At 71.4% G+C, this 57671-nt stretch carries 47 protein-coding genes, 1 pseudogene and 1 riboswitch (2 of these 49 cut by a window edge); of the genes and pseudogenes, 19 read left to right on the top strand and 29 right to left on the bottom strand.

Features of this window, described 5'->3' with window-relative positions:
* Together A3IC_RS0115940 and A3IC_RS0115935 are read right to left on the bottom strand one after the other, a co-directional pair.
* Positions 1 to 168, bottom strand: the beginning of a protein-coding gene (locus A3IC_RS0115940; protein WP_040876689.1) for a YncE family protein. The gene continues 1059 nt to the left of window position 1, outside the view; the window shows 168 of its 1227 coding nt (coding positions 1-168); its start codon is at positions 166 to 168; its stop codon lies off the left edge, out of view.
* Complete coding sequence (locus tag A3IC_RS0115935; RefSeq protein ID WP_020551043.1) at positions 168 to 998, bottom strand: polysaccharide deacetylase family protein; 831 nt, start codon at positions 996 to 998, stop codon at positions 168 to 170. The genes A3IC_RS0115940 and A3IC_RS0115935 overlap by 1 nt, the downstream gene beginning before the upstream one ends.
* Positions 999 to 1140: 142 nt before the next feature.
* Between A3IC_RS0115935 and A3IC_RS54725 the strand changes: the two genes are divergently transcribed.
* Positions 1141 to 1749 (top strand): Type 1 glutamine amidotransferase-like domain-containing protein, encoded by a 609-nt coding sequence (locus A3IC_RS54725; RefSeq protein WP_020551042.1) that lies wholly within the window; start codon positions 1141 to 1143, stop codon positions 1747 to 1749.
* Positions 1750 to 1795: 46 nt separating this feature from the next.
* Here A3IC_RS54725 and A3IC_RS0115925 read toward each other — a convergent pair whose 3' ends face one another.
* Positions 1796 to 2752: a hypothetical protein gene (locus A3IC_RS0115925; protein WP_020551041.1), complete on the bottom strand. Its 957-nt coding sequence runs from the start codon at positions 2750 to 2752 to the stop codon at positions 1796 to 1798.
* Positions 2753 to 2960: 208 nt separating this feature from the next.
* Here A3IC_RS0115925 and A3IC_RS0115920 point away from each other — a divergent pair, with 208 nt between their 5' ends.
* Positions 2961 to 4421 carry a hypothetical protein gene (locus A3IC_RS0115920; protein ID WP_205354448.1) on the top strand — a complete coding sequence of 487 codons (1461 nt, stop codon included), beginning with the start codon at positions 2961 to 2963 and terminating at the stop codon, positions 4419 to 4421.
* Between the two features lie 107 nt (positions 4422 to 4528).
* Here A3IC_RS0115920 and A3IC_RS54720 read toward each other — a convergent pair whose 3' ends face one another.
* Positions 4529 to 6784: an MMPL family transporter gene (locus A3IC_RS54720; RefSeq protein ID WP_020551039.1), complete on the bottom strand. Its 2256-nt coding sequence runs from the start codon at positions 6782 to 6784 to the stop codon at positions 4529 to 4531.
* A gap of 102 nt (positions 6785 to 6886) precedes the next feature.
* Here A3IC_RS54720 and A3IC_RS0115910 point away from each other — a divergent pair, with 102 nt between their 5' ends.
* Positions 6887 to 7369, top strand: a complete 483-nt coding sequence (locus tag A3IC_RS0115910; RefSeq protein WP_020551038.1) for a MarR family winged helix-turn-helix transcriptional regulator — start codon at positions 6887 to 6889, stop codon at positions 7367 to 7369.
* Positions 7370 to 7538: 169 nt separating this feature from the next.
* Entirely contained in the window at positions 7539 to 8603 is a 1065-nt protein-coding gene (locus tag A3IC_RS0115905) for a glycerophosphodiester phosphodiesterase family protein (protein ID WP_020551037.1), read from the top strand.
* A 150-nt stretch (positions 8604 to 8753) separates the two neighbouring features.
* Here the strand turns inward: A3IC_RS0115905 and A3IC_RS0115900 are convergent, their stop codons facing one another.
* Complete coding sequence (locus tag A3IC_RS0115900) at positions 8754 to 10037, bottom strand: transglycosylase family protein (RefSeq protein WP_020551036.1); 1284 nt, start codon at positions 10035 to 10037, stop codon at positions 8754 to 8756.
* A 34-nt stretch (positions 10038 to 10071) separates the two neighbouring features.
* Positions 10072 to 10267, bottom strand: a riboswitch (cyclic di-AMP (ydaO/yuaA leader).
* Positions 10268 to 11047: 780 nt separating this feature from the next.
* On the opposite strand from A3IC_RS0115900, the gene A3IC_RS0115895 reads away from it, so the two are divergent.
* Positions 11048 to 11299 carry a hypothetical protein gene (locus A3IC_RS0115895; protein WP_020551035.1) on the top strand — a complete coding sequence of 84 codons (252 nt, stop codon included), beginning with the start codon at positions 11048 to 11050 and terminating at the stop codon, positions 11297 to 11299.
* 99 nt (positions 11300 to 11398) lie between these two features.
* On the opposite strand, the gene A3IC_RS0115890 is transcribed toward A3IC_RS0115895, so the two are convergent.
* Positions 11399 to 12271 (bottom strand): aldo/keto reductase, encoded by an 873-nt coding sequence (locus A3IC_RS0115890; RefSeq protein WP_026218313.1) that lies wholly within the window; start codon positions 12269 to 12271, stop codon positions 11399 to 11401.
* A 252-nt stretch (positions 12272 to 12523) separates the two neighbouring features.
* On the opposite strand from A3IC_RS0115890, the gene A3IC_RS0115885 reads away from it, so the two are divergent.
* Positions 12524 to 13798: an ATP-binding protein gene (locus tag A3IC_RS0115885; RefSeq protein WP_026218312.1), complete on the top strand. Its 1275-nt coding sequence runs from the start codon at positions 12524 to 12526 to the stop codon at positions 13796 to 13798.
* A 415-nt stretch (positions 13799 to 14213) separates the two neighbouring features.
* Here the strand turns inward: A3IC_RS0115885 and A3IC_RS54715 are convergent, their stop codons facing one another.
* A complete protein-coding gene (locus tag A3IC_RS54715) occupies positions 14214 to 14759 on the bottom strand; it encodes a TlpA family protein disulfide reductase (RefSeq protein WP_020551032.1) in 546 nt (181 codons plus the stop codon).
* A 257-nt stretch (positions 14760 to 15016) separates the two neighbouring features.
* Between A3IC_RS54715 and A3IC_RS69725 the strand changes: the two genes are divergently transcribed.
* From A3IC_RS69725 to A3IC_RS54710, 4 genes are all read left to right on the top strand, one after another.
* Complete coding sequence (locus A3IC_RS69725) at positions 15017 to 15187, top strand: hypothetical protein (protein WP_020551031.1); 171 nt, start codon at positions 15017 to 15019, stop codon at positions 15185 to 15187.
* A gap of 43 nt (positions 15188 to 15230) precedes the next feature.
* The gene (locus A3IC_RS69720; protein WP_020551030.1) at positions 15231 to 15404 is read left to right on the top strand and encodes a hypothetical protein; all 174 of its coding nucleotides are present in this window, start codon (positions 15231 to 15233) and stop codon (positions 15402 to 15404) included.
* Between the two features lie 65 nt (positions 15405 to 15469).
* The gene (locus A3IC_RS0115865; protein ID WP_020551029.1) at positions 15470 to 17284 is read left to right on the top strand and encodes an ABC transporter ATP-binding protein; all 1815 of its coding nucleotides are present in this window, start codon (positions 15470 to 15472) and stop codon (positions 17282 to 17284) included.
* A gap of 28 nt (positions 17285 to 17312) precedes the next feature.
* A complete protein-coding gene (locus A3IC_RS54710; RefSeq protein WP_020551028.1) occupies positions 17313 to 17807 on the top strand; it encodes a S26 family signal peptidase in 495 nt (164 codons plus the stop codon).
* Positions 17808 to 18004: 197 nt separating this feature from the next.
* Here A3IC_RS54710 and A3IC_RS0115855 read toward each other — a convergent pair whose 3' ends face one another.
* Positions 18005 to 20599: a collagenase gene (locus tag A3IC_RS0115855; RefSeq protein ID WP_040876687.1), complete on the bottom strand. Its 2595-nt coding sequence runs from the start codon at positions 20597 to 20599 to the stop codon at positions 18005 to 18007.
* Between the two features lie 536 nt (positions 20600 to 21135).
* Here A3IC_RS0115855 and A3IC_RS0115850 point away from each other — a divergent pair.
* Together A3IC_RS0115850 and A3IC_RS0115845 are read left to right on the top strand one after the other, a co-directional pair.
* Entirely contained in the window at positions 21136 to 23460 is a 2325-nt protein-coding gene (locus A3IC_RS0115850) for a glycoside hydrolase family 18 chitinase (RefSeq protein ID WP_020551026.1), read from the top strand.
* A 315-nt stretch (positions 23461 to 23775) separates the two neighbouring features.
* Positions 23776 to 24129: a VOC family protein gene (locus A3IC_RS0115845; protein ID WP_026218310.1), complete on the top strand. Its 354-nt coding sequence runs from the start codon at positions 23776 to 23778 to the stop codon at positions 24127 to 24129.
* A 437-nt stretch (positions 24130 to 24566) separates the two neighbouring features.
* Here the strand turns inward: A3IC_RS0115845 and A3IC_RS0115840 are convergent, their stop codons facing one another.
* From A3IC_RS0115840 to A3IC_RS0115810, 7 genes are all read right to left on the bottom strand, one after another.
* A complete protein-coding gene (locus A3IC_RS0115840) occupies positions 24567 to 25046 on the bottom strand; it encodes a VOC family protein (protein ID WP_020551024.1) in 480 nt (159 codons plus the stop codon).
* A 113-nt stretch (positions 25047 to 25159) separates the two neighbouring features.
* The gene (locus A3IC_RS0115835) at positions 25160 to 25933 is read right to left on the bottom strand and encodes a copper homeostasis protein CutC (RefSeq protein WP_020551023.1); all 774 of its coding nucleotides are present in this window, start codon (positions 25931 to 25933) and stop codon (positions 25160 to 25162) included.
* Positions 25934 to 26016: 83 nt separating this feature from the next.
* The gene (locus A3IC_RS0115830; RefSeq protein ID WP_020551022.1) at positions 26017 to 27120 is read right to left on the bottom strand and encodes an asparaginase; all 1104 of its coding nucleotides are present in this window, start codon (positions 27118 to 27120) and stop codon (positions 26017 to 26019) included.
* A complete protein-coding gene (locus tag A3IC_RS54705) occupies positions 27117 to 27980 on the bottom strand; it encodes an amino acid ABC transporter permease (RefSeq protein WP_020551021.1) in 864 nt (287 codons plus the stop codon). Before A3IC_RS54705 ends, A3IC_RS0115830 begins: the two co-directional genes overlap by 4 nt.
* Positions 27977 to 28621 carry an amino acid ABC transporter permease gene (locus tag A3IC_RS0115820; RefSeq protein WP_020551020.1) on the bottom strand — a complete coding sequence of 215 codons (645 nt, stop codon included), beginning with the start codon at positions 28619 to 28621 and terminating at the stop codon, positions 27977 to 27979. The genes A3IC_RS54705 and A3IC_RS0115820 overlap by 4 nt, the downstream gene beginning before the upstream one ends.
* Before the next feature lie 192 nt (positions 28622 to 28813).
* Positions 28814 to 29779 carry a glutamate ABC transporter substrate-binding protein gene (locus A3IC_RS0115815; RefSeq protein WP_020551019.1) on the bottom strand — a complete coding sequence of 322 codons (966 nt, stop codon included), beginning with the start codon at positions 29777 to 29779 and terminating at the stop codon, positions 28814 to 28816.
* Between the two features lie 191 nt (positions 29780 to 29970).
* Positions 29971 to 30738: an amino acid ABC transporter ATP-binding protein gene (locus A3IC_RS0115810; RefSeq protein ID WP_020551018.1), complete on the bottom strand. Its 768-nt coding sequence runs from the start codon at positions 30736 to 30738 to the stop codon at positions 29971 to 29973.
* A 147-nt stretch (positions 30739 to 30885) separates the two neighbouring features.
* Here A3IC_RS0115810 and A3IC_RS0115805 point away from each other — a divergent pair, with 147 nt between their 5' ends.
* Positions 30886 to 32040 (top strand): ROK family transcriptional regulator, encoded by a 1155-nt coding sequence (locus tag A3IC_RS0115805; protein ID WP_040876686.1) that lies wholly within the window; start codon positions 30886 to 30888, stop codon positions 32038 to 32040.
* Between the two features lie 135 nt (positions 32041 to 32175).
* Here the strand turns inward: A3IC_RS0115805 and dnaE are convergent, their stop codons facing one another.
* On the bottom strand, positions 32176 to 35772 hold the full coding sequence (gene dnaE, locus A3IC_RS0115800; RefSeq protein WP_020551016.1) for a DNA polymerase III subunit alpha: 3597 nt from the start codon (positions 35770 to 35772) through the stop codon (positions 32176 to 32178).
* Between the two features lie 146 nt (positions 35773 to 35918).
* Between dnaE and A3IC_RS0115795 the strand changes: the two genes are divergently transcribed.
* Positions 35919 to 36899 (top strand): LysR family transcriptional regulator, encoded by a 981-nt coding sequence (locus tag A3IC_RS0115795; RefSeq protein ID WP_020551015.1) that lies wholly within the window; start codon positions 35919 to 35921, stop codon positions 36897 to 36899.
* Between the two features lie 230 nt (positions 36900 to 37129).
* A complete protein-coding gene (locus A3IC_RS0115790) occupies positions 37130 to 37717 on the top strand; it encodes a response regulator transcription factor (RefSeq protein WP_026218306.1) in 588 nt (195 codons plus the stop codon).
* Positions 37718 to 37808: 91 nt separating this feature from the next.
* On the opposite strand, the pseudogene A3IC_RS0115785 reads toward A3IC_RS0115790, so the two are convergent.
* The 8 genes and pseudogenes from A3IC_RS0115785 to A3IC_RS0115750 form a co-directional block, all read right to left on the bottom strand.
* A pseudogene (locus A3IC_RS0115785) lies at positions 37809 to 39539 on the bottom strand (ATP-binding cassette domain-containing protein); the annotation flags it as partial.
* Positions 39536 to 41386, bottom strand: a complete 1851-nt coding sequence (locus A3IC_RS0115780; RefSeq protein WP_020551012.1) for an ABC transporter ATP-binding protein — start codon at positions 41384 to 41386, stop codon at positions 39536 to 39538. The gene A3IC_RS0115780 and the pseudogene A3IC_RS0115785, both read right to left, overlap by 4 nt.
* A gap of 151 nt (positions 41387 to 41537) precedes the next feature.
* Positions 41538 to 41666 (bottom strand): SapB/AmfS family lanthipeptide, encoded by a 129-nt coding sequence (locus tag A3IC_RS0115775; protein WP_020551011.1) that lies wholly within the window; start codon positions 41664 to 41666, stop codon positions 41538 to 41540.
* A 103-nt stretch (positions 41667 to 41769) separates the two neighbouring features.
* Entirely contained in the window at positions 41770 to 44367 is a 2598-nt protein-coding gene (gene lanKC, locus A3IC_RS0115770; protein WP_020551010.1) for a class III lanthionine synthetase LanKC, read from the bottom strand.
* 359 nt (positions 44368 to 44726) lie between these two features.
* On the bottom strand, positions 44727 to 45596 hold the full coding sequence (locus tag A3IC_RS0115765; protein WP_020551009.1) for a 5-oxoprolinase subunit C family protein: 870 nt from the start codon (positions 45594 to 45596) through the stop codon (positions 44727 to 44729).
* Positions 45593 to 46210 carry a 5-oxoprolinase subunit B family protein gene (locus A3IC_RS0115760; RefSeq protein WP_020551008.1) on the bottom strand — a complete coding sequence of 206 codons (618 nt, stop codon included), beginning with the start codon at positions 46208 to 46210 and terminating at the stop codon, positions 45593 to 45595. Before A3IC_RS0115760 ends, A3IC_RS0115765 begins: the two co-directional genes overlap by 4 nt.
* Positions 46207 to 46971, bottom strand: a complete 765-nt coding sequence (locus A3IC_RS0115755; RefSeq protein WP_020551007.1) for a LamB/YcsF family protein — start codon at positions 46969 to 46971, stop codon at positions 46207 to 46209. Before A3IC_RS0115755 ends, A3IC_RS0115760 begins: the two co-directional genes overlap by 4 nt.
* Positions 46968 to 47690 (bottom strand): GntR family transcriptional regulator, encoded by a 723-nt coding sequence (locus A3IC_RS0115750; protein ID WP_020551006.1) that lies wholly within the window; start codon positions 47688 to 47690, stop codon positions 46968 to 46970. Before A3IC_RS0115750 ends, A3IC_RS0115755 begins: the two co-directional genes overlap by 4 nt.
* Positions 47691 to 47843: 153 nt before the next feature.
* Between A3IC_RS0115750 and A3IC_RS0115745 the strand changes: the two genes are divergently transcribed.
* From A3IC_RS0115745 to pcp, 3 genes are read left to right on the top strand one after another with little or no spacing between them, the layout of a single operon-like run.
* Entirely contained in the window at positions 47844 to 48605 is a 762-nt protein-coding gene (locus A3IC_RS0115745) for a DUF969 domain-containing protein (protein ID WP_020551005.1), read from the top strand.
* Positions 48602 to 49570: a DUF979 domain-containing protein gene (locus A3IC_RS0115740; RefSeq protein WP_020551004.1), complete on the top strand. Its 969-nt coding sequence runs from the start codon at positions 48602 to 48604 to the stop codon at positions 49568 to 49570. Before A3IC_RS0115745 ends, A3IC_RS0115740 begins: the two co-directional genes overlap by 4 nt.
* A gap of 55 nt (positions 49571 to 49625) precedes the next feature.
* Complete coding sequence (gene pcp, locus A3IC_RS0115735; RefSeq protein ID WP_020551003.1) at positions 49626 to 50270, top strand: pyroglutamyl-peptidase I; 645 nt, start codon at positions 49626 to 49628, stop codon at positions 50268 to 50270.
* A gap of 22 nt (positions 50271 to 50292) precedes the next feature.
* Here the strand turns inward: pcp and A3IC_RS0115730 are convergent, their stop codons facing one another.
* From A3IC_RS0115730 to A3IC_RS0115720, 3 genes are all read right to left on the bottom strand, one after another.
* On the bottom strand, positions 50293 to 50952 hold the full coding sequence (locus A3IC_RS0115730) for a hypothetical protein (protein WP_020551002.1): 660 nt from the start codon (positions 50950 to 50952) through the stop codon (positions 50293 to 50295).
* The gene (locus A3IC_RS0115725) at positions 50949 to 51371 is read right to left on the bottom strand and encodes a hypothetical protein (RefSeq protein WP_020551001.1); all 423 of its coding nucleotides are present in this window, start codon (positions 51369 to 51371) and stop codon (positions 50949 to 50951) included. Before A3IC_RS0115725 ends, A3IC_RS0115730 begins: the two co-directional genes overlap by 4 nt.
* A gap of 77 nt (positions 51372 to 51448) precedes the next feature.
* The gene (locus A3IC_RS0115720) at positions 51449 to 53233 is read right to left on the bottom strand and encodes a PHP domain-containing protein (protein WP_020551000.1); all 1785 of its coding nucleotides are present in this window, start codon (positions 53231 to 53233) and stop codon (positions 51449 to 51451) included.
* 622 nt (positions 53234 to 53855) lie between these two features.
* Between A3IC_RS0115720 and A3IC_RS70100 the strand changes: the two genes are divergently transcribed.
* Positions 53856 to 54275: a hypothetical protein gene (locus A3IC_RS70100; RefSeq protein WP_020550999.1), complete on the top strand. Its 420-nt coding sequence runs from the start codon at positions 53856 to 53858 to the stop codon at positions 54273 to 54275.
* Positions 54276 to 54469: 194 nt separating this feature from the next.
* On the opposite strand, the gene fusA is transcribed toward A3IC_RS70100, so the two are convergent.
* On the bottom strand, positions 54470 to 56590 hold the full coding sequence (gene fusA / locus A3IC_RS0115710; RefSeq protein WP_020550998.1) for an elongation factor G: 2121 nt from the start codon (positions 56588 to 56590) through the stop codon (positions 54470 to 54472).
* An 839-nt stretch (positions 56591 to 57429) separates the two neighbouring features.
* On the bottom strand, positions 57430 to 57671 hold the 3' end of the coding sequence (locus A3IC_RS0115700) for an MFS transporter (protein ID WP_020550996.1). The gene runs 1009 nt beyond the window's last position; the window shows 242 of its 1251 coding nt (coding positions 1010-1251); its start codon lies beyond the right edge, outside the window; the stop codon is at positions 57430 to 57432.

The raw sequence follows: 57671 nt of genomic DNA, 5'->3' as shown, positions 1-57671 counted from the left end.
CGGTACGGGCGCGGACTGGACGGGGGCGATCGAGGACGTGTTCGGGGAGGGCTTCGCCGTGTTGTCCGTGGAGGACGCGCACGCGGCGGACGCCACCAGGCAGCAGGCCGCCACGAACAGCGCGACCGGGCCGGGACGGCGACGGGAGGGGGAGGGGTGAGTGGTCATCAGGTGACGAGCTCCGACATCGTGACCGCCCGCAGTCCGCGGGTCCGTAGGCCATCGAGGATTGCGGGCATCGCGGCTACGGTGCCCGGGTGTCCGAGGTGCAGGCTGACCACCGAGCCCGGCCGAACCCCGGTCAGCACGGTACGGCTGACGGCGGCGGCGCCGGGATCGGTGAAATCGAGGGAGTCCAGGTCGAAACCCAGGCAGTGCGCGTATCCGGCGCGGCGGGCCTGGGCGACGACGGTGGGCGTGCAGTTCTTGGCCCGCGAGGGCCGAAACCAGCGTCCGATCGAGCCGGTGAGGCGCTTGAGCCGGTCGGCGCAGTCGGTGATCTCGGCGTAGGTGCGATCGGCGGACATCGAGGTCATGTCGCCGTGATGCATGGTGTGGTTGCCCAGTTCGTGGCCGCCGTCCAGGACCCGGCGTGCCATCTGCGGCTGTTCGTCGAGCCAGGTCCCCACCGCGAGGACCGTTCCGCGCGTCCCGGCCGCCTCCATCAGGCCCAGCAGCGAGCCGGCGACCTCCGGACTTCCCTGACCGTGGAAGGTCAGCGCCACCCGGGGCCGGTCGGGTGGCCCGGAAGTGACCTGGAACGGCAGATCGGTGGGCAGCGGCGGCGGTTTGGGACCGCTGCCGACCCGGCCCGAGGCATCGGGAGCGCCGAGCCGGGCGGCCGGCGCTCCGCCGGTGCCGATCGGCTTCGCCGTGGGCGCGGACATGAACACGTGCGGGGAATCCTCGCCACACGCGCTCGCGGCCGCACCGGCCGCGCCCAGCGCGGCGGCCCGGCCGAGCTGCCGCAGCACGCTGCGGCGATCCAGAGGCGTCACCCTGGCGACCTTACGCGCTGTGATTGACCGGATGCGAGCTGTGCACGCCGGGGTGGAGAACGTGTCGCGGCATCAGGGTCCGACGATGCGTCTGTATCTTTCCTCGTTCCGGATCGGGGACCGCCCCTAGCAGCTCCCCGCGTTGCTCGGCCGGCCCGCCCTCGACCACGCCGCCGGGGCCGCGATCGCGGTGATCGCCAACGCGACGGACGATCGATCGAGCGTCGAACGCACGGCCGGGGTCGACTTGGAACTCGCCGCCCCGGGCGCCTTGGGACTACGGCCGACCGAGCTCGACCTGCGCGCCTTCTTCGACCGCCCGCGCGCCGAAGTCGCCGCCGCGCTCGGCGAATTCCCCGCGGTCCGGCTGCGCGGCGGCAACGTGTTCCTACTGCGCCACGCGCTCGCCCGCAGTGGCGCGGACGGCGTACTCGTCGAACTGCTGCGCCGGGACGCGCTCGTGTACGCCGGATACAGCGCCGGGGCGTGCGTGCTCGCCCCGAGCCTGCGCGGGCTGGAGGGGTGCGACGACGCGGACGCGCTGCCGGCGCTGTACGGCGAACCCGCCCGCTGGGACGGACCGGCCGTCCTCGACCACGCCTTCGTGCCACACATCGACTCACCCGGCCATCCCGAGACGCAACTGCTCGCCGCCGTCGCGGCCGACTACCGCACCCGAGGCGTGCCGCATCGCACGCTGCGCGACGGACAGGTGCTGGTGATCGACGGCGCGCACACCACGATCCGCTGACCGCCGGCGCGCCTCGACCGTGACCGCCGGCGCGGCGGGCACCCACTCAGCCGGCCGTCGGCGGCACCGCCCGCGCGTACGCCCGCAGGGTGCTCAGCGCCTCGACGGTGATGCCCGGGCGGGCCTCCGCTCGCACGGTGGGCGACCATTCGGCCCAGCGCAGTGGCCAACCGCCGTCCTCCTGCTGGGCGTCGGCCAAGGCGCGCAGACCGAGCCGCAGTTCGGCGTCGGTGAACCAGCTCCGGGCCACGCTGTCCGGATGCGGTGCGAAATCGTGCGGCAGGTGGTACTCGCCGACCGCGTAGCCGGGCGCGAGTCGGGCCTGTTCCGGGTGCGCCGGGTTGAGCAGCACGAGCCGCTGCTCCCGGACCAGTTCGCCCAGCCGCTCGGCCCGACGCCGGGCCCAGGCCCGATCCGGCAGAGCGTCGAGGAAGGTCACGGCCGCCTCCACCTCGTACGGGTGCGTGCTGCCCAGTGCCTCGACGGCGCTCCGGCAGAACTCGGTCGCCCGCGTCAGCCACGGATGCTCGACCCCGGCGCGCAGCAGCGGTCCGACGATCCAGCCGGTCGGAATCAGGCCCGCGACCGGCGCGTCCGGGACCACCAGCCACGGCGGATGCGGGTACTCGCGCAGACTCGCGAAGGCCGGCGGCACGCCGCCCGCCTCGGTCGCCGCGCTCGCCAGCCAGTCGCACAGCCGAGCCGCCTCGGCGCCGCGCAACGCGTCGGTCTCCACCAAAATCGGCATCGCGGTACGCAGCGTGGCCGGTTGCGGGATCGGCCCCCGCACGTCCGGCTCCAGACCGTAGGCGTAGCCTCCGTCCGGGGTGCGGTACGCGTGCAGCGCGTCCAGCACGCCGGCCCGCTCGTCCCCGGGCGGCCCGGAAGCTTCCGCACCCTTCGCCCCGAACAGGTATGCGAAACGGCGCTGTTCCAACACCCGGCCGGACGTCCACAGGAAACGCTCGGCCCGCTCGACCATGTCCTTCGTGATCCACGTCATCCCTCGACGCTAGCCGGCCGAGCACGCCCGGTCTTGAACGAATCGGTCATCGGGCGCGCCGCCGCGCCGATTTCGTGGCCGGGGCGTGTCGGGACAGGGACCCGGCGATGACGGTTGGGGGAATTCGCCCGCGTAGGGGTTGGCCCGCGCGCCTTCGGCCGGCCACGGTGGGCGGGTCAGGCTCGCCGACGCTCTTCGGGGGATGCTCGTGTTCGCTCGCTCTGCCACCCATGGTCTGCGCCGATCCGTGATCGCCGGCGCCGCACTCGCCTGCGCGGCCGCGCTGACCGGACCCGTCCCGGCCGCGCACGCCGCCGAGTCGGACCGATCGGCGGGCTCGCACGGCACCTTCGGGGTGCACCGCGACGGCCGCCCGGTGGTGGTCCCGTTCCGGACCGGGCGCGACGGCGAGGCCCTGGTGACGCTCACGGTCGCCGCGCCGGGCATCGACTGGGGCACCCCGGGCAGGGAGTCGGCGGTGCTGCGACTGCTCGTCGACGGGCGGCCCGCCGGCGACGTGGTGGTCTTCGGGGCCACGCCCACCGAGCGCGCCTTCGCGCTCGGCACGCTGCGCAAGGGTCGGCACGAGCTGAGCCTGGGCTACGCGGCGGACCGGTCCTCGCCGGCCGGGTCGGTGGTGCGGGTCTCGCGGCTGCGCACCGAGACCGTCGGCACCGCGGACCGCGAGCACGCCGCGGCCGCGAACGCGCCGGTGCTGTACGGGCGGAGCATCCCGGGCGTGCCCGGCGGCGCGACCGGCCCGTTCCAGAACGCGATCTCGGACACCCCGGTGCTGGCCTGGTACCAGGAAGCCCCGGCGCCGACCGCCGGTCACCGGGTGCTGACCTACACGATCGTGTGGACCAACGAGGACGGCGGCACCTCGACGCCGGCGCTGATGGCCCGCTGGGGCCGCACCACCGACATCGAATGGGCCTACCGTGTCGAGGTGGACGGTCGCGGCAAGGCGGTGCCGGGCACGGCCTACTTCCAGTCGCCCGACCACGGCACGAAGTTGTTCGCCGGGCGCTACGAGGACGGCCACCCGCTGCTGCAGACCTGCACGCTGAACAACAACCTGTGCGACGTCGTGGACAACCCGATGCGGTTCGCGCCGGCGGCGGTCGAGCGGCTGGTCGACCCGAAGAAGACCGCGCGCGAGGAGATGGTGGACCGCCACCCGTGGGTGTACCCGGTGATGACCGCCGAGGTACGGCGCGAGGGCCGGGTCGTGGCCGACCCGCCGGCCGACACCACCACGCTGATCGCCGACCCGCAGGACTACCTGTACGCGGTGATCCGCAAGACCACCTCGGCCCCGCCGCCCGGCGCGGCCGGCTGGAACGGCGTCGCGATCGGCGTGCGGATCAAGGGCGACCCGACGCTCTACCGCTCGGATCGCGGCCGAGTGGACTGGTCGTTGCAGCGCGACGACCCGGCGGCGACCACGGTCCGGCTCCCGCACGGGACGCGGGCGTCGGACATCGTCGAGGTGGTCGCGATCCGTACGGTGGCCGGGGTCGACCCGGGTTCCACGATCACGGTGAACGGGGTCAACCGGGCGTTTGTGCTGGGCCGGGACGATCGGCCCGGGCGGGCAGTGCCGGTCCGCCCGAAGCCGGTCACGCTGAGCGCGGCGGCGCCGGAGGCGGTGCTGTACCGCCGGTGAAGCGGTTGACATCGGACACCGGCCGGGCTTGATGGGGTGTTCTCAAGCCGCGGTCGGGAGCCGGGCGCCGGGCGAGCCGAAATCGGCCCGCCCGGCGCCCGGCCGGTTCAGCGCGCGGACACCGGGACACGCGGCTCCGGCGCGGCCGGCGGCTCGACGGGCCCACCCTCGGACAGGCCGAACCGCTCGTGCAGCCGGCGCAGCGGAGCGGGCGCCCACCAGGTCGCCTTGCCGGTCAGGGCCAGGACGGCCGGTGCCAGCAGGCTGCGCACCACGAACGCGTCGACCAGAACGGCCAGCGCGAGACCGCTGCCGAGCATCAGCGTGTTGGTCACCCGAGAGGTGCCGATCGCGAACATCACCACCGCCAGGACGCACGCCGCGGCGGTGATGATTCCGCCGGTGCGGGCCAGGCCGGTGGCGACCGCGCTCCGGTGGTCGCCGGTGCGCTCGTGTTCCTCCTTGATCCGGGAGATCAGGAACACGCCGTAGTCCATCGACAGGCCGAACGCGATGCAGAACATCAACACCGGCAGCGCGGTCTCGATCGACCCGGTCGGGGTGAAGTCGAGCAGGCCGGACAGGTGACCGTCCTGGATCACCCACACCACGGCGCCGAACATCGCGGTCAGGCTCAGCGCGGCGAACACGATCGCCAGGATCGGCAGTACCACGCTGCCGGTGAGCAGGAAGACCAGTACGAACGTGGTGAGCAGGATCAGGCCGCCGGCGAGCCAGAGCCGGCTGCCGATCGCATGTTTGGCGTCGACCACCTCGGCGGTCTGTCCGCCGACCAGGGCCGGCCCGGGCGCCGGCACGGCCCGGACCTGGTGCACCAGGTCCTCGCCGGCGGCGGAGAGGTCCTCGACCGCGGGCACCACCGAGATGTACGCGCTGCCGGCGGCGCGGCGGCCGGCCTCGGCCGGGCCCGCGGGCGCGCTCCGGATGCCGTGCTCGAAGGTGCCGGCCGGGCCGACCACGCGGGCCACGCCGTCCAGCGCGGAGAGTCGGGCGCTGTAGTCGGCGGTGCCCTCGGCCTGCTGTGCCGCGCCGACCACGATCTCGATCGACCCGGTGGGTCGGCCGTCCACCTGGTCCCGGATCACCTGCTGCACCTGCCGGGACTCGGCCGATTTCGGCAGCTGGCGGTCGTCGGCGGTACCGAACTGCACGCCCAGGAACGGCAGTCCGAGTGCGACCAGGACACCGGTGGTGAGCAGGGCGACGATCGGCGCCCGCCGCATGATCGCCTGCGAGAGCCGGTACCAGCGGCTCTCGCGCACCACGGTCGGCGCGGACGCGCCGCCGGGCCGCAGCCGGCGGCCGAGTCGGCGCAGCGGCGCGCGCAGGTCGCCCTTGTCCACCCGTGTGCCGAGCAGGACCAGCGCCGCGGGCAGGATCACCAGCGCGCCGAACGCGGCGAGCAGCACCACCGGGATGCCGGCGTAGGCGAACGAGCGCAGGAAGTACTGCGGGAACACCAGCATCGCGGCGAGCGAGACGGCGAGGGTGAGTGCGGAGAAGACCACGGTGCGCCCGGCGGTGTTCAGCATCACCGTGACGGCGCGGGCGGGCGAGGCGCCGGCGGCGAGTTCCTCGCGATAGCGGCGGACCACGAACAAGCCGTAGTCGACGGCCAGGCCCAGGCCCAGCACGGTGGTCAGGTTCTGGGCGAACACCGATACGTCGGTGGCCGAGGAGACCAGGCGCAGTACGGCGTTGGTGCCGACCATGGCCAGGATGCCGACGCCGAGCGGCAGCAGTGCGGCGACCAGGCTGCCGAAGACCAGGATCAGGATCAGCAGGGTGATCGGCAACGCGATCAGTTCGGCCCGGACCAGGTCCTCGGAGATGGTCTTCTGCATGTCGTGGCGCACCGCGACGCTGCCGCCGAGTTCGACGGTCAAGGCCCCGTGGGTGCCGCGGTAGTCCGCGGCCAGGCGTTCGAACCTGTCGGAGGCGGCGGTCTCCTCGCCCCGGATGTGGGCCAGGACCAGTGCGTGCCGGCCGTCGGCGGTGCGCAGCGTGGCGCCGCCGCCCGACCAGGGGGAGGACACCCCCTCGACGTCGGGTTCGGCGGCGAGGCGGGCGGTCAACTCCTCGGCTTGGGCGCTGACTTCGGGTGCGTCCAGAGGGCGGTCGGCGCCGACCAGGAGGACCAGGTTGGGCCGGCTGCCGGGGAAGTCGCGGTCGAGGGCGCTCGCGGCGCGGGCGGAGGCCGAGTTCGGGTCGACGGCGCCGCCGCCGAGGAGGTGATCGCCGACGCCTCGCCCGAGCAGGCCGGCGCCGATCAGCAGGAGCAGGGCCGTGAGCAACAGGAGCCGGGGTCGGGCCGTGGTGAGGCGGGCCAGGGCAGCGAACATCGCCGAACCCTTCCGTAGAGTCGATGGTTCGTATGTGGAACATACGATATGTAAAGCCTGTCGTCCAGAAGACATATGATCGAGGGCCGCTAACATGTGCACATGACGGACCGACCGAGCACCGGGCGGCCGCCGATGGGAGCACGGACCGGGTACCGGCTGGTCAAGCTGGCCGATCTCCTGTTGGCGCTCGCCGATCAGACGCTGGCCACGCTGGGGGTCAAGACCAAGCACGTGCATGTGCTGGAGACCCTGCTGGCCTATGAATCGTTGTCCCAGCAGGACGTCAGCAGGCTGCTCGGGATCGACCCGAACGTGCTGGTCGGCCTGCTCGACGAGCTGGAGGCGCGCGGCTTCGCCGAGCGTCGGCGCAACCCGCACGACCGGCGCCGGCACGTCATCCAGGTCACCGCCTCGGGGCGCGAGTTGGTCGCGGAGAGCACCCGGCTGCTGGGCGATGCCGAGGACGCGTTCTTCGCCGTCGTCTCGGCCGAGGACCGGCAGGTCGTGCACGACGCGTCGGGCCGGCTGCTGGCCGCGCACCGACCCGGCTGGTCCGAGGACCTGCCCTCCGCGGGCTGCTGAACGGCCGCACGGGTGACCCGAGTTCGGGCGCCTGTGGATTGCTTCGCCGCTTCTTCGTCTCGTCTTCGCCTGAACGCCACGACCCGACCGCCCGCGCATCACTTCGCGCGGGCCAGGGTGTGGGCGTCGACGGTCGATCGTCGTCGACCGGAGCGAGAAGGAGACGCCCATGTCCCGATGGAAGACCGTCACGGCCGCGGTCCTGGCCGGGGCCGCCATCGTCGCCGCCCCGGGAGTGGCCGGCGCGGCGGACCGCCATGGCGGCCATCACCGCGGGTCCTTCGACCTCCAGGCGCACCGGGGCGGCCTCGGGCTGACCGTGGAGAGCACGCTCGCGTCCTTCGCCAAGGGCCTGGACCTGGGGGTGTCCACCCTCGAACTGGACGTGCAGATCACCGAGGACGGCCGCGCCGTGGTCACCCACGACCGCAAAGTCGACGGTCGCAAGTGTGCCGACACCTCACCGGCGCGGGCCGGCGACCCGGAGTTCCCCTACGTCGGCAAGTACGTCGACACGCTGAGCCTGGCCCAGATCCGCACCCTGGACTGCGGGTCGCGGCAGTTCCCCGGCTTCCCCGAGCAGACCACCTCGCCCGGCGCCCGAATGCCGCTGCTCACCGAGGTGTTCGAGCTGGTCAACCGCCGGCACGCGCGCGGTGTGAAGCTCAACGTGGAGACCAAGGTCGAGGCGGGCGCGCCGCAGGAGACGGCGCCGCGCGAGCAGTTCGTGCAGACGGTGGCCCACGAGGTGCGCCGGGCCGGGCTGTTGCGCCAGGTCACCATCCAAAGTTTCGACTGGGGCGCGCTGAGGCGCATGCGGCAGGTCGAACCGCGCCTGCCGCTGGTCGCGTTGACCAACTACGACTTCCTCCAGGTCGGCAAGCCCGGCGCCTCGCCCTGGCTGGGCGGCCTGGACATCGACGACTTCGGCGGCGACCCGCTGCGCGCGATCGCCTCGTTCGGCGCCACGACGTTCTCGCCCGTGCACGGCTTCCCGCAGGACGGCAAGGTCACCGACCCGAACTATCGCCCGTACGTGAACCGGGAGATGGTGGCCCGGGCGCATGCGATGGGGATCAAGGTCGTGCCGTGGACCGTCGACGACCCGGCGACCATGGCCAAGCTGATGGACGACGGCGCGGACGGCCTGATCACCGACTACCCCGACCGGCTGCGGGAGTTGATGACCGCGCGCGGACTGCCGCTGCCCAAGCGGTATCCGGCACGCGGCTGACCGACTCGATCCGCGCGCGACTTCCGCGTCCGCAGGGGTGGGGACGCGGAAAAGGGCCGGGCCCGCCGACGCGTGGTCGACGGGCCCGGCCCTGGTACGGCTACCGCATGGTGGCTATCGCCGTGCGGTCACTGCCTGATGACGCTCGGATCAGATGTTGACGCCGTGCGCGCGCAGGTAGGTGAGCGGGTTGATGCCGCTGCCGTAGTTCGGGGTGGTGCGGATTTCGAAGTGCAGGTGCGGGCCGGTCACGTTGCCGGTCGCACCGGAGAGGCCGATCTGCTGACCGGTGCCCACCGTGGCGCCGGCGCGAACGCCGATGCTGGACAGGTGCGCGTACTGCGAGTACTTGCCGTCCGCGTGCTTGATCACGATCTCGTTGCCGTAGGCGCCGCCGTTGCCGGCCTTGACCACGGTGCCCGAGGTGATCGCCTTCACCGGGGTGCCGGTGGAGGCCACGAAGTCCTGGCCGGTGTGGCTGCCGCTGGACCACATCTTGCCGCTGGTGCCGAACGCGGTGCCCAGCGCGCCCTTCACGGGAGCGACGTAGCCGGACGCGTTGGCCGAGGAGCCGCCGGCCTTGGCCGAGGACACCTTGGCCGCGACGGGGGCCTTCTCCTTGACCGTGGTCTTCGGCGCGACCTTCACCGACGCCGTGGGCTTGGTCTGGGCCACGGTCTCGGTCTTGGGCGCGGCCTTCGGCGCGACCTCGACCTTGGCGGCGGTCGTGGTGGTGGTGGTCGTGGCCGCGGCGCGGGCCTTGCCGGAGAGCGAGAGCTTCTGGCCGACCTTGATCAGGTTCGGGTTGCTGCCGATCACGGCGCGGTTGTCGGAGTACAGCTTGTGCCACCCACCGGAGACGTCCTTGTCGGCGGCGATCTTGGACAGGCTGTCACCCTTGACCACGGAGTACGAGGTGGTGGTCGACGCGGGCTTCGCGGCGACCGGGACGACCTCGACCTTCGGGGCCTGGGTGGCCGCCGGCGCGGACTCGGCCGGCTTCTCGGCGACCTTGGGGGCGACCTTGACCGAAGTCTTGGCCGAGCCGGACGACTTGGTGCTCGGCGAGACGGCAGCCTTGGCGCCGCCCTTGGTCAGACCCGCCGGGCCGGAGGTGTTCGGCCAGGCGATGGGGCCCTGGACGGCGAGAACCTTCTCGGCGATGGCGATCTGCTGGTCCTTGGTGGCCAGGTCGGCACGCGGGGCGTACTTCTGACCGCCGAACTCGTTCCAGGTGCTCTGGGTGAACTGCAGACCACCGTAGAAACCGTTGCCGGTGTTGATGTGCCAGTTGCCCGAGCTCTCGCCCATGGCGACCTTGTCCCAGGTGGAGACCGAGGCGGCGTTGGCGGTGGCGAGACCGGTGACGAGCGGGGCGGCGACGATGGCGCCGGCCATGCCGAGGGTGAGCGCGAGACGCGTCTTCTTGGGCATGCGGGCAGGGGTGATGAACGACTGCACGAAGATTTTTTTCCTTCTCCCACGCCTACGAAGTGAGCTGTCGGATTCGGGCTGGAGAGTCTCGCCCGGCCGTGTTCGACCCTCGGATGAGAGGGACGGGCACGGCTTCACCCCAAGCCGTCCGAATGGGCGCCTGAGTCACAGACGCCCGGGACGGCATTCCACTTGGTTCCCCCGCTCCTGCCTTTCGGGTTTCGTACCGTGGCCTCGCTCCGGCGGCAGGATTCGGCGAACCGGGAGACCATTTCGCCGAGCACCGGACCGGTGTGGCGAAGCACCAAACTACGCACACCCCCGGCGTGGGATCAAACATCACGATCTGCCGAAATCGAAGAATCGGGTCATTAGGGTGGAATATCAGGACTTAAAGTCCCGATTGCGACACGCATTGTGCCCGAGTTGTTTACTCACAGTCGACGGCACCCTAGCTCCGGGTGAGAATTCGGAAAACTTGGTTCACGGTGCGTACAAGTTCCTGACCATCGGTATGCGAGATGTGATGTACGTCATGTGCCCGAGGAAGTACTGTCCGTATTGCCCCTATATGCACCTCGGTTCATCGGCCCGAATCGGGGGTTGCCCGGGCGCTGCCGCGGCTGCCGAATCGGGCCCGCGTTCCCGAGCCCGGACCGGGTACGACGCCCGCGGCTCCCACATGTGGGCCGCGTGTGCCGAACTCGGCCCGGGCCTTTCAGGGGGCCGGCCCGGCGCCTGAGCGCCGGGCGCGCGGATGGCGGCGGCGACCGGCGCGCCGACGTCCGGTTGGTGGCTGACGTCGAAAGCCCGAGTGATCCTGTGACGGGGCGTCCCGGCCGCCGTCTTCGGCGGGGCCGCCCCGCGGGACATCGCCACGCCCGCCCCGCAACCTTCGGGGCCGGGTGGGTGTCGTCGGTTCTGCGGAGTGGTGCCCGACGGGGATCGAAGGCATGCCCTACGGGCGACCGGGTGGCTTGCGCCGGCCCGGGCGCGGGCATGGGCTCGGGATGGAACGCTTCGAGATCGAAATTTTCCCGTTCAACGTCCAGGACATGGCCGCCGACGCCCGAGGGCCGGCGGTCCGTTCGGCCGTGGTCGAAGCCACCGGTGAGATCGGCGCCTCCGGGCATCCGCGCTACGCGGGCGAGGGTGTGGTGGCCGACATCGACCCGGGGTCGCGCACGGTCGAGGCGATCACGATCGACGGGGCGGAGATCGAGGACGGGTGGAGCGCACGGATCACGCCGCGGGAGAGCTGACCCGACCCCGGCCGCGACGGCGGCTTTGTGCGACGCGGTCGGGCCGGACTTGTCCCGGTGGACGGGACGGAACGGGTCCGGCCACGGCCGCGATCGTGGTCAGACCGCGGCCGACAGTGCCTCGAACCGATCGTCGGACAGTCGGATCCGGGCGGCCTCGGTGTTCTCCTCCAGGTGCGCGACGCTGGAGGTGCCCGGGATCGGCAGCAGCACCGGGGAGCGGTGCAGCAGCCAGGCCAGCGCCAACTGTGCAGGCGTCGCGTCGTGTTCCTTGGCAGCCTGGTCCAACGGGCCGCCCGGTCGGGCGAGTTCGCCGGTGGCGATGGGGAACCACGGAATGAACGCGATGTTCTCGGCCGCCGCGTAGTCGAGCACGCTCTCGGCCTTGCGGTTGGCCAGGTTGTACAGATTCTGCACGGAGACGATCTCGACGATCTCGCGGGCCTGGCGCAACTGCTCCACGGTGACCTCGGACAGGCCGATGTGCCGGATCTTGCCCTCCTGCTGCAACGCGCCGAGTTCACCGAGCTGGTCCGCGAGCGGCACCTGCGGGTCGATCCGGTGCAGCTGGTAGAGGTCGATCCGCTCCAGACCGAGGTGACGTAGGCTCAGTTCGGTCTGCTGGCGCAGGTATTCGGGTCGGCCCAGGGCGCGCCACTCGCCCGGTCCGGTGCGGGCGAAGCCGCCCTTGGTGGCGATCACCACGTCCTCGGCATACGGGTGCAGCGCCTCGCGAATGATTTGTTCGTTGACGAACGGGCCGTACGAGTCGGCTGTGTCGATCAGGTTCACCCCGAGTTCGACGGCGCGGCGCAGCACCCGGATCGCCTCGCGGCGGTCCTTGGGCTCGCCCCACACGCCGGTCCCGGTGAGCTGCATGGCGCCGTATCCGAGCCGGCGTACCGGCAGATCGCCGCCGATGGGGAAGACACCGGACGCGTGGGCGGGGCCGGACGCGGGCGAGACGGTCATCTGTTCTCCGTAGGGTTCGGGCGGCCCGAGCGGGCCGGACGGCGCGGACGAGGTCGAGGCCATTGTGCCCCGGCCCCCGAGCCCGGTCACCGGTTCGGCCGGCATGCGTGTCCCAGGTCCTGCGCGAGGTGTCCATCCGCAGGGTGACCAAGTTCGGGCGCGCACTTGTACACAACGACGCGTTCACGGCGCGGCGATGCTCCCTAGTGTTTGCCACTCGTCGAGGCACTCGATCCACGGATGGAGCTGTTCATGGTCTGGCTCATACAGGACTACCGCGAGGAGGACCTCGCGGCGGTGGTGCACCTGATCGACACCACGACCGAACTCGGCCAGGAGTCGGTCTTCTCGCTGTCCGAGTGCATCAACGCGCTGGCCTCGCGCCAGCCGGCCGTGGTCGCCCGGCGGGACGGCGCGGTGGTGGGCGCGGCGCTGGCCACGGTGTCCGAGGGGCGGGCCTGGGTGATGCGGATCGCCATCTCGCCCGCCGCGCGCGGTCTGGGGCTGACCAGCACGCTGCTGCTCGCGCTGGAGCGCAGGTTGGTCGAGGAGCGGGTGCGCCGGATCGCCTATGTGCTCCCCGAGGAGGACACGCGCGAGTTGGGGCTGCGCAACGCGGGCTACGAGCGGCGGCCGGCGGTGGCCTACTTCGAGAAGGTCGAGCCGGTCGACGACCATGCGGCGGAGACCCTGGACCGGCTGGGCGGCCGAATGTTGCCGAGCGACCTGTGGTCGAAGGTGGCCGGCATGGAGGTGGAGAAGAACCTGATCGAACGGCGCGTGGTGTTGCCACTGGCCGATCCCGAGCGCGCGCTGCGGCACGGCGTCGAACCGCCCAGCGCGATCGCGCTGTTCGGGCCGCCCGGGACCGGCAAGACCACCTTCGCCCGGGCGATCGCCTCCCGTCTGGGCTGGCCGTTCGTGGAACTGCTGCCCTCGCGGCTGGCCGACGGCGGCAACCTGGCCGCTGCGCTGCGCGAGGCGTTCGGGCGGTTGGCCAGGCTGGAGCGGATCGTGGTGTTCATCGACGAGGTCGAGGAGATCGCGCCGGTCCGGCACGCCCGGCCCAGCGCCGGTCACGCGGTGACCAACGAACTGCTCAAGCTGATCCCGGCGTTCCGCGAACACGGCGATCGGCTGCTGGTGTGCGCGACCAATTCGGTGCGCTCGCTGGACCCGGCGTTCCTGCGGCCGGGCCGATTCGACTACATCATCCCGGTGGGCACGCCGGACGCGGACGCGCGGCGGGCGATGTGGACCCGATACGCGTCGGCCCGTCCGGACGTGGACCTGGACGCGCTGGTGGCGGCCAGCGAGTTGCTCACGCCCGCCGACATCGGTCACGCCGCCCGGATCGCCGCCCAGGCGTCGTTCGAGCGCGACGTGTTCGACGAGTCCGCGGCGGCCGAAGGCCCGGGCGCACACACCCGCGACTACCTGGACGCCCTCGCCCAGTCCCGCCCCACGGTGACCGCGAGCATGGTCGAACTGTTCGAGGAGGACATCACCACCCACGCCCGGGTGTGACCGGACACCGCGCCGACGGTCGGGGGCCGTCGGGACGCGGGCGGCGTGCCGGCCGGTGCCGGGGTGGGCGATTGCCGCGCCGGCGCCGGTTCGGGCAATGCGCGGGCCGGTGCCGGAGTCGGGCGATTGCCGGCCGGCGACTTTGCCACGACCGCGGGAAATGAACGCGGCCGGCCCGCGTACTGCTTGCCCGACGGCCGGAACGCGCCGCACGTTGCGCGGTGAATTCGCGCCGGGGGATATTTGATTCCGGTAATACTTGCGAGTTCGCAAACGGGAAGCGGGCGGCGTTCCACGACTGTCGGCCCGATCGACGGTATCGAATTGCCTGCCGAGAATGATCATGTTCGGGAATCCATCGTCCGGAAGAAACGATCCTGCCGGAATCCGAACGCGCCCGACCGAATCGGTCGAATCAGGCGGCGGTGCGCACCGGCGCGGAAAGGGCTTTCGGGTCGAAACCGCTCGCGGTGATCGTGCCGTCCGCGGCCAGCAGACCGAACACCGGATATCCGGTCACCGCGAATCCGCGACCCAGCGGACCGTCGGTCGGTTCGACCACGACCTGCGCGACCGCGGCCAGCGCGGCGACCTGCTCCCGGGTCTCCGCCTCGTCCCCGTGCACCACCGCGAGCACCCGACGACTGCCGCCCGCCTTGCGCGCCGCCTCTACGAACTGCGGCAACCGCTCCCTGCAAGCCCGGCAGTTCGGCGAGAAGAAGCCGAACAGCGCGGCGCCCAAGCCGTCCCGGGAGACCGTCTCACCCGCGGTGGTGACCGCGGTGAAGGCGGGCGCCGTCGAACCCACCGGCAAGACCAGATCCGAGATGTCCACATCGTTCTGCGCGCCATGCCCGTGTTCGCCCTGGGCGCGAAGTTTGCGAATGACGCCGAACGTGAGCACCAGGTTCAACAGGCACAGCACCGTGACGAGCACCACGGCAGCGATCAGGAACGGCATGGGGATGCTCCCAAAATGGCGAAGGATGTCGGTCGACCTCGAAGTCCGCGCGACCGGCGAACACGGCCGTCGAAATGTATCCCCGAGCTCGCCAATGGCAACAGTGCTCACTCGGCGGCCACCCGAAACAAAAACGGCATTCATTGATTCGGGCGCCTTGCTTTGTCTTGCGACACGGATGACGAAGGGTTTAGCGTCGCCTCCGGCAGAAGCACACCCCGCTTTCGCCGATTCGACCCTGCAATGGAAGGTCCACGATGAACCGTGTGATCGGCACCATGGGCGACAAACTGTTGGGACTCGTCCTCCGCGAGAAACGAGCCGGGGCGTGCGTCCCGGAGCACGGCCAGTTCTGCGCGTGCCGTAGCCACTACCGCTACGTGTACAGCTGCAACGGCCCGTGTGTGAAGACCACCACCAAGTGCTGACCGGCACACCCGTCACCGAACCGCGAACTCCCGGAGGCACAAGATGAAGCGAGTGATCGGCACCATGGGCGACCGGCTGCTCGGCCTGGTCCTGAAGGAAGAACGCGCCGGAGCCTGCGTCGAGTACGTCGGCCAACTCTGCTACTGCAGCGGCGGCCGCGAGTACCGCTACAGCTGTAACGGCGTCTGCACCATCCGGCTGGGCAACCCCTGTTGATCCCGGATCCGGACGGGACCTCGGAGGGCGGTACGCCTTCGGGGTCCCGGTTGCGCCCGCGCGCGGTGAAGGTGGCCCTCGCGCTGCAATTCAGGGCCGCGCCCGTCGGTGCGCTCCTGCTGCTGCCGGCCACCGTGCTGATCGGCGTGTTGCCCGCGCCGGCCGCGTGGCTGACCAAACTGCTTTTCGACGAGCTGGGCCGAGGCGAACACGTCGACTCCGGGCGGGCCGTGGCACTGGGCCTCGCGCTCGCCACACTCGGCGCGGTGCTCGCGGTGCTGATGCAACTGGCCGCCTATCTGGACGAGGTGGTGCGCCGGCGGCTCGTGGTCACCGTCGAGCGGGACCTGTTCGCCAAGGTCAACGAGTTCCGCGGACTGCGCCGTTTCGAGGACCCGGCCTTCCACGACCGCCTGCGACTGGCCCAACAGGCGTCCGAGGACGCACCGCACAACATCACCATGTTCAGCCAGGAGGTGGTGCGTTCCGCCGCCGCGCTGAGCGGGTTCACCGGTGTGCTGCTCGCCGTGTGGCCGCCGATGGTGGGCCTGCTGTTCCTGGTCGGCGTCGCCGCGTTGGCGGCCCGGCTGTCGATGGCCCGCCGGCAGGTGGCGGTGCTGGAGCTGACCTCCGGGAAGCAGCGCCGCCGCCTGTTCTACCGATCACTGCTGACCGACCCGCGCGCGGCCAAGGAGATCCGGCTGTTCGGGCTGGGCGACTTCCTGCACGGCCGCCTGGTGCGGGCGCTGCGCGAGGCCACCGACGCCGAACTCACGGTGGCACGACGGGGCATGCTGATCCAAGCCGGATTCGCCGCACTGAACGCGGTGGTGGCCGGGCTGGGCATGGTCGTGGTGGTGGCCGGCGCGGCGCACGGCCGCTTCACGGTCGGCGACGTGATGTTGTTCACCGCCGCCGCGGCCGGCGTGCAGCAGGCATTCACCGGCGTGGTCACCCAGGCCGGCATGGCCGCCGAGGCGATTCGGCTGTTCGGCCATTTCCTGGATGTGATGGACACCCCCGACGACCTCGACCCCGGGACCGGCCGGGTGCCCGCGCTGCGTGGGCAACTCGAGTTCGACGACGTGTGGTTCCGCTACGACGCACAGGGGCCGTGGGTGCTGCGCGGGGTGAGCCTGGTGGTGCCGGCGGGTCGCGCGGTGGGCCTGGTCGGACGCAACGGCACCGGCAAGAGCACGCTGATCAAGCTGCTTTGCCGGTTCTACGACCCGGATCGGGGCGCGATCCGCTGGGACGGCGTGGACATCCGCACGATGGACGTGGCCGCACTGCGCCGCCGGCTCGGGGTGACCTTCCAGGACTACATGACCTACGACCTCTCCGCAGCGGAGAACATCGGCATCGGCGACCTGGCCCACCGCGAGGACTCGGCCCGGATCCGGATGAGCGCGGTACTGGCCGGCATCGACGCGGACCTGTCCGCGCTGCCGGACGGCTACCGGACCCAGTTGAGCCGGGTGCACCTGGACGAGGACGACGACAGGGCCGGCGTCACGCTGTCCGGCGGCCAGTGGCAGCGGGTCGCACTGGCCCGGTCGCTGATGCGCGGCGACGCGGACCTGCTGATCCTGGACGAGCCCAGCTCGGGCCTGGACGCCGAGGCCGAGCACGAGGTGCACCGCACGCTGCACCGACACCGGGCCGGCCGGACCAGCCTGCTCGTGTCGCACCGGCTCGGCGCGCTGCGCGACGCGGACACCATCGCCGTGCTCGCCGACGGCCGGATCACCGAACTGGGCGGCCACGACCAGCTGATGGCCCTGGCCGATGGGCACTACGCCCGGCTGTTCGACCTCCAGGCGGCCGGATACCGGGACCCGCGCGAGGACTCGGCCAGGATCGCGGAGGAGGCGCAGTGAGGTCGAACGGGCGCGCGGAGGTGGCGCGGTGAGGCGGAACGGGCGTGCGGCCCTGGTCCTCGGGGCGGTCGCGGCGAGTGCGGCGCTGGCCGGGTGGGCGGTGCGCTCGCGGTTGGCGCTGGTGCGGGTGACCGGGATGAGCATGGCACCGACGTTCGTGGACGGCGAGCGGTTGATCGTGCGTCGGACCACCGCCGTGCGGCGCGGCGACGCGATCGTCTTTCGCAATCCGGTCCGGTACGGCGCGGAGGACGACCTGCGCTGGCTGGTCAAACGGGTCGCGGCGATGCCCGGCGATCCGGTGCCGCGCGAGGTGCGCCCGGCGGTGCACGCGGTGCGCGGAACGGCCGTGCCGGCCGGTTCGCTGGTGGTACGCGGGGACGCGGCGCGCACGCAGGACTCGCGGCACTTCGGGTACGTGCCGACCTCGACCGTGCTCGGCGTGGTGATCGGCGGCGCGCGGGGCAGGTCGGTTGCCGACGCGCCCGGCGGCGGTCGGTTGACCGCAGGGGATGTCGGCTGACGGTGGCGGATGTCGGGGTACGCGGCCGACGGCCCCGCGGGGGTCGTCGTGGTGACGCCGTTCGCTGCGGTGCCGATCGGGCGGTGCTGCTCCGGCCCGCGTCCGTCGCCCGCGAGTCGACGACGGGCGGCGACGAGGCCCGGTAGGGCCCCGCCGCCGCCCGGTACGAGCCGCGCGACTCGTGGTGCGCGTTCGGGTCAGTAGGCGGTGGTGAGCGACGTGCCGGCGAAGGACTGCTTCGCGTGGAGGGTGATGTAGTGGTAGCCCTCGGGCGGTGCCGTGATGGTCAGCGTCTCGGCGTTTCCGGCCGCGGTGGACTTGACCGTGTAGGCGGTGTTCGTGGCCCACACGTCACTGTTGTAGTAGAGGTCGGCGTTGCCGGTACCACCGGCGGTGGTGATGTTCAGACGGGCGGTACCCGCCGGGATGTAGATGTAGAAGTAGAGCTTGTCGTTTCCATCCGTCGCCGCCGACAGGGCGCTGCGCCGGCAGTTCTTGCCCAGCGCGCGGGTGTCGGGGTCGGTGCACTCGGCGGTGCCGCCGCCGGTGACCGTGACGGTGTGCGTGACGTTGGCGGTGGCGCCTCGGTTGTCGGTCACGGTCAGCCGTACGGTGTAGGTGCCCGCGGCGTAGGTCTTGGTCGGGTTGGTCGCGGTCGAGGTGGTGCCGTCGCCGAAGTCCCAGGCACGGGAGGCGATGGTGCCGTCCGGGTCGGTGGAGGTGTCGGCGAAGGCGACCGAGGTGCCGGTGACGGCGCTGGTGAACTCGGCCACCGGCGGACGGTTGGCGGGAGTGCCGCCGCCGCAGTCGCCCGCCGCGCAGGCCGCCAGCCACGTGTACCAGTCGCTGTCGTAGCGGGTGCCGATGGTGCTCGTCAGGAACGAGCGGGCGCCGGTCCAGTCGCCGGCCCGGTAGTAGCCCAGCAGCCGGGTGACGTCCGCGGGGTGCTTTTGCAGCATGTACCGCACCCCGAGGTAGCCCCAGCGGTAGATGCGGGTCGTGTCGTGGGAGTAGGTGGTGTCGAACACCGTGCTCAGCGCGTAGGTGTGCTTGCCCGCCTCGGTGATCGCCGCGTCGTAGGGCAGGTTGCGGTAGGAGTAGGAGACGTACTCGGCGAAGCCCTCGATCCACCAGATGGTCGGGGTGGTGACGCCGGCGTTGAAGTCGCCGGCCATGTCGAAGCGGCCGTCGAGGTAGTGCGTGTACTCGTGGTTGAGGTTCCAGATCTCGAACGCGGGACGCGTCCACTCGGCCTCGTAGGCGATGAAGCGCGGCTGGTTGCCGGCTGCGCTCGGGTCGCCCTCCAGGTACATGCCGCCGTTGTTGGTGTCGATGCCGAAGATCGCGCCGGCGTAGGTCTGGTAGTCGCTGCTGGAGTCGAAGACCACGACCTCGATGGTGCTGTTGTGGTCGTTGGCGACGGGGCCGTTGTCCGCGACCACGCCGTGGAAGTAGGCGTCCTGGTTGCGCAGACTGGTGCACGCGGCGCCGAGGTTGGCCGGGGTCAGCTCCTGCGCGCGGATGCGGATGCTCGTACTGCACGTGTAGTCGACGGTCAGCACGGCCGCGGTCAGCCTGGCCTGGAGGTTGCAGGTGTCGTAGTAGGCGCACTGTGCCTTGTCGTAGAAGTCCGTTCCCTCGGCCAGGGCGACCCACAGCGGTGCGGTGGGGCCGGTCATCGAGGTGGCCTGCAGGTGCGCGCGCACCTTCGGGCGCACCTTGGCCTGGAGGGTCGGGTACTGCACGAAGCGGACCAGTTCGCGACCCGCGTTGGTGGTCAGGTACGCGCGGTCGGTGCCGAGCAGGTCGCGGTGCGCGGTCGCGAACGCGTCGACCGCGTCGACGATGCTCGGGTCGGCCTGCACCGCGGTGACGAATTCGGGGACCTGGTGCCCGCGGAACAGCACGGTGAAGACGTTGTTGACCGCGGCCTTCATCCACCAGGACGCGTCGTACGAGCTGTTGTAGCCCGCCAACAGGCGCTTGACCACGTAGAGGTAACGGGCGTTCTCCTCGGCGCTGTCGATCAGGGTGACCGCCTCGGCCAGCGTCTCGCCGTTGGCGTCGGTGACGTCGGAGGAGTGCGTATTGGCGTAGAAGGCGTCCAGACCCGATCGGATGGCGGTCTGCAACGTGGGGCCGTAGGTGCCCACGGTGGACTGGTTGTACCAGTGCACGTAGTAGCCGGCCCGCAGGAAGAGCACGATCTGCGGGGCGCCGGTGCTGCCGTTGCCCGGGTAGGCGCCGGCCAGGTCGCGCAGGGCGTAGGCGACCGTGGTCATCTGCGCCTCACGGAAGATCGAGTAGGCGTCGGGCCCGGTGACCGTGAACAGCGTGTTGACGCAGTCCGTGGTCGATGCCTTGATCTGCTGGACGAGCGCGGCGCCGCTGCGTCCGGCGAAGTCGGCGACCGTGCAGGTCGCCGCCGCGGCGGCGCGTTGCTCGGCGGCCATGGACGGGCGGGCCGGGAGTACGGCGGCCGACGGATCGTCGTAGTCGCGCCGGGCGGTGGCCGACGCGGACGCGGACAGCGGTGGGCGGGCGGGTACCGGTAGCGGTTTGCCCTGGGTGTGCGGGGTTTGGTCGGCCGAGGCGCTGGGGGCGATGGCGGCCGACGGTCCGGCGGTGGAGGTGGGGGCGGACGTGGAGGCCGCCCGGGCCGTCGGTGTCGTCACGGCCGGATCGGAGGGGGCGGCCGATCCGGGCTGGGTGAACAACCCGAAGCCCATGGCGAGGGAGATGGTGACCACCGCGATGCGGCGAAGTCCCTGTCGTGCCGGTTTGGTTCGCAAAGACCGTCTCCTTGCGGAACAGAGGTCACGCCGATGCGTGCCTCCGGATGAGGGGTGGTGCCACGGCATGAGCGGTTCGTCGCCGGTCCCGCTCCGGGGACTTCGGGATCGGCGCGAGCGTGGTCCTGGTCCCTGCCCCACCGAAATCCCAACGGTGGTGGGGCAGTTGGCGCTGCAGAGGACCGGAAGGGGAGCGTCCGGCCGACCGCGTGACATGTACCATGTCACAAATCACATTTTGCGTGAAGGGCTGTCGAACAACGAGTGCGGCCAACGAAACGGCAGGCTGCGTTCGGTCGTTCGGGCGCTGCTTCGGGGTCTCCGGGCGTGCGCTCGGCCGCGGGCTGATGCGGGGTCGCGGGATTGCCGTTCAGGCGAGTGGATTTCGGTCGATCCCGGTCCCCACTGATCCCTACTGGTCTAGACCTTGATTATTGGTCCAGACCTTCATTACGCTCGCCCTACTGTGTGGGCCGGACATCCCGGCCCATTGTGGGGCGCAGGTTCTCCATCGGATCCCAAATCCAGGAGCACCCATGGCCATCGGAACCGTGAGGCGCACCAAACGCACCAGGCAGGGCAAGAGATTCATCGCGATCTGTGCCACCCTGCTTCTCCCGCTCGCCGCGATGGTCGGCCTGTCGGCCGCGCCCGCGCAGGCTGCCGCGGGCGCGACCGCAACGTTCGCCAAGACCTCCGACTGGGGCGGCGGCTTCCAGGCGGAGTGGACGATCAAGAACACCGGAACCACCGCCATCACGGCCTGGACCGTCGAGTGGGACTTCCCCGCCGGCACCTCCGTGGGCGCGTACTGGGACACGCTGATCACCAAGTCCGGTTCGCACATCACCGCGAAGAACCGCGAGTACAACGGCTCGCTCGCCCCCGGAGCCAGTACCAAGTTCGGCTTCGTCGGCTCCGGGCCCGGAAGTCCCACCAACTGCAAGGTCAATGGCGGTCCCTGCGACGGCGCGCCGCCGACGGACAACCCGCCGACCGCACCGGGACAGCCCACCGCCACCGCGACCACCGTCGACTCGATCTCGCTGAGTTGGCCGGCGGCCACCGACGACAAGGGCATTCAGAACTACGACATCCACCGGGGCAACACGGTGGTCGGCACGGCCACCGGCACCGCCTACACCGACACCGGCCTGAGCGCCGACACCGCCTACGTCTACAAGATCGTCGCCCGGGACACCATCGGCCAGACCGGCCCGGCGAGTTCCTCGGCCACGCTGCGCACCAAGCCTACGGGTGGCGGCACCGACGATCCGCCGACCGCGCCGGGCACTCCCCGGGCGAGCGCGGTAACGGACACCTCGCTGACGCTCAACTGGGCGGCGGCGACCGACGATCACGGCATCAAGAACTACGACGTCTACCGGGGCGCGACCAAGCTCGCGACGGTGACCACCACCACCTACGGGGACAGTGGCCTGACGGCGAACACCACGTACACCTACACGGTGGTCGCCCGGGACACCATCGACCAGACCGGTCCGGCCAGTGCGCCGCTGACGGTCAAGACCACCGGCGGGGGCAACCCCGGCAACGACTACGCGCGTGTGGGCTACTTCGTGCAGTGGGGCATCTACGGCCGCGCCTACACGATGAAGTCACTGGACACCACCGGCGCGGCGGCCAAGCTGACCCACCTCAACTACGCGTTCTCCAACATCGATCCCACCAACCTGACCTGCCTCAACGGGGTCACCCGAGCCACCACCCCGGGACCACAGGATCCCAACCAGGGTGATGGTGCGGGCGATTCGTGGGCCGACTACGAACGCTCGGTCGGTGCGGGCGAGTCCGTCAACGGGAGCGCCGACACCTGGAACCAGCCGCTGGCCGGAAACTACAACCAGCTGCTGCAACTCAAGGCCAAGTACCCGAAGCTCAAGTCGCTGATCTCGATCGGCGGTTGGACATACAGCAAGTACTTCTCGGACGCCGCCAAGACCGACGCGTCGCGGCAGAAGTTCGTGAAGTCCTGCGTGGACATGTACATCAAGGGCAACCTGCCGGTGACCAATGGACGCGGCGGCACCGGTGTCGCGGCGGGCGTCTTCGACGGGTTCGACATCGACTGGGAGTGGCCCGGCTCCGAGGGTCACGCCGGCAACCACATCTCGACCGACGACAAGAACAACCTGACCCTGCTGATGGCCGAGTTCCGCAAGCAGATGGACGCACTGGGCTCGACCACCGGCAAGCACTACCTGCTCACCGCGTTCACCCCGGCCGACCCGGGCAAGATCGACGTGGGCTGGGACATCACCACGCGGGACGGCACGCCCAGCGTGTTCGACTACATGGACTTCGCCAACGTCCAGGGCTACGACTTCCACGGTTCCGGCAGCGACAACAGCTGGGAACCGAACCGCACCGGCGACCAGGGCAACCTGTACGTCGACGCCGGGGACCCGTACCCGACCAAGTTCAGTGTCGAATCCACCGTCCAGCACTATCTGGACGCGGGCGTCGACCCGCGCAAGCTGGTGCTCGGGCTCGCCTTCTACGGCCGTGGCTGGCAACAGGTCACGGACGGCGGGGCGCACGGTGAATGGCAGGCCGCCAACGGCGCCGCACCGGGCCAGTTCCCGGAGGAGGCCGGCACCAGGGGCTACGCCAATCTGATCGCGTCGGTACCGAACCTGACCGTCTACCACGACGAACAGTCGGTCTCGACCTACGGCTACACCGGTAACAACGGCCAATGGTGGACCTTCGACGACACATGGTCCATCGGCAAGAAGACGGCCTGGCTCCGCACCAGGAACCTCCTGGGCGCAATGCTCTGGGAGATGAGCGGAGACACCGGAGTGCTGATGACCGCGGTCGACAACGGGCTCAAGTAGCCCACCTGATCGGAAGGCCGGGAGCCCGGTGAGTGGCCGCCTCCCGGCCTTCCTCTCGCACCCGACGAAGCGCCCGGGGAGGCGGCGGCGGGAGGCCGTGCCCTGGCGCGTGGTGCGCGGGGGAGGTTGCGGCCGGGGGCGCCACCGCGCCGGGTATGCGGGGAGGGCGCCGTCGTCGGTGCATCGTCGCGCCACATCAGCGAGGGTGTGCCCGCGCATGGATCCCGCGCATGTCGCCCCCGCCCGCGTCGGCCGTGAGTGCGCTGCTCGCGCGTACTCGGGCATGCCGATCGCTTGTCCTGGCAAGATGGCGACATGGAACGTGTGCTTGGAATCGGTGGTTACTTCATGCGGGCCGCCGACCCGGTGGCCCTGGGCGCGTGGTATCGCGATTGCCTGGGCCTGGACGCCGACGACAACGGCCTGTGGCGTCAGGAAGCCGGGCCGACGGTGATGGCGCCGTTCGAGTCCGAGACCGACTACTTCGGCTCCCGCGCCCAGCAAACCATGATCAACTTCCGGGTGCGCGACCTGGATGCGATGCTCGCTCAACTGCGCGCCAAGGGAGCGGACGTGGCTACGGCGACGCAGGACATGGCGGGCGTCGGTCGCTTCGGCTGGGTCACCGACCCCGAGGGCAATCGCATCGAGCTGTGGCAGCCCGCCTGACTCGTCTTCCTCCGGGCCTGCGCCACGCCCGAGTCGGCCCACCCGAACGCCTTCGCCCACCCATCCGGGACACGACCGATTTCGGTGGCCCGTGGCGAAGGCCGGCCGGTTTCCGCAAGGCGCGGGCGGGCATGCGAACGGGCCCGGTACATGAGGAACGTGTTGAACGTGCTGCTGCCGTAACCGCGATGGAACCGCACGCCGGGACGCAACAGCGGATGCGGCAACACCCGGACGATTCGGGCCGCGTTCGCGGGGTCTTGCGCGAACTCCGCCTCGGGCGGAACAGGTTCGGCCACACGATCGCTCGGCCCGCCGGGTCGGACCGCGCGGCGACGATTCCTGCCGGGCCGATTCCCGCCGTCCGCGCAGCGCGCGCCGACCGGCTCATGCCCCGGGGCGGTGGGCACGATCCGGTCGGCGCATCCGCGACGTCGTCACTCTCCCGCGTACGCCCTGCGCAACGTCGCGATGTCGAGCTTGCCCATCTTCAACATCGCCGCGCTCGCCCGGGTTGCCTTCTCCGGGTCCGGGTCGCCGACCATGTCGATCAGCTCGGTCGGCACGACCTGCCAGGAAACGCCGTACTTGTCCTTGAGCCACCCGCAGGGACCCTCCTGCCCGCCCTCGGACAGCTTGGTCCAGTAGTAGTCCACCTCGTCCTGGTCCGCGCACGGGATCTGGAACGAGACGGCCTCGTTGAAGGTGAACTGCGGGCCGCCGTTGAGACCGACGAACTTCTGCCCGTTGATCTCGAATTCGACGGTGAGCACGGAGCCCGCCGGACCGGGCCCGGCCTCGGTGTAGCGGCCGACCCGGCCCAGCTTGGCGTCCTCGAAGATGGACAGGTAGTGGTTCGCGGCCTCCTCGGCCTGGCCGTCGAACCACAGACAGGTGATGAGTGCCTTGCCCGTCATCGTTACCTCCGGTACTCGGTGTGGGTGGTGTACACGAGTACCGACCTGTTCCGCACGGCAAACTCATCGCTGCCCGGCGAACACGTTTCCCGAGAGGCGCCCGCGTTCGTGCGTCAGTGCTTGCGGGCGGCCTCGACCACGTCGCGGATGCCGTCCGCCGAGGTCACCCGGCGGGCGTACTCCGGCTGGCGCAGCGCGCCGCCCATGTAGGGGTGCGGGTTGCGGTGGGTCGCGGTGCTCTCCAGGACCGCGCCCGCCGCGAAGTGCACCTCGTGCACCCCCGTGGCGGCGAGCACCCGGTCGATGTTGCGGGCGGTGATGCCGCCGCCCGGCATGATCACGATCCGGCCCGCGGCCTGTTCGACCAGACGCGCGATCAGTGGTGCACCCTCCAGCACGCTGCTGTCCTGGCCGGAGGTGAGCACCCGATGCACGCCGAGTTCGATCAGCTCCTCCAGTGCGGCGTGCGGGTCGCGGGTCATGTCGAAGGCGCGGTGGAAGGTGACCGAGCGGTCGCCGGCCGCGGCCAGCAACTGCTCGATCACCGGCCGGTCCAGGTCGCCGTCCGGGGTCAGCGCGCCGATCACCACGCCGTGGGCGCCGGCCGCCCGGATCGCCTCGACGTCCCGGCGCATCGCGGCGACCTCGTACTCGTCGTAGACGAAGTCGCCGCCGCGCGGGCGCACGATGACGTGGACTCGGATCGTGTCGACGGCGGCCAGGGTGGTCTCGATCAGGCCGAGGCTGGGCGTGATGCCGCCCTCGAACAGGTCCGCGCACAACTCGACCCGGTGCGCGCCCACCCGCTCGGCGGCGAGTGCGCCGGGGACGTCGTCGATGCAGATCTCGTAGGTCAGGGCGGGGGTGGGGCCGGCGGTGACGATCATGTCGTGAATCTCCTGGTGGGGCCGAGAACGAGCGAGTGGGTCGGCGGAGCCCCGGACGAGGGCCCGGCTCCGCGGGGGTGACGTCAGGTCAGGCTTGTGCTCACCCGGACCTCGCCGACCGGCAGACCGCCACCCAGCACCGGTACGGACGCCCATTCGTGCGCCGGGGCGGTGTCCACGCCGAGCGTGCGCAACGCGGCCAGCGCGAGCGCGGTGGTCGCCCGCGGGCTGCCGTCGATCACCTTGACGGCGACCGCGTGTCCGGCCGTCGTCGCGGCCACGAACACGCCCTCGGCGCCGCCCTTGACCACGACGCCGGGCAACAGCCGCATCACCTCGGTGTTGGCCTGCCCGTCCCCGCCGACGTACTCCGGGTGTTCGCGCATCGCCTCGGCCACCGTGCGCCCGGGACCGTTCGTCGCGGTGGCCAGCGTGCGCACGCCGCGGGCCAGCCCGGTCAGGGTCATCGCGAACACCGGCGCGCCGCAGCCGTCCACGGCGGTGTGCGCCGTCGACTCGCCCGCCGACTCCTCGATGCCCTCGCGAACCAGCAGTTGCAACGGATGCGCCGGATCGAGGTAGCCGTCGGTCGGCCACCCGGCCGCGACACACGCGGCCAGCATCGCGGCATGTTTGCCGGAACAGTTCATCCGCTCCCGCGAGTCCGCCTCGCCGCGCCCGATCATCGCCTTGTAGGCCGCCTCGTCCTCCGGTCGGCTCGGTGGACACCGCAGCGCGTCGCCGGTCAGGCCGGCCGCCGCAAGGATCTCGCCCACCGCGCGAACGTGGAAGTCCTGCCCGGTATGGCTGCCCGCCGCGATGGCCACGTGCGCCCCGGCCAACGGCGCGCCCGCGCGCAGACAGGCCAGCGCCTGGAACGGTTTGGCCGAAGAGCGCGGTATCACCGCCTCGTTCGGGTCGCCCAGCTCGATGACGGGTCGCCCGTCCGGGGCCAGCGCGACGAGACTGCCGAAGTGCCGGCTCTCCACGAATCCGGAGCGGACCACCTCGGCCAACTCGGCGTAGCGCGGGCTGGGTTCGGGGCGCACGGTGTCCTCCTGGTGCATCGGGTCCTCCGGGTGGAGGTGTTCGCTCGGGTCGACGATCGCGGACGGCACGGCCGCGCCGGGTGATTCGGCCGTCGGCGGTGCCACGTCGGTGCCGGCCGTTCGGCGTGGGGTGGTCACAGCCGGGCGTCCGCGCCGGCGCGGGCCCGCAGCAGGGTTCGCACGCTGCGCCGGCCTGTGGGTCGAAAGCCCTGCCGGGCCTCCAAGGTGCGGGCCAGCTTCGACAGCGACGCGTTGAGCACGATGTAGACGAGGGCGATGATGATGTAGGTCTGGATCAGCAACCGGTTGTAGCTGGCCAACACGCGACCGCTGTACAGCAGCTCGGAATAGCTGACGATGAAACCGAGCGAGGTGTCCTTGAGCAGACCCACCGATTGGCTGACCAGCGACGGCAACAACCGGCGTACCGCCTGCGGCAGCACGATCAGTCGCATGGTCTGTGTGTCGGTCAGGCCGACGGCCAGGCCCGCTTCGCGCTGGCCGCGGTCCAGGGACAGGATGCCCGCCCGGAAGATCTCCGCGAAGACGGCGGACGCGGACACCGACAGAGGCAGCACCAGTTTCCAGAACAGCGGCAGGTCCACGCCGTAGTGCGGCAGTCCGAACAGGACCAGGTAGACGAGCAGCAGCACCGGGACCGTGCGCATCACCTCGATGTAGCCGGTGGCCGACCACCGCAGCGCACGACGTCGGGACAGCCGGCCCAGGGCCAGCACGATGCCGCCGGCCATGGACAGCGCGGTGGCGACGATCGCGGCGCGAATCGTGGCCCACAGGCCCTCCAGCAGGTATCGCCACATCGGCCACGTGGTGTAGGGCCGCCACTTGTCCGCGTCGAGCTGACCGTGGTCGGCGAACCGCCGTACGGCCAGGGCCGACAGCGCGGCGACCGCGACGATGGCCACGATGCCGGCGATGCGCATCCGGCGGCGCGCGATCGGACCGGGCTCGTCGAACAGCACTCGGGACGCGCTCATCGCACGATCGCCACCTTCCGCTCGATCACGCCGGTGAGCAGGCCCGCGACGGCGCAGATGACCATGTAGCCCAGGCCCGCCCCGACGAACACCGGGATGGGCTGGGCCTCCAGCAGGTTGACCCGGTTCGCGGCGGAGGTCAGTTCGACCACGCCCACGGCCGCGGCCAACGAGGTGTTCATGGTCAGCGCGATGAAGATGTTTCCGATCGGCTGGACCACGCCGCGCAGCGCCTGCGGCAGGATCACCAGGCGCAGCGACTGGCCGAAGGTCAATCCCAGCGCCCGGGCCGCCTCGGCCTGGCCGATGGACACCGTGTTGATCCCGGACCGCACCGCCTCGGCGATGTAGGCCGCCTCGTACAGCGCGATCACGATCACCGCGGTGGTGAACAGCGGGAAGATCACCCCGACTTCGGGCAGACCGAAGACGAACAGCACGAGCAGGACCAGCAGCGGGGTGTTCTGGAAGGTCTCCACGTACACGGTGCCCACTCCGCGCAGGGCGGCGACGGGGGACACCCGCAGGGCGGCCACCACGACGCCGATCAGCAGCGCGCCGGCGAAGGAGAGCGCGGTGAGTTCGAGCGTGGTGGTGATGCCGTCGGTGAAGGCGGAGAGATGTCGCAGCACGACATCCATCGGCGATGGCCTTTCGGGAGGGGGCGGGAAGGCACGCGCGGTGGGCGAGCCCGGCTTCGAGGGGAGGCGGGTCGGAGCGGAACTCGGTGCCGGACTCCCGGCCCGAGGTCGCGCCGGGAGGGGCGGCGACTCGGGTCGGGCGCCGGAAGCCGGGTCGGGAGGGCGCGGCGTGTCACCCTCCCGACCCGGGGATCAGGAGCCGGGCACGCCGCCGATCGCGGGCGGCGTCGGCGGGTTGCCCTCGACGACCGTGCCCAGGGTCTGCTTCCAGATCGCCTGCCACGAGCCGTCCTGGCCGATCTTGCGCAGCCAGTCGTTGACGAACGTCTTGAACGCGACGTCGTCGTGCCCGAGTCCGATGCCGTACGGGTCGGCCGTGAACGGCTCGCCGACCACGGTGGTGTCGGGGTTCTGCTTCACGTCCGCGACCAGGAGCGCCTGGTCCTGGACGTACGCGTCGCCGCGGCCCTGGCGCAGCGCGGTGACACACTCCGGGTCGCTGCCGAAGGTGACCACCTTCGCGTCCGGTGCGACCTGCTTGATCGCGGCGATGGCGGGCGTGTTGGCGCCCGCGATCACGGTCTTGCCGTTCAGGTCGGCCGGGACCTTGATGCCGCCGGCGCCCTTCTTGACCAGGATGGCCTGGCCCGACGAGTAGTACGGGCCCGCGAACGCGACCTGTTCGGCCCGCTTGGGGGTGATCGTGTAGGTCTGGAAGACCACGTCGACGGTGCCGTTCTGCAGCAGCGCCTCGCGGGTCTCGGTGGCCGAACTGACGATCTTCACCTCGGGCTTGCCGATGATGTACTTGGCGAGCAGCCGGCCCATCTCGGCGTCGAACCCGTCGGTCTTGCCGGATATCGGGTTGAGCTGCGACCACAGCGGGGCGTCCTGGGAGCCGCCGACGATCAGGTAGCCGCGCGCCTTGATCTTGGCCATCGTGGAGTTGGGCAGGATCGTGCTGTCCGGGGCGACGTCGGCCTTCTTGGCGACGTCCTCGCCGGCGGGCTTGGCGCCGCCGGGCACGTCCGAGGAGGATCCGCCGGAGCAGGCGGCCAGCGCGGTCAGGGACAGCGCCGCGAGGACCGCCGGGACGGCGGTGCGCAGGCGACGCGGGGAAGCGGCGGCGCGCGGGCGACGCAGGGGGAAGCCGGACATCGGGGCCTTCCTTCGCAGGTGAGGGTAGGGGGACGAGGGCGTACGGGGCCGGGGAGCGGAGCGGTTGTCCCGACGCTCGGCGGTTCGGTGCTGCGATGGGCCGGGGTTTCGCCGGCCCGGTGACCCGGATGACCGGGGGTCGTTTGACCCGGGCCCGTGGACGGCCCGGCGGGCGCCGGGCTCCGGGTGCGTCAGTGGCTGAGCACCTTGGACAGGAAGTCGCGGGCGCGGTCCGTGGTCGGTGCGGTGAAGAAGGTTTCGGGCGTGCCGACCTCGACGATCTGTCCGTCGGCCATGAAGACCACCCGGTCCGCGGCGCGGCGGGCAAAGCCCATCTCGTGCGTGACCACGACCATGGTCATGCCCTCGCGGGCCAGGTCGACCATCACGTCCAGGACCTCGTTGACCATCTCCGGGTCCAGCGCGCTGGTCGGTTCGTCGAAGAGCATCACCTTGGGCTGCATGGCCAGCGCCCGGGCGATGGCCGCGCGTTGCTGCTGGCCACCGGACAGTTGTGCCGGGTAGTGGTCCGCCTTGTCGGCGATGCCCACCCGGTCCAGCAGCGCCCGGGCCTGCCGGTCCGCGTCGCCCGCGGACAGGCCCTTGACCCGGATCGGCCCGAGCGTGACGTTCTGCAACACGGTCTTGTGCGCGAACAGGTTGAACTGTTGGAAGACCATGCCCACTTCGGTGCGCAGCCGGGCCAATGCCCGACCCTCGGCGGGTAGTTCCTCCCCGTCCAGCAGGACCACGCCGGAATCGACGTTCTCCAGCCGGTTCAGACAGCGGCACAGCGTCGATTTGCCCGCGCCGGAGGGGCCGATCAGCACGACCACCTCGCCTGCGGCGACGGTCAGGTCCACGTCGGTCAGCACGCGGACCGCCCCGAACGACTTGTTGATGGCGCGCGCCTCGACCATGGGCGTCAGTACGGCGGAAGAGGGCGACGTGGACTTCATCAACGCTCCATCTTTGTTCGGAATCGAAGTTTCGTGTGACAGTAGAAGCGAAATTCGAAGGAAGTCAATGCCTTGCTGGATATTACCGGGTGTGCTATTCCTGTCACTGCCGTACCGCAGCAGGTGTGCCTCGAACGGAGTGGGACGTTGGCTGGAAGCGCGGGTGACCTGGTGCGACTGGTGGCCAAGGGGCACGGTCGATCCCGGGCGGAACTCGCCCGATTGAGCGGCATGGCCCCGTCGAGCGTCTCGCTGCGCGTGGAGGAACTCATAGACGCGGGGTTGCTGCGCGAGGACGGCGAGGGCGCCTCCCGGGGCGGCCGGCGCCCCCGACAGCTACGCCTGCACGAGAACGCGGGCGTGGTGGTGGCCGTCGACGTGGGCACCCACCACCTGCGGATGGCGGTCCTGGACCTGGCCGGCCGGGTGCTCCTGGAGCACGAACTCCCCGGCGACATCACCGAAGGACCCGAGCGGGTGAGCGAACGCCTGCTGGAACACATCCGGATGACGCTTCGTCAGGCGACCGTCGAAGAGCTGCCACTGCTCGGCGTCGGCATGGGCATGCCCGGCCCGGTCGACCCGGCCGCCGCCAAGGTGATCGCGCCGTCTCGGATGCCCGGCTGGAACGAGTACCCGATCGGCCGCCGGATGAGCGAACTCCTCGGCGTACGCGTGGTGGTGGAGAACGACGCCAATCTGATGGCGGTGGGCGAGCACCGCTACGGCTGGCCGGATCGGGACAACCTGATGGCGGTCAAGGCCGGCACCGGGATCGGCTGCGGCATCATCGCGTCCGGGAAGCTGCACCGCGGGCGCGGCGCGGCGGGCGACATCAGCCACGTCCCGGTCCATGTCCCCGAACCGGTCACCTGCTCGTGCGGACACTCCGACTGCCTGGAGGCACACGCGAGCGGCGCGGCACTGCGCCGCACGCTGCGTGCCCAGGGCATCGAGGTCTCCTCGTCGCGCCAACTGGTCGAACTGGTCAACGACGGCGTGCCCGAGGTGACCACGCTGGTCCGCAATGCCGGCCGGCTGGCCGGCCAGGTGCTCACCCCGCTGGTGAACTTCTTCAACCCGGACGTGCTCGTCCTCGGCGGCGGTCTCTCCGCGGCCGAGCCCTTCGTCGCCGCCGTACGCGGCGCGATCTACGAACGCTGCCTGCCGCTGGCCACTCGCGACCTGGAGATCGCCACCGCCGTCACCGGCCGGGACGCGTGCATGCTGGGCGCGGGCGCGCTGGTCCTGGACGAGGTCCTGGCCAGCGAATGGGTGGACGACACCCTGTCGGCGCGCTGACCGGGGCGAGCCCGCGCCAACGCACCCCGCCCGGCCCCGCCCCCGGCCCGCGCCGCTCTGCCTGCCCTGTCCGCGTTGCCGGCCGCCCGCGCCGGAATCCGTGAACGCGGAGGGCCCGCGTGGCGAGGGCCTCCCTCATGTGCCGCCCACCCAGGACTCGGCTCCGAAGGCGCCCTTGACCTCGGAGGCGAGGGCGGCTGCGTCGACCTTGGCGGCCAGGGCGTAGACGGTGGTCTTGTGCACGCCGCGAACGGTGAGGTGGACCGGGCTGTCTCCCGGGTGGGCGGCGAGGATCCGTTTGAGTTCGGCCACCGACCGTTCGGTGATCCGGTGGGCGGGGAGGGCGAGGCGGACGGGGGGTTTGCCGCCGTGCTCGGCGGAGGACACGTCCAGCACCGTCACCTCCCGGCCGAAGATGTTCGGGGTTCCGTCCCGGTTCTCGATTCGGCCGGTGACCGAGACGGCATGGTCCTCGGCCAGTGCGTGCCGGACGAGTCGGTAGACGGCGGGGAAGAACAGGACCTCGATGCCGGCGTCCCGATCCTCGAGGTCGACGATGGCCCACGCGTTGCCCTGCTTGGTCGTCTTGAGGTGCACACCGGTGATCAGTCCGGACAGTCGGACGTCCCCGGACCCGCGCTCGGAGGCGAGCAGCGCGGCGATGGTGCAGTCCCGCGCGGCGGAGAGGATGTGCTCGGCCCCGTCCAGCGGGTGGGCGGAGACGTACAGTCCCAGCATCTCGCGTTCGGTGGCCAGGAGTTGCCGGCGTGGCCACTCGGCGTCGTCGATCGGGAAGTGCAGGCCGAAGGCGGGCCCGTCGCCGTTTGCCGCGCCCGCGTCGGCGAAGAGATCGTCCTGACCGAAGCTCGCCGCCTTCTTCACCGGGATGAACGCGTCGATGGCGTCCTCGTGCACGGCGGCCAGGCCCTTGCGCGAATGCCCCAGCGAGTCGAACGTGCCCGCCTTGATCAGGGAGTCCACCGCCCGCTTGTTCAAAGCGGGCAGGTCCGCCTTGCTCAGGAAATCCGCGAAGGAGACGAACTTCCCCTTCCGCCGCCGGGCTTCCACGACGGCCTCGATGACGTTGTCGCCGACGTTGCGCACCGACCGCAGCCCGAACCGCACATCGTCACCGACGGCGGTGAACTCCGCGACCGACTCGTTGACATCGGGTGCGAGTACCCGCACGCCGTTCTTGCGCGCGTCGGCGAGGTAGACCGCCGCCTTGTCCTTGTCGTCGCCGACGGACGTGAGCAGCGCGGCCATGTATTCGGCCGGGTGGTTGGCCTTGAGGTAGGCGGTCCAGTACGAGACGAGGCCGTAGCCGGCGGTGTGGGACTTGTTGAACGCGTAGCCGGAGAAGGGGAGCATGACGTCCCACAGCGCCTTGATCGCTTCCTCGCCGTAGCCGTTGCCGCGCATGCCGTCGTGGAACTTGTCCCATTCCGCGGCGAGCACTTCCGGCTTCTTCTTGCCCATCGCGCGGCGCAGCAGGTCGGCGCCGCCCAGGGTGTAACCGGCCAACTCCCGGGCGATGGCCATGATCTGCTCCTGGTAGACGAGCAGGTGGAAGGTGTTCCCGAGGATCGGCTCCAGGGCGTCGCGCAGTTCGGGGTGGATCGGGGTGATCTCCTGGCGGCCGGTCTTGCGGTGCGCGTAGTTGGTGTGCGCGTTCGCCGCCATGGGGCCGGGACGGTACAGGGCGTTGACCGCGGCGATGTCCTCGAACCGGGTGGGCTCCATCTGCCGCAGCAGGACGCGCATGCCGCCGCCGTCGAGCTGGAAGACGCCGAACGTGTTGCCCTCGGCCAGCAACCGGTACGTCCTGGCGTCGTCCAGAGGGATCACGACGGTCGACGGATTGCCGTCCAGCGGGTCGACGGTGGCCAGCTCGATGCCCCGGTTCTCCCGGATGTTCTCGATGGCCTGGTCGATGACACCCAGGTTCCGCAGGCCCAGGAAGTCCATCTTGATCAGGCCCATCGCCTCGCACGAGGGGTAGTCGAACCCGGTGATCCGCACGCCGTCCGAGGCGCGCATGTGCAGCGGGATCCGGTCGGTGAGTCTGGTCTTGGACAGGATCACCGCCGCGGCGTGCACGCCGGTGCCGCGGATCAGGCCCTCGACTCCGCGCGCGGTGTCCAACACCCGCTTGACGTCCTGCTCGTCGTCGTACATGCGGCGCAGTTCGCCGGCTTCGGCGTACCGCTCGTGGGAGGCGTCGAAGACGGCGGCCAGCGGGGCGGGCTTGCCGTTGTGGTCCGGTGGGAGTGCCTTGGTGATGCGCTCGCCGTGGGAGTAGGGGTACCCCAGGATGCGCGCCGAGTCCTTGATCGCGTTCTTGGCCTTGATCCTGCCGAACGTGTTCACCATGGCGGTGTACTCGTCGCCGTACTTCTCGGTGACGTAGCGCACCATGCGCTCGCGTTGGCGATCGTCGAAGTCGAGGTCGACGTCGGGCGGGTTGATCCGCTCGGGGTTGAGGAACCGCTCGAAGAGCAGACCGTGTTCCAGTGGGCACAGTTCGGTGATGCGCGTGGCGTAGGCCACGATGGAGCCGGTGGCCGAGCCGCGCCCGGGGCCGAGCGGGATGCGATTGTCCCGGGCGTGCCGGCAGATGTCGGCGACGACCAAGAAGTACGAACTGAAGCCCATCGGGCCGATGACCGACATCTCGGTCTCGAAGCGGTCCACGACATGCGCCGGGATCGGATCCCCGTAGCGCATCGCCAGCCCCTTGAGGACTTCCCTGCGCAGCCAGGACTCCTGGCTCTCGCCCGCCGGTACGTCCGGGAAGTGCGGCATCTCGTCGACGTAGTCGAAGACGTCGTCGTAGGACTCGACGCGTTCGGCGATCAGCAGGGTGTTGTCGCAGGCTTCGGGTAGTTCCGCGAACAGGATGCGCATCTCGGCGGCCGACTTGAGGTAGTAGCCGGAGCCGTCGAAGCGGAAACGTTTGGGGTCGTTCTTGTCCTTGCCGACCCCGATGCACAACAGACTGTCGTGCGCGTCGGCCTGGTCCTCGGTGACGTAGTGCGCGTCGTTGGTGGCCAGGAGCGGGATGCCCACCTCCTTGGCCAGGCGCAACAGACCGTCGCGGACGTCGCGTTCGATGGCCAGGCCGTGGTCCATCAACTCCAGGAAGTAGTTCTCCGGGCCGAAGATCTCCCGGTACGCCGCGGCGGCGGCCTTCGCCTCGTCGTACTGGTTCAGCCGCAGGCGGGTCTGCACCTCGCCGGACGGGCAGCCGGTCGTGGCGATGATGCCGTCGGGCCGCTGCGCGATCGATTCCCGGTCCATGCGCGGTTTGCCGGCCGGGAACTGGCCTTCGTAGTTGGCCTGGGTGCCGAGCCGGAACAGGTTCCGCAATCCTTGGACGTCGCGCGCCCACATGGTCATGTGCGTGAAACGACCGCCGCCGGAGACGTCCTTCGAACCCTCGCCGTCGTTGCCGACGGCGCGTCGGCCACCGGGCCCCCAGAACTCCTGCTTCCGGGAGAACCGGGACGAGGGCGCCACGTACGCCTCGATGCCGATGATCGGCTTGATGCCGGCGAAACCCTTCGCGACCCGGGCGAACTCGTGGGCGCCGAACATGTTGCCGTGGTCGCTCATGGCGATCGCGGGCATCCCCAGCCGGGCGACCTCGCCGAACATCGGCCCGAGCTTCTGGGCACCGTCGAGCATCGAGTATTCGGTGTGATTGTGCAGGTGGACGAAGGAATCCGGCACGAGTGTGTCATCTCCGAGGCGAGAGGGGGCGCCCTTCGTGAAACCGAGCGTTGACCGGAGACATCAAATCGAGCATGACGTAATGGGATCAAACAACTATCTCACCCACAATCCACAACCATCGGTTGTGCGTCTAGCATGGCGGCGTGGATATCGCCGCCGTGCGCACTTTCGTCGCCGCCGTGGACGCGGGACGGTTCCAGTCGGCCGCAGCCCGGCTGTCGATCACCCAGCAGGCCGTCTCCAAGCGCGTCGCGGCGCTGGAGAAGGATCTCGGTGTGCAGTTGTTCGTGCGCACCGCGCGAGGAGCACAATTGACCATCGACGGGCAGGTGTTCCTGCCGCACGCCCGGGCTCTGCTGCTCGCCGCGGAGCAGGCCGCCGCCTCCGTGCGTCCGGGGCGGCGCGCGCTGCGCGTCGACGTGGTCGGCCGCCGGCTCGCCCCGGCCGGACTGGTGCGCGACTTCCACCGCGCGCACCCGGAGATCGGGCTCGACGTGGTGACCCTCTTCGGCGCCGACGCGGCCGTGGACGCCGTACGGTCCGGCGTCATCGACGCGACCCTGCGTGCCGTCACCATGCCCGGTCGGCAACTGCCCGACGGCGTCGAGGCGACCCCGGTCCTGGACGAGCCGCTTCGGCTGTTCGTCGGCCCCACCCACGAGTTCGCCACCGCCCGCGCGGTCGAGCTTGCCCGACTGGTCGGCCATCGGATCTGGATGCCGGGCAACATCCGGGGCACCGAGTGGACCGCCTACTACGACGAACTCGGCGCCGCGTTCGGGCTCACCATCGACACGATCGGCCCCGACTTCGGCATCGAGGCGCTCCTCGACACGATCGCCGACTCGTCGACGCTGGCGACCTTCCTCACCGACCGAACGCCACTCGTCTGGCCGGTCGGCCACGACCTGCGGCTCATCCCGCTGTGCGATCCGACCCCGATCTACCCGCACTCGCTGCTCTGGCGCACGGACAACCCGCACCCCGCGCTCACCGCGCTGCGCGACCATCTCACCGCCGCGGCACCCGACGACCCGGACGGCGAGACGTGGGCGCCGAGTTGGGCCCGAACCCGGCGCTGCGGTCCGACGCGTCGGCCCAAAGGCGCCGGGCCCCGTCGGTAGCCCCCGCCCGCGCGCCGATCCGCACCGGAAGCTCCGGCCGGGCCGGCGGCACCGCGTGATCGAGAGCGGCCCCGAGCGGTCGTGGTTCGACAGGAAGTGCGAGCGAGGGATCCAAACGTCGCACAAACGCATCATTCGATTACAGGTTGTGGTGTAAGTCGTGGGGCGGGGTAGCTATCGAGGTGCTCGACGGGCAACTTCGGGACGTCGGCGTCGGTTGGGAGCGAACAATGATCCGCGTTCTCTTGGTGCACGACACGGAATTGATGCGATCGGCGCTGACCGCGCTGCTCGATCGCGAGGAGGACATCGAGGTGGAGGCCGATAGTTGGGACGGCGCACCGAATCGGGCCCGGTGCCAACGTCCGCACGTCTGTGTGGTGGACGTGGACTGTCCCGGGTCCGTGCAATTACCGCGACGCCCGGTCGACCCGGACTGTGCCCTGCTCGTCCTGGCCACCACCTCGCGGCCGGGCAGCCTGTGTCGCGCGGCCGAGGCCAAGGCTTTGGGCTTCGTGGACAAGGACGCCCAGCCGCCGCAACTGCCGCGCGCGATCCGGTTGGTGGCCGCCGGTCGGCGCTACGTGGACGGGTCGCTCGCGCTCGATCTGCTGCGCGCCGCGAGTGCCCCGCTGACCCCACGCGAGATACGGGTGCTGACGCTGGCCGCCGAAGGGGCGTCCGCTCCTGAGATAGCCCGCAACCTGCGGCTCAGCATCGGCACGGTACGGAACTACATGTCCGCGATCACCCGCAAGACCGGAGCCCGCAACCGGATCGACGCCATCCGGATCTCGCAGGACGCCGGCTGGGTATAGAACGGCCCTGTCGGATCCGGGCGCACCCCAGCCCGGATCCCGACCACGTGAGCACCCCCGACGCCCCGCCACCGCCCCGACGCCCGGCTCAGATTCGCTCGGCGTGCCAGTCCCCGACCAGATCCCGGTACAGCGACGAGCGCTCCAGGAGTTCGTGATGCGTCCCGCACACCGCGTGCACGCCGTCCAGGACCAGCACCCGGTCCGCCCGTCGGGCCGAACTGATCCGATGCGCGACCACGATCAGCGTCCCGGGCCGCTGCGCGAAGGCTTGTTCGGCGCGCCGTTCGGCGACCGGATCCAGATGACACGTGGCCTCGTCCAGCAAGACCAGGGGCGCCGGTGACAGGTGGGCCCGGCCCAGCGCGATCAACTGCCGCTCGCCCTGGGACAACGACGCCGGGTCCACCGGCGCGTCGAGGCCACCCAGTCGATCGATCAGCGGCAACAGGCCCACCGCGTCCGCCGACGCGGTCAACGCCGATGTGGACGCGCCGTCCGGACACAGGTAGTGCAGGTTCTCCCGGACGCTGCCGGTGAACACGTACGCCTGCTGCGGGATGAGCACCCGCAGCCGGGACGGGTCACCGCCGACCGGGCGGACCGGCCGGCCGTCCACGTACACCTCGCCCCGGTCCGGTGCGAGCACACCCGCGACGATGGCCGTCAGCGTCGACTTGCCGATCCCGCTGGGACCGACCACCACGAGGTGCTCACCGGGTTCGACGCTCAGGTCCAGATCGCGCAACACCGGCGCCGCGCTCGGTCCGTACGCGAACGTCACGCGGTGCAGCCGCACGCGCGGCGGCCCGCCGGACGCGCCGGTCGAGCCGGCCACGCGTCGCGCTGCGGCCGGAGTGACCGTCGGCCCCGCGGTGAGCCGATCCAGGACCACGAGCAGTCGGGTGCCGGCCGCGCCGAGCGCGTGCATCAACGTGTGCAGCGCCGGCAGCAGTGCCTGGGTGAGGTAGGTCAGCGCACCCAGCAGCGCACCCGCGGTCAGGCCCCGATCGAGCAGCCAGGGCGCGGTCACCAACAGCAGCAGGACCGGCAACTGCCCGGCCACCCCCAGCGCGATCGCCCGCGCGCCGGCCCACCGGGCCAACGACCGCGCCGCGCGCGCCTCGGCGTCGATCAGCGCGTGCGTGCGGGCCGCGACCGAATCGTGTGCGCCGCCCGCCAGTACGTCGCGCAGGCCCGTCGCCACCATCCCGAGTCGGGCGGACAGCGCCTCGTCGGCGTCCAGGAAGGCACGCTGGCGCGCGGCCATCGGTGCCAGCGTGGCCAGGAAGAGCCCCAGTCCCAGCACCAGCGGCGGCACCACCACGACCAGCAACTCCGGTGCCAGTGCGGCCAGTCCGAACAATGCGCCGAGCGCGGTGAAGACGAACGAACGGGTCACCAGGACCAGTCCGGCGAAGCTGTCCCGGGCGATCTCGCTCTGGTTGGTCAGGCGGGAGACCACCGCGCCGTCCGCCGCGCGCGCCGGCGCGTCGATCGCCTCGACCAATGCGCCGGCCGCCACCCGCCGGACCAGCCCGTCGCGCAGCGGCTCGACCAGATCGGCCAGGCCGCGAAAGGTTCCGCCCGTGGCCGACCCGCCGAGGACGATCGCCACTGCCGCAACGGCCAGCCAGACCAACCCGATTCCGGTGTGCCCGGCCAGAAAGCCGCGATCGAGGGCCATCGCCACGCCGTAGCCGCCGAGGAACGTCTGGGTCGACTCCAGCAGCGACCAGCCCGCGAGCCGGACCAGGACCCACCTGCGCCGGGCCAGGAAACGCCGGGCCAACACCGGAACCCGGGATCGACCGGCCTTCACCGGGCCTCCCCGACGGAGTCCGGCGCGGCCCCGGCAGCCGATCCGTCGGCAGTCTCATCCGGATCGGCGAACGCCGCCCGGTAGCCCGGGTCCTCCCGGGCACCCGGCACCTCGCCCGGATCCGCGAACACCGCCCGGTAGCCCGGGTCTTCCCACAGCACCTCGTGCGTGCCCAACGCGCGCACCCGGCCGTCCTCCAGCCAGACGACCCGGTCGGCCCGCGCCGCGGAGGAGGCTCGGTGGGCGATCAGCAGTCGGGTGCCCGCGCGGACGTCCCGGACCAGCGCCCGACCGACCCGCAGTTCGGTGACACTGTCCAGGCTCGACGTGGCGTCGTCCAGCACGAGCAATCGGCCTGCGTGCGCGAACGCGCGTGCCAGGCCGAGGCGTTGCAGCTCGCCGCCGGAAAGCGGCGCGGTGTCCAGCGGCGCCGCGTAGCCCTTCGGCAGGAGCCGGATGAAGCCGTCGGCGCCGGCTGCCTCGGCGGCGATCTCGATCTCGCCGGGGGAGCAGGCGTAGGGGCCGAAGGCGATCGCCCCGGCGATCGTGTCGCCGAACAGGGCCGGTCGCTCGAAGGCGTACCCGACCTCCCGACGCAGCCGTTCCGGGGCGATTCGGGCCAGCGGTACACCGTCCAACAGCACCGTGCCCGCGTCCACGTCGGTCAGTCGTCCGGCGACCGCGGCGAGTGTGGACTTGCCCGCACCGGAGTGCCCGACCACGGCCGTGGTGGTGCCGCCCGGCACGATCAGGTCCACGTCGCGCAGTACCGGCGTGCCGTCCCGGACGACGGTGACCCCGCGCAGTTCGAGCCGACCCGGGCCGTCCACCGGAAGCGGGTCGGTGCCCGACCGCATCGAAGGCACGGCGAGCAACTCGGCGGTGCGGCGGCCGGCGGCGCGGCTGCGTACGAGGGCGTTGATCTGCCCGACGACGGCGCCCAGACCGGCGGCCAGCACGGCGTAGCGCGAGGCGGCGAGCAGTTCGCCGACGGTCAGGTCGCCGTGGGTCAGTCGTACTCCGCCGACCGCCAACACCGCGGTGGTCAGCAGCGGTACCAGGATTCCGGCGCCGGCCATGGCCCGTCCGTAGACGTGCCACATCCGCCTGCCCTGGTTGCCCAGTTCCGGCAACGGCGCCAGGATCCGCTCGAGTTCGCGTGCCGAGCTGCCGGCGGCGGCGATCGTGCGCGCGCCGCCCAGCGCCTCGACGAGCCGGCCGGCGATGTCCGCCTGCACGCGCTGGTAGCGGGTCACGCTGTCCGAGGTGTCGCGGACGAAGGCGCGCAGCAGCCAGGCCAGCAGCGGTAGACCCGCCAGGAAGACCGCGAACAGCCGGATGTCGATCAACGCGAGTGCGATCAGGCCACCGAGCGGTACGAAGAGCGTGGCCACGCCGTTTGCGGCCGTGACGGGAGCGGTACTCGCCTCGGCGACGTTGCCGGTGAGCCGGGTGACCAGGTCGCCGGGAGTGCAGCGCTCGGCGGCGCGGTGCGGGGCGAGGGACAACACGTGGTCGATGCCGAGCCGGCGCAGCCAGGCGGCGGTCCGGGCGGTGATGATCCCGCCCAGGAGCGCCTCCGATGCGTCGAAGACGACCTCGGCGACGATCAGGATCGCGCACAGGGCGACCGCGCGGCGCGCGCCGGCGGCGTCGTCGAGGAGCAGGTCGAGCGTGTGGCCCAGGACGGCGGGCAGCGCGATCGCGACGGCGGCGGAGCCGGCGCTGCAGCCGAACGCGGCCGCGGTGCGCCCCGCGCTGTGCCGCACGGCACCGATCAGGAGCCGGCCGGTGCCGTCGGTGGGCGCTTGTTCGGCGCGGTCGGCGGTCCGGCGCGTGGCGGCCATGTGCTGCGATTCCTCGCCTCCGGGTACGGGATCGGTCCTGAGTCCGCTCTGAGGGCGTACTTTCGAGAGCAGCGGTCCCGGGCGGAATGCCGCCGCCCGGGACCGCGTGGAACTCGTCACTTCGGGGAGGTCATCCCCGGGAGTGGGTGGGTCAGTTGCAGGTGACCAGGCTCAGGCTGCTGTTGCCGCACAGGAGCAGGCTGGCGCGGCTCCCGCCGCCACCGCCGCCGAACTCGGGGGCCTCGTCGGTCTCCAGCGCCTGCAGGTCGAGAAGTGCCATGATGATCGTTCCTCTCGGTAGTGGTGCTCGGTCGTTCGGGATGGTGCGCCGGCCCCCGAAACGGCGGGCCGGTCCTGCTTCGATCCCCGTGAAGGAATCGGCTTCAGGGCCGCGGTGGCGGCGGGAGGAAGGGCAGTTGCACGGGTCGGTCGTGCAGGGCGCTGCCCAACGCGAGCAGGCAACCGGCGGTGCCGGTGCTCAGGTCCATCGACAGGCGCATCATCTGCTCACCGGCGAAGGCCAGTCGGCCCCGGTAGGGGACGGCGCCCCAGGACAGTGACTCGATCTGCCGACGGATGTCGTCCGGTTCGGTGCCGGGTCCACCGGTGCCGGTGCGACTCAGGTGCAGCACCATGCCCGCGGCACCGCGGAACAGGCCGGGCTGGGCGTAGAATTTGGCCTGCGCGGCGCGGACGATCTCGATGCGGGCCCGCTCGAACTCGGCGTCGGAGCGGTGTGCGAGGTAGTCGTCGAGGACCATCCCGATACCCACGCTGCCCGCACCCAGGTAGGGCATCGTGCGTTTGCCCTCGTCGACCTGGAGGGTGCCGCCGATCGCGACCACGCAGCGGGCCAGGTCGGCCCGCAGCGCCTCGGCGGCGGCGTCCAACAGGGCCGGATCACCCAGCCGTTCGTACAGTCGCAGGTGCAGCAGCGCGCTGCCGGTGGCGCCGTGCAGCAGCCCGGCCCGGGCCGGCGCGGGACCCGTACGGGCCCGGTCGGCGAGCTGCTCGGCGCAGGCCGACGCGTGGGTGTGCAGGCCGCGTTCGCCGGTGGAGCAGGCCAGCGCGTCCAGGGCCAGGCCGAGGCCGGCCAATCCGCTGTGCAGGTCGGATCCGAGCGTGCGCCGGTCCTGCGCGAGGATCGTGTCGACCAGGTCCAGGGCGCGTTCCCGGTGGCCGAGCCGGTCCAGTGTCCAGGCGACGCCGGACAGGCCGTCGTAGAAGCCGATCGGGTTGCCGGACGGCAGGTTCTTGGTGCTGCGCAGCAGCCATTCCTCGGCCGCCGGGAGCGGTTCGGCACCGGTCTCGCCCAGCGCGTACAACACACCGGCCGCGCCGTACCCGAAGTTCGCGCCGCCGCCGGGTACGGCGAACTGGGCGATGTCGCCCGGGAAACAACGATCCTCGCGGTCCGGGGTGGCGGACGCGTGGATCGCCCGGGCCATCGAGTCGCGGCTGTTCGGCCAGTCGTCGAGGTCGACCGGGAGGTACGCGTGCGTCGGCCGCGGCCGACGCGGTGCCGGCGACGCCGTGTCCGGGGCCTCCTGCGGGTGGTACCCGCGCAGGATCTCCTCGACCGCCGCGTCCAGCCAACCCGCCGGAATCGGGAACTGCTCGGCGGCGATGCGGGCCAGGTGCCGGGCCTTGTTCCGATCCACCGCGAACAGGCTGGTGAGTGGCAGGAACAGGGCGATCCGCAGACAGGCGAGGGCGTAGCGGTCCACGTCGGCGCCACGCCGGTCGCGCGGGGCGACGAAGCCCGGGTTGGCGACCACCTGGCGACCGCTCGCGTCGTCGACGGCGGCGGCCTCGAAGTCGAGCAGCGTCACCGCGCTCTCGTCCTCGGACATCATGATGTTGAACAGGTGCAGGTCGTTGAAGACCACGCCGCGGGCATGGATCTGCGCGATCGCGTTCTCCACGAGTGTGTACACGCGCATCGCCCACTGGGTGTACTCGGCCAGGAGCTCGGGCGAGGGATCCGCCTCGATCAGCGGATGCCGGTGGGCGAAGAACGTGTTCAGTGGACTGCCCTGGATGAACTCCAGCACCAGGAAGCGGTGTTCGCCGAGGCTGAACCAGTCGTGCACCTCGGGTGTGCAGGCGAGCCCGCTCAGCCGGCGCAGCGCGTCGCGCTCGCGCTCCAGGCGGGTGACCGCGTCCGCGCCGTCCGCGGCGAGCCCGGCGTGCGGGCGGGCCTCCTTGAGGACGACCTGCTCGTCGGTGCGCAGATCCCGGCCGATGTAGACGCCGCCGCCGTTGGAGAAGTGCAGCGCGCGCTCGATCTTGTACGGGAGTTCGCCGACGGTGGTCGCGGCACGGGCGGCCAGGTGCGGGCCCAGGAAGGCGGGCGGGTCGAGCCACGGCGGCAGCCGGAAGGTGGGCTCGCGACGGTCGGGGACCAGGGTGCCGGTGTCGTCCTCGATCGCGGGACACAGTTCGCCGCGCTCGTCGTGGCAGTTGCGTTCGGTGAAGCTGCCGTACCGCAGGTAGACCGGTCCCTCGCCCCAGCGCAGGTCGCTGAGGATGTACGGGCCGGGCTCGCCGGCCAACAGTGCGGCCAGGTCCGTCGCGACGCGCTGACACTCCCCGTCGTCGGCGGGGTAGACGGTGACGAACTTTCCGCTCCCGGCCCGGTCGGCGTACTTGGCGTTGCGGGTGTGCAGCAGGTACGGGCTCGGCATGCACTTGAAGGCGATGCCGCGCGGGACGCAGTAGTCCCAGACCGCGGCGAGTACCTTCTCGGCGTTGCCCAGGCACGCGGAGACGTGGATCTTCCACCCCTGGGCGGGCAGCGGGCACTCGGCCGGGCGGAAGGCGAGCCAGTCGCCGGAGCTGTGCCGCCGCCAGCCGTCCGGGAGTTCGCGGCGCGTGGTCCGGTAGGACGCCGCCGGACCGCTCTCGTCCGTGCGGAGTCGGTGCGGCGCGTCGTAGAACGTCCGATCGGCGTCGCAGTAGACCGCGTACCCCTTGTTCATCGCACTCCCATTCCCGTTGGCCGGGTGCCGTTGGGAACATTGCCGGCGCAGCGGAGCGGCCGGCAGTCGCAATCGTCACGAAACCGCCATGAGGAACGCACGGGTCCGCACGTGAGGAACTCACGGGCGCGGCGGCGCGTCGCAGGTCGGCAGGTCGGCAGGCAGGTGCGGTCGTGGGTGTGGGCGCGGTCGTGGGGCGCGGGGTGCCGGGAGTCCCGGCTGACTCCCGTGCACAGAGGTCGCGTTCGGCGGGTGGGCGCGACCGTGGCGGGAGCGTGTTGGGCCGGTCTTCGGCGACTCCCGCCCACAGCGGTCGCGTCGCCGATCGGCGGCCGGCGCGGCGAGGGTTTCGCGGTGGGTCAGTGCGCCGTGACGGTGAAGCGGACCGGGGTGCCGGGGACCGCCTGGGCGGCGAGGGCCAGGTGTTCCTCGGGGACCACGCCGATCACCGGGTAGCCGCCGGTGACCGGGTGGTCGGCCAGGAACAGCACCGGTCGGCCGTCCGGAGGCACCTGTACCGCCCCCAACACCATTCCCTCGCTGGGCAGTTCGTCCGTGCGTGCCCAGCTCAGCGCGGGCCCGTCGGTGCGCAGCCCGATCCGGTTGCTCGCCGAGGCCACCGTGTAGCGCGCGGCGCCGAGCGAGGCCGGGGTGTCGGAGGTGAACCAGTCCCGGCGCGGGCCGAGGACCAGCGGCAGCACGAGTTCGGTGGGTGGTCCCGGTCGACGGGACACGTCCGCGTCCGGCGGGGTGGGGCCGGTCGGCTCGCCCAGCGCGAGCACGTCGCCGTCGGCCAGCGGCGCCGGCCCCAGCCCGGAGAGCAGGTCGGTGGACCGGCTGCCCAGGACGGGTTCGACCGCCACGCCGCCGGCGAAGGCCAGGTAGCCGCGCAGGCCGGCGGTGGCCGGGCCGACGTCGAGCACGGCACCGGCCGGGATCCGGATCGCCGCGCCCCACGCCACCGGGCGGCCCTGTACCCGGACCGTGCAGGGTGCGCCGACCACCGCGGCCACGGTGGTCGCGCGCACCCGCACGGCGGTGCCGGTCAAAGTGGTCTCCAGGGTCGCCGCGTCGGGCGGGTTGCCCACCAGGCGATTGGCGAGCCGGTGCGCGGGTTGATCCAGCGCGCCGGAGCGGGGCACGCCCAGGTGCGCGAACCCGGCTCGGCCCAGGTCCTGCACGGTGGTCAGGGCGCCGGCCCGGACCACCTCGACCGCGCGCGTGCTCATCGGCCCTCCGGCACGAAGTGCACCCGTACGCCCGGTGCGAACAGCGCGGCGGGCTCGCGGGCGGCGTCCCACAACACCGCGTCGGTGCTGCCGACCAGTTGCCAACCGCCGGGCGAGGAGCGCGGGTACACGCCCGCGTACTCGCCCGCCAGCCCCAGCGAGCCGACCGGTACGGCGGTGCGCGGAGTGGCCCGGCGGGCCAGGTGGTAGCGCTCGGGCAGGCCGGTGAGGTAGCCGAATCCGGGTGCGAAGCCGCAGAAGGCGACCCGGAAGGTGATCCCGCCGATGATCTCGGGGACGCGCTCGACCGGCACCCGCCACAGGTCGGCCACCTCGGCCAGGTCCGGCCCGTCGTAGCGGACCGCGATCTCGATCAGCTCGCCCGCCTCGGCGGACAGCGGCGGGACGCGCCAACGAGGGACGTCGGCGGCCAGCGCGGCGGGATCCGCGAGCCCGTCCAGCAGCACGGTGCGTGCCGCCGGGACGATCTCGCGAACCGTCGGGAGGGTTCCCGCGGCGCGTCGACGCAGCAGTTCGGCGTGCAGCGCCTCGGCCCGGTCGGCCGTGTCCACCTCCAGGAGCAACGCGTGTCGGCCCACCGGCAGGGCCCTCACGCGAACGGCTCCAGGGACACGTCGGCGGCCAGCAGCGCGCGGCGGATCCGCAGCGCCAGCTCGGCCGCGCCCGGGGTGTCGCCGTGCAGACACAGCGACCGGGCCGAGACGGCGACCCGCTCTCCCGTGATGGCGACGACGGCGCCCTCACGCGCCATCGTCAGTGAGCGGGACACGACCCGGTCGCCGTCCCGGACGACGGCTCCGGGTTCCCCGCGCGGCACCAGGGTGCCCTGCGCGGTGTATGCGCGGTCCGCGAACGCCTCGCGTACACAAGGAAGCCCCGCGGACTCGGCGGCTTCGAGCAGGCGCGAGCCGGGCAGCCCCAGGACCGGCAGCGCATCGCCGGCCAGGAGCACGCCGGCGACCACCGCGGCGGCCTGGTCCACGTCCCACACCGTGCGGTTGTACAGCGCGCCGTGCGGCTTGACATAGGCCACCCGGGCGCCGGCGGCGCGCGCGAAGACCTCCAACGCGCCGATCTGGTAGGCGACTTCGGCGGCCAGCTCGGCGGCGGGCACGTCCATCGCGCGGCGGCCGAAGCCGGCCAGGTCGCGATAGGAGACCTGCGCGCCGATCCGTACGTCGCGCTCGGCGGCCAGATCGCAGACCCGACGCATCGTGGCCGGATCCCCGGCATGGAATCCGCACGCGACGTTGGCGCTGGTCACCACGGACAGCAGTGCCTCGTCGTCGGTCAGCGTCCAGCGGCCGAAGCCCTCGCCCAGGTCGGCGTTGAGGTCGATCACGGTGGTGTTCATGCGCCGTCCATGCGCATCGCGGTGCAGATCATCTCGCACGCGTCGTCCAGGTAGCGCTCCAGCACCAGCGCCGCGCCGGGGGTGTCGCCGGCCGCGAGCAGGTCGACGATCCGCCGGTTGCGGCGCAAGAACGGTTCGTGCAGCGCGCGCGCCGAGGGCATGGCCAGGAAGGCCAGCCGCAGTTCGGCGATCAGCCGGGTCATGTACTCGTCCAGGCGCGGACTGCCCGCGAGGGCGACCAGGGCCCGGTGGAAGCGCAGGTCGGCGGTGCCGACCTCGGGCCAGTCGCCGGCGTCGGCCGCCGCTTCGCCGCCGGCGACCGCCGTGTGCAGTGCGGCCAGGCGCTCGGGGTCGGCCGTGGCGGCGGCCCGCAGGCCGGTGTCCTCCAACGCTCGGCGGACCGCGTATATGTCGGTCACGTCGTCGGGGTCGAGCATGCGGACGAAGACGCCGCGATTCATCTCGTGCACGACCAGGCGGCCGTCGACCAGGGAGCGGAACGCCTCGCGCAACGTGTTGCGGGAGACACCGAGGGCGGCGCCCAGGGCCTGTTCGGACAGTCGGGTGCCGGGTGGCAGCGCGCCCTCGGCGATCCGGTCCCGCAGCACTTCGGCGACGCGCTGTGCGGTGCCCGAGCGGCCGAGCAGGTCGCGGTCGGCGGCAAGGCGTCCCAGCGTGTCGTCGGCGACAGACCGGGCGAGGTCGACGTCTTGGCCCATGTGGGGTCCCCCAGAATGCGACGAGCGGTGCGGGAGGAGTAGATCAAGATCCCGTACCGTTCACAAGGTCTTGTGGGATTGTTCAACAATAGCTTAGCCTCCTCGGCACCTCCTCGTCCCCCTGTTCGAGGACCCGAGCGTGGAAGGCTGCGCATGATTGTGCTCCTCGGCGTCCTATTGGTGATCGTAGGGTTCGCCACTCGACGCAACCCCCTGCTGGTGGTGGGTGTCTCCGGCGTGGCCACCGGCCTGCTCGGTGACCTGTCACCGCGCGAAGTGCTCGCCGCCTTCGGCAACGGCTTCGCGTCCAGCCGGGGCGTGACGATCTTCGCGATCACCCTGCCGGTGATCGGGCTCCTGGAACGCAATGGCCTCCAGGAGCAGGCCCGGACCCTGATCGCGCGGTTCGGCAAACTCACCACCGGGCGCTTCCTGGTGTTGTACCTGGGTCTGCGCCAGGTCACCGCCGCCGTCGGCCTGGTCAGCCTGGGTGGACCGGCCCAGACGGTACGTCCGCTGGTGGTCCCGATGGCCGAGGGCGCCGCCGAGCGCAGCCACGGACCGCTGCCGGACAAGACCCGGGAGAAGATTCGTTCGCATGCCGCGGGCGCCGACAACGTCGGCCTGTTCTTCGGCGAGGACTGCTTCCTGGCGGTCGGTTCGATCCTGCTGATCACCGGTTTCGTGAACACCACGTACCACCAGCACATCGAGCCGCTGCACGTGGCGCTGTGGGCGATTCCCACCGCCGTCTTCGCGTTCCTCATCCACGGCGGCCGACTGCTGCGGCTGGACCGCACGTTGGCCCGCGAGTTCGCGGCGGTCGCCGCCGCCGGGCCGCCCGCCGAAACCGCCGCCGCGTCCGCCGTCGCAGATCCCATGGCCGGCGCCGTCGCCGAGGGGAAGCTCAAGTGATCAAGGTCGAGTGGTTCTTCTGGCTCGTCGGCGCCGTCTTCCTGGTGATGGCCGCGCAGATGCTCGTGGACCGCAGCAATCCCAAGCGGTTCGGCAGCGCCGCGTTCTGGGGCCTGCTCGGCGCCGGATTCATCTACAGCACCCGCGTCGTGGAGAAGACCTCCCCGGCCGAACCGCTGGGCGTGGCCGTGTTGGTGATGGTGTGTCTGGCCGGCTTCGGCTTCACCGGCAAGGGCACCGTGCACAGCACCGATCGCGAGCAGCGCGTCGCCATCGCCGCCCGACTCGGCAGCCGCCTGTTCATTCCGGCACTGACCATCCCGGTGGTGGCGATGGTGTGCGCGGTGATCGTGAAGAAGTGGCACATCGGCTCCGAACCGGTCCTGCAAAAGGGCAGCGAGACCCTCCTGGGCCTGGGCATCGGCGCTATCGTCGCGCTCGTGGTCGGCATGCTCGTGGTCCGCGAGAAGCGGATCAGTGTGCCGATCCACGAGGGCCGCTCGATGCTGGAGGCGATGGGCTGGGCGCTGCTGCTGCCGCAACTGCTGGCCACGCTCGGCTCGATCTTCCAAGTCTCGGGGGTCGGCAAGCAGGTCGGCGTGCTCACCTCGAAGGTGTTGCCGGACGGCAAAATCTACGTCGCGGTGATCGTGTACTGCCTGGGCATGTTCCTGTTCACCATGATCATGGGCAACGCCTTCGCCGCGTTCCCGGTGATGACCGCGGCGATCGGCTGGCCGGTGCTGGTGGTCGAGGGCGGCGGCGACCCGGCGGTCGTGCTCGCACTGGGCATGCTCGCCGGCTTCTGTGGCACGCTGTGCACTCCGATGGCGGCCAACTTCAACATCGTGCCCGCGGCCCTGTTGGGGCTCAAGGACCAGTACGGGCCGATCAAGGCGCAACTGCCCACCGCGGGCGCGCTGCTCGTGGTCAACATCGGCATCATGTCGGCCTTCGCCTTCTGAGCCCGCGCTCGCCCCACCCCTCCCCGTCGCTCGGCCGCCCCAGGAGAGAACTGCCATGACCCGCGTACTCGTCACCGGATTCGACACCTTCGCCGGCGAGGCCACCAACCCCTCGTGGGAGGCCGTCCGTCTGCTCGCGGACGCGCCCGAGCCGGGCCTCGCGGTGACGGTGGTCAAGCTTTCCTGCGTGTACGGGGTCGCGCTGGAGGAACTGCGGGCGGCCGTCGAGCGGGTCGATCCCGACCTGGTGCTGTGCGTGGGCCAGGCCGGCGGCCGGCCGGACGTGACCGTGGAGCGGGTCGCGATCAACATCGACGACGCCCGGATCCCGGACAACGCCGGCCGGCAGCCGATCGACACACCGATCGCCGAGGCGGGCCCCGCCGCGTACTTCGCCACGCTGCCGGTCAAGGCGTGCGTGGCGGCGGCCCGCGAGGCCGGCGTGCCCGCATCGGTGTCCCAGACGGCCGGCACCTTCGTCTGCAACCACGTCTTCTACGGCCTGATGCACCTGCTCGCCACCGAACGTCCCAGCACCCGCGGCGGCTTCGTGCACGTCCCGTTCTCCTCCGACCAGGCCACCGACCGGGTGGCCCCCTCGCTCCCGCTGCCCACGATCGCCGCCGGCCTGCGCGCCATCATGACCACGGCCGTCACCCGCATCGACGACATCTCCGCCCCGGGCGGCGCCACCCACTGAAGCCCGCGCCGGCTCGGACCGTTCAGTCGTCCGCGGCCGACCAGAACATGCCGACCTCGTCATCGGAGACGACCACGAGTCCGATACAGCCGCCGCCCAGGCCGACCAGGTCGTTGTAGCACTGGACGAAATCGTGATCGCGGGCCGCGAGCGGGGTGGGACTGTCGTTGACGTAGTACCGGGCGCGGCGACCGAAGCGGTCGAGCAACGTCTCCGCGGCCCGGATCGCCCGCTCGTCCTCGCGGGTTTCCATGTCCCAACACGACGTCCTGAGGCATTGCGCCGCCGCCATCCAACCCACCTCGTCGAGTTGGGGCAGGAGGGCGTGGCCCTCGGTGACGCGGAACTCGATCCAATCGACGGCCATGTTCGCCCATCCGCGAGGATCCGAGTCGTACTCCGTGGTCGCGAACCAACCGTCCGGCGCGGCCTCGTACCGACGCGGTTCGAACCGCTCCAGGTTGTGACGCCGCATCATCTCCGCGGCGACGCGAGCCCAGGCCCGATTGTCGGGAACATCGGCGATGTGGAACGGGTACGTCTCCGGAAGGTTGAACGCGTACGTGCGCCAGGGACTTCGTCGCGGTCCCCGCGGCGCGACGCGGACCACCTTGAGGTGTCTGCGGAGTTCGCCCAACGCGGCGGCCCAGGCCGCGGCCTCGGGCGTCGATGTCGTGCTCATGAACCCGAAACGACCATCACACGCCGCCCGTTCCCATCGGTGGTGACACGGCCGACCCGGTCGTCCGGACCCCGGGCCGCCGAAGCCGCCTGCGGCGGCGTGCACGCGTCCGCCGTGGACGCGTCCGCAGTCGGGGCATCCGCCGTCGATGCGTGCGGCTTCGGGTCGCGGATCAGGATCAGCGCGAGTGCGGAGGCGGCCAGGACGCAGGCGGCGCCGGCCCAGAACAGGGCCGACATCGCGCTGGTGAATGCCTCGCGGGCGGTGTCGGCCAGGGCGTGCTCGCCGGAGGCGTCGGCCAGGGCGAGCGCGTCGGAGATCGACTGCCTGGCCTGCTCGGGCGCCGAGTCGGGCATCGCGCCGGTGTAGGTGCCGGAGAGGATGCTGCCCAGTACGGCCACACCGAGCGCGGTCCGCACCAGGGCCCGGCTCGTGGCCGAGGCCGAGGTCGAAGGGCGAGTGCCCCGACCCCGGCCTCGGCCGTATCGCGCGTGGGTCAGTTGTCCCCGTGCGAGCCCTTGACGTCGACGAAGATCGGGTTGCTGTAGAACCAGATGTCGCGCCACGGGTCGCCGTCGTTGTTCGGGTGCTGGATCGGGCCGGCCGGGTCGACGCCGGCGCCGAACGGGCCCACGCCGTGCCGGTTTCCGTCGCTGCCCCGCAGGCGGACGTAGTACGGCTTGTTCCGGCGCGGCAGTTGCACCTTCAGGGTGTAGGTGCCGGTGCGGCCGGACACGTCGATGCGCTTGCTCACGCGCGTGTCCGGGGCCTGCCACGAGTCCGCGTCGCGGGACTTGCCGGTGACCGTTCCGGTGATCACGTCCACGTGCGCGAGGCGGGGCACCTCGCCGTGGTAGTTGGGCCGGTTGGCGGTGGTGATCCGGATGTAGAGGGTGGCGCTGCGGTTGGCCGCCAGCGGCAGTCGGCCGCCCAGGGTGACCGGCTCGCTGTGGCCGTTGTCCGCGACCATCCACACGTCCAGGCCGTCCAACAGTTGGCCGTGGTCCACCCACACCCGCCCGGCCCGCAGGCCGGCCATCACGTCGCGGTAGCCGAAGCGCTCGACGCCCACGTGGGTGCGGCTGAACTGACCCGGCCAGAAGTCGCTGCCGGGCTGCGGGACCCCGGTGTCCACGGGCAGCGGCTTGGAGCCCAGGTCGTCGAAGCCCTTGCCGGGCGGGTAGGCGCCGTCCGCGTGGGTGTCGAACATGGTGCGGTGGTTGTCCGAGTTCGAGGTGACCGACCACAGCCGGCCCTCGGCGAGCAGCGCGTCCCACATGCCGCCGACCGTCGCGGTCATCCAGTCGAAGCCGCCGTGCGTGCGGTAGGTCTCGATCGGGTACCTGGGCCAGCTCTGCGGGGACGGCGCGTTCTGGTACTCGCCGCGCTGGAAGGTGCCCGGCCCCGACTGGCCTTCGCGGTACTTCACCCAGGCCGGATCGGCGTTGGCCTGCGAACCCGGCGCGCCCTCGAAACCGAGGAAGATCGAGGGGTCCGCGTCCTGCCACGCGCGCAGCTCGTGCGGCGAGACGATGCCCAGCCGACTGGGGTGGTTGGCCAGCACCAGGACGTCCTCGACAAAGCCCTCGCGCCTGCGCTGACCGAGCCAGCGGATCGCCTCCACCGCCTTGGCCTCGTTGGCGGCGGTGGCCGGGTCGCCGACGGCGCCCACGTCGAACTTGTTGAGCTTGGCATCGAAGGTCAGCTCGAATCGGCGCAGCAGTTCCACCTCGTTGCGGCCGGGCGCGACCATGACGGTCGCGTGCTCGGCGGCGGGGACGTACCACTCCAGGCCCTGGAAGATCAGCACCCGGGGGTTCTCCTGGCGTGCCTTGAGGATCTCCGCGTGCTCGCGCTCCGCGCCGCCGGCGTTGGCGTGGCCGAAGTTGGCGTGCTCGGTGTAGACGATCCAGTCCAGGCCGAACTGCCGCCCCTGCGCCGCTGATTGGGCGAAGCCGTACTTCGCGTCGTGGCTGTAGACCGTGTGCACGTGGTGGTCGCCCACCAGGTAGACGAACTTGGCGGGCGGGCCGTCCTGGCCCGGTCGCGAACTCGCCTGCACCGCGTCGTCGGATTCGGCCGCCGCGGCCGAACCGGCACCCACCGCGCCGAGCGCCGACGCGCCGAGGAAGCCGGCGCCGAACAGGCCGGCCCGACCGATCAGGCCGCGCCGGGACACGCCCTGCGCGTCGAGCCGGTCCTCGGCCACCTCCGGGTCCGCCCATTCGGGCAACTGCGGAGTGGGGTGGTCGGGTCGGTGCGTGTGGTGCTCGGTCGCCATGTGCGTTCCTCCGGTCGGGGGCGTCGGCGGATGCCGCCGCAGACGCTATGGGCCGTAGGTGGCGAATGGGCGACATCCGCCCCCCGCGCACATGACGGGCACAATGATCTTGAGGTGTTCGGGCATCGGCCGGCATCGACCGGATTTCGCCGCTCAGCCGGCCCGAAGCCGCGGATCGGGCGCCGGGCCGGCAGCAGGGCCAGGCCGGCGGCGCCGACGTGGGTGTGGAAGAACGCCTGGGCCCACCGCGGTCGGTCCGCGTAGTTCGCGGCGATGTCGCGGTCGTCCGAGGCCGGTTCCGTCAGGGTGTCGGTCAGGTAGGGAAGCGGCGCGAGCACCGCGATGGCCAGGGCGCTCAGGGCCGGCCACCAGACCCCGACCGTGCGTCGTCGGGTCGAGCCGTGCGTCACCGCTGTCATCTCCGGGCGTCCTTTCCCCGCGTGCCGGCGACGCGCTGCCCGCGCGCCGGCGACGCTCTCTCGCTGCGTGCCGGCAACGCTAGGAAGCCCGGGGTGTTCCGCTCGCCCCTCGTGACGGGGGAACCGCCTCCCTCCTGCGAGGGAGGTGTGTCTCCGCCGAGGGGAGGTGGACCGACCCGGGCGGTGCCGGTGCAGGATGGGCCATGCGCAATTCCGACGCCTGGCTGACCCTGGGATTCGTGGTCGCGGCGGCCTCGGTGACCCTGCTCGCGCCCGCCGGTCCGCCCTACCACGCGTTGGACGTGGTGGGTGTCGGGCTCGCGGTCGGGTCCGCGCTGTGCCTGCTCTGGCGCAGGGTCGCGCCGATCCCGGTGGTCTTCGCCACGTCGGCGCTGGTGGTGGTCAACGCGGCGGCGGGCTACGCCACCACGGTGACCCGGTGGCCGGCCTGGATCTCGTTGTTCACCCTGTTCTCGCTACGGGGTGCGACCGCCCGGATCATCGGATCGATGCACGTCAAGCACGTGCCGGCCAAGCTGGACGTGCGCGACCGCACCCAGGCGGTGGTGTGGGCCTACCGGACCGGGTTCGCCTACCGCGGTGCCCTGCCCGTCCCGGACTGAGCCGGCCGATCGCGCACCGGCTCGGCCGCGGCCGGATCCCGAACGCGGCCGCGTCCGCCGTCGCCGCGCCCGACGAAGCCGTGTTCGCCCGCCGCGCCGGGAGGCGGGTCTCCCGCCGCGTCGATCGCGACGGGAGACCCCTTCGGGGGGCGGAATCCCGCATGTCGAGCGGAACCCCGCGCCCCCGTCGGCGACTACGCGGCGCCCGCCTTGGCCAGGATCGCCTCCGCGACGTGCCCGGGCACCGGGGCGTACGCGGCGAACTCCATCGTGTAGCTCGCCCGACCCGAGGTCCGGCCGCGCAGGTCGCCCACGTAGCCGAACATCTCGGCGAGCGGCACCAGCGCCGTGACCACCTTGGCGCCGGAGCGTTCGGTCATCGTGGCGACCTGCCCGCGCCGGGCGTTGAGGTTGCCGATGACCTCACCCAGGTAGTCCTCGGGCGTGGTCACCTCGACCGCCATCGTCGGTTCGAGCAGCGCCGGCGACGCGAGCCGCGCGGCCTCCTTGAAGGCCAGCGAACCGGCGATCCGGAAGGCCATCTCGGACGAGTCGACGTCGTGGAAGTCGCCGTCGAGCAGGGTGACCCGAAGGCCGGTGAGCGGGTAGCCGGCCAGCACCCCGAACTCCATCGCCGCTCGGCAGCCCGCGTCCACCGACGGGATGTACTCCTTCGGGACGCGCCCGCCGGTGATCTTGTCGACGAACTCGTAGCCCTCTCCCTCCAGTGGTTCGATCGCGATCCGGACCTTGGCGTACTGGCCCTTGCCGCCGGTCTGCTTGCGATAGGTGTAGTCGTGCCCGGGCACCGCCGCGCGCACCGTCTCGCGGTAGGCGACCCGGGGCCGGCCGACGTCGGCCGCGACGTCGAACTCCAGCCGCATCCGGTCGACCAGCACCTCCAGGTGCAGTTCGCCCATGCCCGACACGATGGTCTGGCCGGTCTCCCGATCGGTCTTGACCCGGAAGGACGGGTCCTCCTCGGCCAGGCGCTGGATGGCGACGCCCAGTTTCTCCTGGTCCGCCCGGGACCTGGGTTCGATGGCCACCTCCAGCACCGGGGTCGGGAAGTCCATCGATTCCAGGATCACCGGGTGCGCCGAATCGCACAGCGTCTCGCCGGTGGTGGTCTGCCGCAGCCCCATCACCGCGACGATGTCGCCGGCGCCCACGGACGCGATCTCCTCTCGTTTGTCGGCGTGCACGCGGTAGATCTTGCCGACGCGTTCCTTGCGGCCCTTGACCGGATTCTGCACCTGGTCGCCGGCGGCGAGTCGGCCCGAGTACACCCGGATGAAGGTCAGCTTGCCCAGGTGCGGATCACTGGCGATCTTGAACGCCAGTGCCGCGAGCGGCTGTTCGTCCGACGGCCGGCGCCGGACCTCGGTCTGTGGCGCGTCGACCGCGTGACCCACGATCGCGTCTACGTCCAGCGGTGACGGCAGGTAGCGCACGACGGCGTCGAGCAGTGGCTGAACTCCCTTGTTCTTGAAAGCGGTTCCGCACAGAACGGGGGTTACGGTGCGGCCTTCGTCGAGACCGGACGCGATGGTGACCCGGCGGATCGCGGCGTGCAACTGTGCCTCGGTGGGCTCCTCGCCCGCCAGGTACAGCTCCAACATCGCCTCGTCGTGTTCGGCCACGGTCTCCAGCAGCCGGCCACGCCAGGCGAGCGCGGTCGCCAGGTGCGCGGCCGGGATCTCGGCGTCCTCGTACGCCTCGCCGAGTCCGCTCTCGGCGGACCACAGCAGGGCCCGCATACGGACCAGGTCGACCACACCGCGGAAGTCCGCCTCGGCGCCGATCGGCAACTGCACGACCAGGGCCACCGCGCCCAGTCGTTCGCCGATCATCTCGACGCACCGATGGAACTCGGCGCCGGTGCGGTCGAGTTTGTTGACGAAGCAGATCCGGGGCACCCGGTAGCGGTCCGCCTGCCGCCACACCGTCTCGGACTGCGGCTCGACCCCGGCGACCCCGTCGAATACGGTCACCGCGCCGTCGAGCACGCGCAGGCAGCGTTCCACCTCGACGGTGAAGTCGACATGGCCGGGTGTGTCGATGAGGTTGATCCGATGGCTCACCCCGTCCAGGGTCCAGTCGCAGGTGATCGCGGCGGAGGTGATGGTGATGCCGCGATCGCGCTCCTGCGGCATCCAGTCCGTCGTGGTGGTGCCGTTGTGGACTTCGCCGATCCGGTGCGAGACGCCCGTGTAGAACAGGATCCGCTCGGTCGTGGTGGTCTTGCCGGCGTCGATGTGGGCCATGATCCCGATGTTGCGGATGCCGGCGAGGTCGCGGGCGGTTGTGGTCATGACGGGGTCTTCTCTCCTGCTGGATGGGATGGATGGTGACGAATCCGGGCAGCCGCCATCGACCCGTCGCCCCGCCGAGTCGGCCCGGCGCGCGGCAGGGCCGCGTGCGGTGGGTGAACGGCACGGTGGGAGAGGGGTTTCGTCGGATGGCCGGCATGCCGGGGCGCGGTGGCCGCCGGGACCGGTGCGCGCGCTACCGGACACACCCCATCGACCCATGGACGCGCCGCGCACGCGTCGGTCGGCGACGCCGGACGCCGGTGTGCGGGCGTGGCGGTGTGCCGGACCGGTGCGGCGCGGGGCGCGGCATGGTCGGTCGATGGAGGATCAGGATGCGGGCGCCGGCGGAGCCGGTACGGACCGGGCTCGGCGCGGGGCGGCGGCCTTCGGGTCGGCTCGGAGGCGACTGTTCGGCCGGGGGCCGGCGGGTGCGACGACCATGGTCGTCGCACCGCCTACCGGTGGCGGTTCAGCCGCGAGGCGACCCGGAGCGATCGGGCCAACGGCCCTTCCACGGCTCCCGGTTCGTCGTCGGATGCGCGCTCCGCGGGCGGTTGCCGAACGCGTGGCGCGGCTCACCGATCCGCTTGCGGGTCACATCCATGCGCCCAAGGTAGATCAAGAACTCGGGTGCGGTCACCTGGTTTCCCGATGCGGACGGGAGAGTCGGCGCGGGAGCCGAAATCGGTTCGGCCGGCGGGGGTTGACGAGGGGCACGGGGCCGGTTAGGGAGCCCGGCGACTTCGACGCCGGCGCCGACCCCGCTCCCGGCATCGACCCCGATCCCGGCCCGGTGCCGGACCCGGCTCCGACCGCGGCCATGCGGCCCGGCCGCGCGGTCAGGTCAGTTCCCGCCGCGTGCGGATCGGGCTCGCCCACAGCACGAGAGGGGCCAGGAAGGCGATCCCGGACAGCGTGCCCAGGGCGCCTCGGTTGCCCAGCCAGGTCGCGGTCAGCCCGGCGGCCAGCGCGCCGATCGGGATCGCGCCCCAGGACACGAACCGGACCGTGGCCATCACCCGGGGCAGCAGGTCCGGCGGGGTCACCGTCTGCCGGTGGGTGCGGGTGAGGATGCTGAGCA

The sequence above is a fragment of the Embleya scabrispora DSM 41855 genome (assembly GCF_000372745.1).
Classification (GTDB): Bacteria; Actinomycetota; Actinomycetes; order Streptomycetales; family Streptomycetaceae; genus Embleya; species Embleya scabrispora.
The sequence above is the reverse complement of the archived record's forward strand: the minus strand, read 5'-3'. Positions and strand labels throughout refer to the sequence as shown.

Excerpts from the sequence above, each read along its gene's own strand:
- A3IC_RS0115925 (WP_020551041.1), bottom strand. The coding sequence starts at position 2,752 with ATGACGTGGATCACGAAGGACATGGTCGAGCGGGCCGAGCGTTTCCTG.
- A3IC_RS54720 (WP_020551039.1), bottom strand. The coding sequence starts at position 6,784 with ATGTTCGCTGCCCTGGCCCGCCTCACCACGGCCCGACCCCGGCTCCTG.
- A3IC_RS0115910 (WP_020551038.1), top strand. The coding sequence starts at position 6,887 with ATGACGGACCGACCGAGCACCGGGCGGCCGCCGATGGGAGCACGGACC.
- A3IC_RS0115905 (WP_020551037.1), top strand. The coding sequence starts at position 7,539 with ATGTCCCGATGGAAGACCGTCACGGCCGCGGTCCTGGCCGGGGCCGCC.
- A3IC_RS0115900 (WP_020551036.1), bottom strand. The coding sequence starts at position 10,037 with ATGCCCAAGAAGACGCGTCTCGCGCTCACCCTCGGCATGGCCGGCGCC.
- A3IC_RS0115895 (WP_020551035.1), top strand. The coding sequence starts at position 11,048 with ATGGAACGCTTCGAGATCGAAATTTTCCCGTTCAACGTCCAGGACATG.
- A3IC_RS0115890 (WP_026218313.1), bottom strand. The coding sequence starts at position 12,271 with ATGACCGTCTCGCCCGCGTCCGGCCCCGCCCACGCGTCCGGTGTCTTC.
- A3IC_RS0115885 (WP_026218312.1), top strand. The coding sequence starts at position 12,524 with ATGGTCTGGCTCATACAGGACTACCGCGAGGAGGACCTCGCGGCGGTG.
- A3IC_RS54715 (WP_020551032.1), bottom strand. The coding sequence starts at position 14,759 with ATGCCGTTCCTGATCGCTGCCGTGGTGCTCGTCACGGTGCTGTGCCTG.
- A3IC_RS69725 (WP_020551031.1), top strand. The coding sequence starts at position 15,017 with ATGAACCGTGTGATCGGCACCATGGGCGACAAACTGTTGGGACTCGTC.
- A3IC_RS69720 (WP_020551030.1), top strand. The coding sequence starts at position 15,231 with ATGAAGCGAGTGATCGGCACCATGGGCGACCGGCTGCTCGGCCTGGTC.
- A3IC_RS0115850 (WP_020551026.1), top strand. The coding sequence starts at position 21,136 with ATGGCCATCGGAACCGTGAGGCGCACCAAACGCACCAGGCAGGGCAAG.
- A3IC_RS0115845 (WP_026218310.1), top strand. The coding sequence starts at position 23,776 with ATGGAACGTGTGCTTGGAATCGGTGGTTACTTCATGCGGGCCGCCGAC.
- A3IC_RS0115840 (WP_020551024.1), bottom strand. The coding sequence starts at position 25,046 with ATGACGGGCAAGGCACTCATCACCTGTCTGTGGTTCGACGGCCAGGCC.
- A3IC_RS0115835 (WP_020551023.1), bottom strand. The coding sequence starts at position 25,933 with ATGATCGTCACCGCCGGCCCCACCCCCGCCCTGACCTACGAGATCTGC.
- A3IC_RS54705 (WP_020551021.1), bottom strand. The coding sequence starts at position 27,980 with ATGAGCGCGTCCCGAGTGCTGTTCGACGAGCCCGGTCCGATCGCGCGC.
- A3IC_RS0115820 (WP_020551020.1), bottom strand. The coding sequence starts at position 28,621 with ATGGATGTCGTGCTGCGACATCTCTCCGCCTTCACCGACGGCATCACC.
- A3IC_RS0115815 (WP_020551019.1), bottom strand. The coding sequence starts at position 29,779 with ATGTCCGGCTTCCCCCTGCGTCGCCCGCGCGCCGCCGCTTCCCCGCGT.
- A3IC_RS0115810 (WP_020551018.1), bottom strand. The coding sequence starts at position 30,738 with ATGAAGTCCACGTCGCCCTCTTCCGCCGTACTGACGCCCATGGTCGAG.
- A3IC_RS0115790 (WP_026218306.1), top strand. The coding sequence starts at position 37,130 with ATGATCCGCGTTCTCTTGGTGCACGACACGGAATTGATGCGATCGGCG.
- A3IC_RS0115780 (WP_020551012.1), bottom strand. The coding sequence starts at position 41,386 with ATGGCCGCCACGCGCCGGACCGCCGACCGCGCCGAACAAGCGCCCACC.
- A3IC_RS0115775 (WP_020551011.1), bottom strand. The coding sequence starts at position 41,666 with ATGGCACTTCTCGACCTGCAGGCGCTGGAGACCGACGAGGCCCCCGAG.
- lanKC (WP_020551010.1), bottom strand. The coding sequence starts at position 44,367 with ATGAACAAGGGGTACGCGGTCTACTGCGACGCCGATCGGACGTTCTAC.
- A3IC_RS0115765 (WP_020551009.1), bottom strand. The coding sequence starts at position 45,596 with ATGAGCACGCGCGCGGTCGAGGTGGTCCGGGCCGGCGCCCTGACCACC.
- A3IC_RS0115755 (WP_020551007.1), bottom strand. The coding sequence starts at position 46,971 with ATGAACACCACCGTGATCGACCTCAACGCCGACCTGGGCGAGGGCTTC.
- A3IC_RS0115750 (WP_020551006.1), bottom strand. The coding sequence starts at position 47,690 with ATGGGCCAAGACGTCGACCTCGCCCGGTCTGTCGCCGACGACACGCTG.
- A3IC_RS0115745 (WP_020551005.1), top strand. The coding sequence starts at position 47,844 with ATGATTGTGCTCCTCGGCGTCCTATTGGTGATCGTAGGGTTCGCCACT.
- pcp (WP_020551003.1), top strand. The coding sequence starts at position 49,626 with ATGACCCGCGTACTCGTCACCGGATTCGACACCTTCGCCGGCGAGGCC.
- A3IC_RS0115730 (WP_020551002.1), bottom strand. The coding sequence starts at position 50,952 with ATGAGCACGACATCGACGCCCGAGGCCGCGGCCTGGGCCGCCGCGTTG.
- A3IC_RS0115720 (WP_020551000.1), bottom strand. The coding sequence starts at position 53,233 with ATGGCGACCGAGCACCACACGCACCGACCCGACCACCCCACTCCGCAG.
- A3IC_RS70100 (WP_020550999.1), top strand. The coding sequence starts at position 53,856 with ATGCGCAATTCCGACGCCTGGCTGACCCTGGGATTCGTGGTCGCGGCG.
- fusA (WP_020550998.1), bottom strand. The coding sequence starts at position 56,590 with ATGACCACAACCGCCCGCGACCTCGCCGGCATCCGCAACATCGGGATC.